Raw genomic sequence first — 54,385 nt, 5'->3', positions numbered from 1 at the left:
TGGAGCTTCATGGGGCCCTCCCGGTGTGCATCTTTGACTCCACACTACCCGGGCCGGAGTTGACGCTACGCGGGTAGGTGTGGAAGTGTTACACGGTCAAGGTTACACAGTGGACGGAGGCTCATGGGTAAGCGCAAGATCCAAGACGAGTCGGAGGTGATCCGATGGTTCGAGGAGGGGCGCACGTATGCGTGGATGATCGACGAGTACAAGCGCAAGTACGGCATCGAAACGGTCCCGTCGATGTGGGGAAACTTTCGCCGCCGGCGAGGTTTGGATCGGCGGATCGTGCGGGACGACGATCTCATCCCCTGGTTCGTGAAGGAGGAGCATCGCTGGGCTTACCCCCTCGCGATGCTGCGCGCGGAAGCTCGACGCCGCGCCGGCAAGGAGCTGACCGAGGCGGACACGTCCCGGTTGACGTCTTGGCTGGAGATGCTGGCGGAGAACGAAGCGGTGGTCCACTACGACGAGGAGACCGAAGAAGGCTTCTTCTACGTACCCCGCCACGAGGAGGACGATGACATCATCCACCGCCCCAAGAAGAAGACCACGCCACGACCCAACGCCGACAAGGGCTGAATTCGGGCAAAAAGGTGCCGAAGCCCCCCGTATCCGAATTACGGGGGGCTTCGGCGACTTCAGGGTAAAAGAGAGGTAAGGGTAATTTCAAATTTGTAGGGTTTGAGGTGCAACCTTCACCGTCAGTGCCGGGTTGTACGTTGCGAGTCACTGTCAGAGCCGAGGCGTATGTTCCGCCTGTGGAGATCCGGTGACGATACGGGGTTGACAGGCTACTTTCAGCCGAGCAGGATGGATCTCGGCCAGTTACACTTACACACTTGGAGGGGAAGCGTGACCAACGATCTCGGGGAGGGGCCCACCTCTACTCCTGGCGGGTGGTATGGGGAGTACACATCCCCGCACGGCAACGTAAAGCTCGTTGTCGATCAGGAGGCGTACGACTTCCACATCATCGCCAGGCCAGCCCACAAGGCCGGAGAGGTCAGGCGCGTGCTTGCGGAAGCGGCCAAATACGGACTCGAACTGATGTGCGAAGATGAAGTCGAACCCGAGATTCTGGAGGACAACAGCATCAAGATCTACCTCTGCCCCACCCCGGTGCGCGCGACTCTGCGGCTGGTGGCCGCATGACCCTGAAGCTGCTGGAGATCCCGCAGGCGAAGCCCCTGCACCCGAACATGTCCGTCCCGCGTGATGGCTGGGGCCGTCCTCTCATCGTTCCGGAGGGCGGCGGTAAGCCGGCAGGCCACACTCGCACCACCACGTTCATCGACTGCATCGAGGACAAGTCGAACTTGATCGACTGGATGGGCCGCATGGTCCTGATCGGTGCCACCAAGCGCGCTGACCTGCTCGACAAGGCCCGGGAGCTGAACCCCGAGGACTCGGCCGACAAGAAGAAGCTGAACGCGCTCACAGAGCAGGCCAAGGACGCGGCCGGCGCGAACGAGAAGTCACGCAAGGGCACGCACCTTCACGACCTGTCGGAATACGTGGACCGCGGCGACCCGCTGCCCAGGACCATCTCGGGCCAGGATCTCGACGACATGGCCGCGTACATGATGACCACCGCCGTACTGAAGGTCGTCGCGATCGAGCAGTTCGTCGTCGTCCCCGAGCTGGGTGTCGGCGGCACGTTCGACCGGCTGACGTCCTACAGCGGACCCGGGCCGGACGGTAGGCCGATTTCGGGCAACTTCATCACGGACACCAAGACCGGTAGCATCGACAACGGCAGGCTCAAGATGGCCTCACAACTCGCGGTGTACTCGCGCGGCAAGCTGTACGACCACACCCGTTTCCCCGTGAACGCGGACGACAAGGCCGCGATCAAGGAGTGGAAGAAGCAGGAGTTCACCGCCGAGCAGGCCGCCCAGGCTTACTCGCCGCTGCCTCCCGTGAATCAGGACTGGGGCATCATCGTCCACCTGCCGCAGGGCGAGGGGACGTGCGACCTGTACTGGGCCGACCTCAACATCGGTTGGGCCCTGGCGCAGCTCGCGCTCACGATCCGCAAGGCACGCTCGACCAAGGGCGCACTGAAGCCCTTCGTGCACCAGTTCGCGGAGGGGGTTGATTTCAAACCCCAAAGTGTGTAAGTTGAACAACGCCAACGAGGAACACTTCGAAGGGGCAAGCGACAGTTGCACATCTTCCGCTGAGGCGGTACGGTGGACAGCGACGGCGAGAGAGAGGAGCACACAACTTCGTGAAGGTCACGATCAAGTACGGCAAGGGGTACGACGACTCCTGGGTGGTGTTCGAAGGGGCGACGCAGGAGATCAGGGCCGACGTCCTCGACTACTTCGGGATGGACCCCGAGTCGCAGCGCGGGCTGAGCCTGAGCTCGATCGTCGTGAACGCGACCAACCTCGCCCACGGCAAGGGTCTGATCGCCACGCGGCTCGGAGCGACGGTCGTCGAGGAGACGAACACCGCGCCGGCCACCCCCACCAACGACCCATGGGCGGTTGCGGCCAGCACCCAGCCCGCCTCTCGGGCCAGCAGTGCAAGTGTCGCAGACTCGAAGGCGGAAGACCCCAACGCGTACATCCTCGGGGAGATCGAGAAGAAGACCACGGTCCAGGAGCTGAAGAAGCTCTGGGCCGAGAACCAGTCCTTCTTCGCTGACCCGGCCGTCATGGCGGCCTGGAAGGCGAAGGGCAAGGCCCTTCAGGCCGCGTAGCACCAACCCCAGCACCAAGTTCCGAATCACTCAGTGACTGCCCGAGCGGGCAACGAACAAAGGAGATCAACACAGTGGCTCTCGTTCTCAAGGAAATCCCGGTCCAGGGTGGCGGCTGGTTCAAGCCCGCGGACAACGTCAACGCGGTTGCCGTCCTCATCGAAGTCCACCAGTACGAGCGTCAGCGCCCCACCCCGAACGGGCCGAAGGACTCCGTTCTCGCGGACGTGACCGTCTTCCAGGACGCGGGCGCCCTCCAGGCCGGCACTCCCCAGGTCACCAAGGGACAGAGGATTGAGCAGACCATCCTCGCCCGCGACCTGGAGACCATCGTCGGCGGCGCGACCATCGTGACCCTGGCGCAGGTTCCCCCGAAGAAGCCGGGCGCGCACCCGGCGTGGGTGTGGCGGCCGGTCACGGACGCATCCGTTCGCAACGCGGTGATCGCGTACGCCGACAACCGCGAGAAGGCTGCGGAGGCCGCTCTCGCGGACGCTCCCGACTTCGACTGACCTGACTGTGTAAGTGTCGCGACGACTGAAAGGAGGTCGATGAGCGGGCGACAGCCCGCAGGAAGGAGGTACCCGTGCGACGCGAACGACCCGACTGGGACACATGGGCCCTGTCGCTGGCCGAGGTGGTAGCCACCCGAGCCGACTGCACGCGCGCCCAGGTGGGCGCCGTGATCCTGAACAAGAAGTACCGCGTGATCGGCCAGGGCTACAACGGCGCGCTTCCCGGAGTCGATGGCTGTCTGACCGCCGGCAACTGCCCGCGGGGCCGCAAGTCGTACGCCGAGCTCGCCGCGAACAGCGACTACGCCGACTGCATCGCCACCCACGCGGAGGAGAACGCCATCCGCGACGCCCTGGACAAGGGCATCGACACCAACGAGCTCAAGCAGGCCGCGCTCTACGTCACGCGCGAGCCGTGCCCCGCCTGCAAGACCCTGATCGCCGCCGTAGGTATCGGACGCATCGTCGTCCAGAAAGAGGAGGATGACGAGTGCTCACCCCCGGCCGCTCCCTGGCGCTCCATGCTGAATCGGGCCGTGAACTTCCGAGGGTAGAAGCGTTCGACGATCTCTACGCCATGGGGGTAAGGCCCCGGCACGGCGAGGTCGTAATGATCGCGGGCCGCTCCGGCACGCAGAAGTCAGGCTTCGCCCTCTTCTGGGTCGCGATGATGAACCTGCCGACGCTGTACTTCAGCGCCGACATGAGCGCCTTCACGGCCAGTTCGCGCCTCGCCTCCATGATGACGAAGGACACCTCGGCGATGGTCGAGGCCGGCATGGCGGAGGGCGGCAAGTACCGGCAGGCGTACATCGACGCGCTGGCCGAGTCGCGCATCACCTTCAGTTTCGGCTCCCCCATCACCTGGCGGGCGGTCGACGAGGAGATGGAGGCGTACGTCGAGCTGTGGGACGAGTATCCGCAGGTCATCGTCTTCGACAACCTCATGGATTTCGAAGGCGCGGAGTCGGACTACACCGAGCAGATGGCCGTCATGCAGGGGTGCACCGAGCTGGCCCGCCACACGGGCGCTACGGTCATCATCCTGCACCACGCGAGCGACAAGGCGTGGGAGGCCAAGACGAGCCCCTGGAACCCGCCCTCGCGCGACCAGGTCAAGGGCGGCCTGTCGGAGAAGCCCGAGCTGTCCCTGTCCGTCGCGCTCGACCCGACGTCGATGGCGTACCACGTCGCCTGCATCAAGCAGCGCATGGGACCTTGCGATCCGACGGCACAGCGGTACGCGACCATGATCTGCGAGCCGGAGTACACCCGCTTCCGCAAGGCCGAGGCCCGGCAGATCATCCAGGCGGCGAAGGCGCAGCCCCAGGAGGAGTGGAGCCCGACCAAGGTCGCGCTGTCCCTGGGTTCGTAACGAGGATCAGCCGGGCGCACGCCCGGCCTCACTGGGAGGTGGTGTGCAAGTTGAGCAACAGCATCGCGGCACGGAACAAGCGCAACAAGCGGATTGGCGCGCAGTGGGAGACGGACCTGCGCGAGGGCTTGCGCAGCGAGGGCTTCGACGTCGAGTCCCTGCGCTTGGCCGGCCAGGAGGACGAGGGCGACATGGTCGTCCGCGAGAGCGGCGGTCGGTACCTGGTGATCGAGGCGAAGAACGCCAAGTTCGAGCCGGGAGTCTTCCTCGGCGAGGCGATCGTCGAGCGCGAGAACTTCGCCAAGCACCGCGGCCTGGACCCGGAACTGGTCGAGTCGGTCGTAGTCGTCAAGCGGCGTGGGAAGAACTGGCGCCAGGCGTTCGTGCTCACGACCGTCGAGGACTACCTCGGGCTGGACCCGCGGTGAACGCGACGGCAGACGGCATTGCCGCGTTCTCGGCCTACATCGGGGACCCGGAGTCGGACATCCTCACTGTCTTCGCCATCGAGAGGGCGTACGAGGTCGACACGCTCGACATCGACGAGGGGTGGTTGCCGTGAGGTTCCACCGGATCGACTCGGGCCGAGGTGGGGGCTCCGACAGCAAGCCCACTCTCGACGCGGTGATGCATCACTTCGACGTCGACTTCAACGACCAGCGCAACAGCGGCATGGCGAAGTGCCCGCTCCACGACGACAACACCCCCTCGTTCAGCTTCAAGCTCGACGAGGGCCTGTGGAACTGCCACTCCTGCGGCAACGGAGGGGACAGCTTCACCCTGATCGAGAAGTACCACGAGCTCCAGCTCCACAAGACGCTCGACTTCAAGCAGGTCAAGGCGTACGCCGCGGAGCACAGCCTCGAAGAGGGCGCAGTCGCCAAGGAGACGGGCTACACCAGCCGCTACGGAGGCGGTCGCCGGACCGCAAGCAAGAAGCCCGGACAAAAGCCAGGAGGCGGCTACGTGCCCGCCTGGAAGAGGAAGTAGGAGGAGAACAGCTTGGCCGAGCACGAACCGCTCACGCCGCTCTCGACATCCCAGAAGGAGATGCTGGAGGAGGCGGTGAGCACCTACCAGCAGCACGTAACCCCGGAGGCCGCCAAGTACCTCCTGGATCGCGGCATCGGGCGGGACGAGGCGATGGCCTTCCGGCTGGGCATCGTCGCAGATCCGGCGCCGGGACATGAGAAGTACCGCGGAATGCTCGCGATCCCCTACCTCGGGCGCGACGGTCAGCCGCTCACGGTGCGGTTCCGCTGCCTCCAAGAGCACAACCACCGCGACTACTTCCATGGCAAGTACAACACCATCAAGGACGACATCCCGAGGATGTTCAACGTCGGGGCCGTCCACAGGGCGGGCGACGAGATCCACGTCTGCGAAGGCGAGCTCGACGCCATCATCCTCACGCTGCTCGGCCTGCACGCGGTCGCCATCCCTGGCGCCAACATGTGGTTCGGCCGGCACCGAAGGATGCTCGCTGGCTTCAACCGCGTGTGGACCTGGGCCGACCCGGACGACGCGGGCGCCGAGCTCACCGGCAAGATCACCCGCCAGCTTCGTACGGCCAAGGCAGTGCGGCTCCGGGCCGACGTGACTGACACATACCTGACGCACGGCGCCGAGCACGTGCTCTCCCTCTACCGAAAGGATCTGGCGACCGCAGCATGAACGAGACCACCAACACCGCGAAGAAGCCGACGCGCAAGCCGGACCCCATGACGCCGGTCATCAACGACCTGAAGGCGCAGATCAAGGCGCTCGACGGGGTGACCACGCTGGACTACCCCACCACCCGCGTGCGCGCCTACGACGAGCGAGCCTCGGCCTGGGGCAGGCAGTACGGCAGGGAGGGCACGCTCGACGGGCTGATCCTTTCGCTCGCCTTCGAGTCCCTGGCCTCGCTGAACCAGGCGGAGCGCCGCTACTCCCTCCTTCAGCTCGCCGCCGCGGCCCTGATCGCCGTCGAGAGGGGTGAGGGTCAGTGAGCGCCGAGGAGGAGTTCACCGAGGAATGGGAAGGCTCCGACAGCCCGGACGAGGCCGAGGTCGTCGACCACTTCTCGGCCGTGGCGCGGGCCGCCTCGATCGTCGGTGACCTGCGTGCCGCTCTCCGCAAGGAGGGCTTCACCAAGGAGGAGACGTTCGACCTGGTTCAGCTCTACTGGGCCTCCGAGCTGGGGGTGATCGGGTGAGGGAGCTTCCCGGCGATCCGGGCCCCACCCTGCACGACATCTACGCGGCGATGACCGAGGCGGAGCAGGGCGCCTTCGCGCCGCACCTGCTGGGCGAGACCTCGGCTGACTGGCTGAGCTCGACCCTGCGAAGGGCCGGACACGACGTGTCCGCCACCACCATCCGCACGTACCGCCGGGCACTCCGGCAGGAAGGAGGCTCCAGTGAGCGAGCTGCTTGATGAGCTCCTGGCCAAGCCGATCGGCCCTGCCATGCCGGCCCGGGTGACCGACCCCGACAAGGACTTCACCCGTCAGATCGAGATCAAGGGCGACGAGGCCGACGTCACGGTCCGCGGGGAGACCTTCGCGGACAACGAGGGCGCGGCGGCCGACGTGCTGCGCGGCCAGGGCCTCGACCCGTCCGAGTGGACAGTTACCGGCCTGCGCTCCTCGGAGTGGACGATGGCGAACGGGGACATGGGCGTATCCACGCGCTTCACCTTCGCCCGGCGTGCAAATGTCGCAGCAGGTGAGCGTCCCCCGATCGACGAGCTCCTGGCCGCGATCGACTCGACTCCAGTCGTGCCCGTCAAGGCCGGCCCGCAGGCGGAGGACGACCCGGCGACCTACATCGTCGCCCTCGGGGACATGCAGTTCGGCAAGATCGACGGGGACGGGGTCGAAGGAACGCTGGCCCGTACGATCGACTGCCTCAACAAGGCGGCCGACCTGCTCGGCGTCTACCGCTACCGCTTTGACATTCAGCACGTCCACATTGCGTGGCTCGGCGACCATGTCGAGGGGTTCGTCTCGCAGGGCGGCGCCAACACCTGGCGAACCCAGCTCACCCTGAACGAGCAGATCCGCCTCACTCGCCGCGTGATGCTTCACGCGCTCCTCCTCTTCGCGCCGCTGTGCAGTCGTCTCACGATGGCGGCAGTGCCCGGCAACCACGGCGAGGCTGTCCGGGTATCCGGCAAGGGCGTGACCCGGTACGACGACTCGCACGACACCGAGTCTCTGATCGCGGTCAAGGATGCGGCTGACCTCAACCCCGAGCGGTTCGGCCACGTCGAGTTCTACGTCCCGGACACGGACGAGCTGACGGTCGTCGTCGAGTGCTCGGGCACGGTCGTCGCCCATGCCCACGGCCACCAGTTCCGACCGGGCAAGCACTTCGAGTGGTGGAAGGGGCAAGCCTTCGGGCGCAGTTCAGCCATGCATCAGGCGGACGTCCTGCTCGCCGGCCACCTGCACCACGAGTTCGTTGAGGCGGACGGGCCCCGCACCTTCCTCCAGGTGCCGTCGATGGAGAGCGAGTCGACGTGGTTCCGGCACAGCAAGGGCTCGGAGGGGGCTCCCGGACTGATCGTCGCAGTGACCAAAGACGGGCGTATGCCCGTGAAGGAGGTAGTCAGCCCGTGAGCCTGAACATCATCGAGATCACCAACGCCTACGACAGCGCGGAAGAGGCTTACGCCGACTGGTCGTTCACCTCGAACCGCGAGGCGATGCAGGTGGTCGAGCGTGCCGCCTGGCACATGGCCACCAAGTACGACAGCACGAGGACGATCGAGAGGGAGGATGCCTACCAGGAGGGCTTGGCCCTGATGGCCACCCACCCCCGGCTCCGAGAGTGCCTCACCGACCCGAGCGTGGGACTCGGCGCCCTCTACACGCGACTCGTCCAGCGCCTCACCCACAAGGTGGAGACCGAGGCCAAGCACCGCTCGAACTCGAAGTCTTGGGAGGTCAACCAGGACCAGCTCGAAGCGATGGGGCACTGAGTGACGTACGCCCGAGCAACTGTGGAACGGACGCTGACGGCAGTCTTCGACCCCGACGCGGCGTACGGCATGAAGAACGAAGTGGCCCCGGACGCCGACATGCCGAAGGGGCAGGTCGACAAGAAGAAGAGCGGCAACTTCCTCGTTCACCTTGCCGACGTACGCCGCGGGTGGGACACGGCAGACCTCACGCTCGACGAGCGACGTGCCGCCCTGATGCGGTACGCCTACGACTGGACTTACGAGGAGATCGGCGCCCTGCTCTCCGCCAACAAGAGCACGATCCAGCGGCGAGCCGAGAAGTGCGTGGGGAAGCTGACGGCGCACCTGAACGGCGACAAGTACATCGACGGTTACGACCAGTTGGACGACGAGCCAGTGTGATGGTGTAACAGAGGGGGTGGCCTACATGGGTCGCCCCCTTGAGGCAGTGAGAGACAACGACATCAAGGAGGACACACAGCAGTGACGACCGACATCCAGGTACCTTTCGGCCCGACCGGCGAGCTCGTCTACAACCGCACCTACTCCCGCACGCTGGCCGATGGCTCGAAGGAGACCTGGCCGGACACGGTCCGCCGCGTAGCTCGCGGCAACCTCGCTCTCGTCCACGGCACCGACGAGGCGGCCTGGAGTGACGACGTGCGGGCCGAACACGACGAACTGGTCTCCTACATGGACCAGTTCGCCATCATCCCCGCAGGGCGCCATCTGTGGGCTACCGGAGTAAAGGGCCGGCAGTACCTCTTCAACTGCCACGTCGCCCCGTGGGGCGAGAAGCTCAGCCGGCACTTCGAGTTCACCTTCATGCGCCTGATGGAAGGGGGCGGGGTCGGCGCCAACTACTCCTCCAGCTACCTGGAGAAGTTCGGCGCCCCGCGCCGCGAGCTCGAAGTCCACGTCGTGTGCGACCCGCTGCATCAGGACTGGTCCGAGATGGACGCCGCGGGCCTGCTCTCCGAGGAGTACGACTCCGACTGGGCCGGCGCCTTCGAGGTTGAGGACTCCCGCGAGGGCTGGGCCGCCGCCTTGGTCGACCTGATCGACACATTCATGACCAACGACACGGTCAAACACCGCGAGCGCGTCTACGACGTGTCGCGCGTCCGCTGCAAGGGCAGCCGACTGAAGACCTTCGGTGGCACGGCCAGCGGCCCCGGCCCCTTCGCCCGGATGCTGAGCCAGGTCGGGAGCATCCTGAGCGACGCCGCTCTGCTCAAGAGTCCGACATGGGAAGGTCAGCCCCACTTCACCCCCACTCAGGCCATGGAGATCGACCACGCCATCGCGGAGTGTGTCGTCTCGGGCGGTGTCCGCCGCTCTGCCCGCATGGCGATCTGCAAGTGGGATGATCCCCACATCGGCGACTTCTTGGCGTGCAAGGAGGACGGCTCCAAGCATTGGACCACGAACATCAGCGTTGAAATCGACCAGACCTTCATCGAGGCCCTGGACGACGACGACCACCGGCTCCACGTCGAGGCGAAGATGCTGCACGAGGCAGTCGTCAAGGGGATGCTGCACAACGGTGAGCCCGGGTACTGGAACTCGACCCACTCCAACGAGGGCGAGGTGAACGAGGTCATCGCGACCAATCCGTGCGGCGAGATCGCGCTCCCCCCGACCGGCGCGTGCGTGCTCGGCCACGTGAACCTCGACTACTTCGCCCCCAAGGAGAAGGGCGGCCGAGTCGATCACACGGGCCTCAAGCGGGCCCACGAGCTCATGACCCGCTTCCTGATCCGAGCGACGTACGGCGACATGACCGACGACGAGCAGCGCCACGTCATGCACTCCGAGCGGCGCGTGGGCGTCGGTCACCTCGGGGTCCAGGGCTTCCTCGCCAAGCAGGGCATCGCCTACTCGGTCGCTCCGCACCGCGAGGGCTTCCGCTCCCTGCTGAACGACCTGTACGACACGGTCCGCGAGCAGGCCCGGGAGTACGCCTTCGCACTCCGGGTTCCGGAGCCGGTGAAGGTGACCACCGTCGCGCCGACCGGCTCGATCGCGAAGCTGCCTGGCGTGAGCGAGGGCATCCACCCGATCTACGCGAGGCACTTCATACGCCGAGTGCGGTTCTCGATGACCGACCCAGCGCAGGCCGCGACGGTGCAGGCCGCGGTGAACGCCGGCCACCTGGTCGAAAAGTGCATCTACGACCAGTCCGGGAACACCATGGTCGTGGCCTACCCGACCAAGGAGAAGCTGGTCGCAGAGGTTGAGGCCCTGGGCTACGACCCCGCGGTCGTCCAGTCTGCTGACGAGATCGACCTCAACTCGATGCTCGCCTTCCAGGCGATGTACCAGACGGAGTACGCCGACAATGCGGTCTCCTTCACGGTCAACTTCCCGGAGGGCAAGTACACGGTCGAGGCCGCGGCCAAGGTGATTGACAGTTGGTTGCCGGACCTGAAGGGCACGACCCTGATGCCGGACGGCACGCGGGCCCAGGCTCCATACGAGCGGATCACCGAGGAAGAATTCAGCGCCTACGACATCACGTCGATCGAAGATTCAACCGACGAGGACTGTGCAACTGGAGCGTGCCCGGTACGATGATCCCCAGAACTTCTGGGGAGGAAGCACCGTGGGATTGTTCCGCAAGGCCATGTCTGTGAGCACGCTTGGCGCCGTCGACTTCCGGTCTGACAAGGAGCGCACCGCCGCCTACACCAAGGCGACGAAGAAGCAGATGAAGAAGCAGACCAAGCTCATGAAGGAACAGCTCAAGCTCCAGAAGAAGCTGAACGGCTGAAGCACTACAAAGACCCCCGGGCGCACATGCCCGGGGGTCTTTGCGTGTCTGGCGAGGGCGCTACGCGCTCCCGTAAGGGCAGCTCCGCGTTTCCCCTCGCGGGCAGGCGATGAGAGCCCGCGAGACGTACTGCTGCGCCTTGGAGTAGTACCCGTAGACCACGTCGTTGCCGGCCTTGAGGCCCAAGGTCTCCCGCGAGTATTCGAGGCGGTCCACCACTGAGAAGTGTTCCTCGTCCGCCGCGGGGTTCTGTGTCAGCTCGCCTTCGAGCCAAGACACGGCCGACTCGATGTCTCGGAACGTGTCCACAACCTGGCTGGCCGGCCTGTCGAGCCAGTGCTTGATCTCGATCGGCGGGTAGTTCGCTGGCACCTCTCGACGGCGGATCAACGCGTCCGGGTAGGAGCGGCCGGTATACGCGAAGGCGTGCCAGTGCTGCGTCACGCCCGCAGCGTAGTCCTGCTGGGTGGTTCCGTCAGACGACACTCGTCGCTGCCTTCCGTGCGAGTTCGGCCACTTCTTCGGGCTGCTGGAGGAGGAGTGCCCCGACCAGGTATTCCTGCATCCACTTGATGGCGGAGCTCGGGGACTTGAGGAGATCGGCGGGCGAGATTTCGGCCCTGAGTGCCGGGTCTGCGAGGGCTTGCGCCAGGATCTCCTCGGCCATGCGCTCGGCGAGCCAGTGGTAGGTCCGTTCCTTCAGGGCGAAGGTCAGGTGAAGGGAGGTCTCGTCGCCCTCGGTGTAGGGCGAGTGGACGTAACCGCGGGGAAGCCAGAACACGTCACCGGGCTCAAGAGTGAACGACTGCTCCGGCGCCGTGTTGGCCAGAAAGTGCCGTTCCTCGTTCGTGAAGCCGCGCTCCAGGAAGTTGCCGTACTCGGTCACGGGGTTCTCGACGAACGGCGGGTGCAGGGGCCACGTCTTCCGTCCCGCGAGCTGAACGATCAGCGTCACATACGGGTCGTAGTGGTACTTGAGTCCCTGCGCCCCGGCGGGCGTCATGTACGCGTTCACGTGCACCAGGCAGCCCGTTTCCTGCTGGATCTCGCGCTGAAGGACACTCAGGGATGGCTTGACTGTCTGGAGCTGGCGGACGGAGATGGTGCCACCATCTTCCAGGTGCGCGCGGACCGCACCTCGGCGAGGCATCTCGCGATCGATGTAGACGTGCCGCTCCAACACCGTGCCGTCCTTGATCAAGACGACATTGCGGGCAGCGATGCACTCGTTGTCGACGAGACTGTTGACCTCGTCGATGGACAGCAGACTCCGTAAGCTCTTCGGATCCCGACGGAAAAGAATCGGCTTCTCGGGCCACTTCTCCAGGATCTGCGGAACGTCGTCGACCAAGTCGGCAAGCGGCATCAGGCACTCCTTGCTCAATCAAACGAGGAAGGGGCCCACGCCGCTTGTGCGACGCGGGCCCCGGGGGCGTCAGAGTTCCTGGCCGGCCTTGGAGAGCCACCCCTTCGCGAAGTCGGTGATCTCCGCAGCGCTCATCCGCAGCTCCCGCCCCTGCCCTTCCGGCTTGCTGTCACCCAGGGAGTAGCCGCCCCCTGCGAGCTCCGCGAGGGTGATGCACGACTCCATGTTCCCGTCGTTGTCCGTCCCGCCTCCACAGAAGGAGGCGTACGGGCCTGAGACCTCACGTTCGTACAAGTTCGCCATTACTCTTGCTCCCGTCTCTGTCGGTGATGGAGATGCGACCCCCGCCCCTGGCCGGTCTTGCCTGACATCGCCAGGGGCGGGGGTCTTGGGTGGGCTTTTCAACTCGCCTCGGTCAGCGGTAGCTCCTGATGGGCGCCAACTCGCCTCCCGCGCACTGAGGGCACGCGACCCGGCAGGTCTTCCCGCACGTCTGGCATCCCGCGAAGCCGTAGCAGTCCGGACACCAGATCGTGCGATGGTCGACGCAGGTACCGCACAAGTCGCCGCTCGCCCGAGGGTCCGTGCGAGCCATTACAGGACGTTGCCACGGCTCCGCGCGTTGACCTCTGCCAGCCGCTTCCGGAGCGGGGTGATCGGCTCCTCGAACGGTTCGGCGTACTGGAGGGCCACTTGGGCTCTCTCCTTGTCGAAAGGGTCCTCGGAGTCCTTGAACATGATCAGCCTGCCGTCCTGACCGAACACCTGCATCGCCAGGGACAGGAACTCTCGCTCATCCGACATGACCGTCAACCCCTCGTGTCGTCCGTGAGAGCAAGGCTCCTCCGGCGCAAGGGGTGACTACAGGGACGGAACGTCCCCCTTTTTCGGCCTTACGCGGTCACCCCGAGAGCCCTGGCGAGCTTCCGAAGGCCCGGCGGGCGTGCCGCGCCGGCCCACAGATCGCCCACGATCGAGACGGCGTGGGTGTGGTGGCGCATCCACCCAGGGGCCACCTCATTGAGCCTCGTGAGGGCCTTCACGGCCCCCTCAGCGTCCCCCAGGTCGGTGTAGGCCCGCGCTACGTCGAGGAGCATCCACGTGCGCCAGGACGGGGGCGTGTCGGTACTCAGGCGCACCCCCTTGGCCAGGTCCAGAGCTTCCTCGGGCCGCGCATGCTGCACGGCGAGGCGTACCCGCTCGATCCTGACCGAGGAGCGGCTGAAGACGGACACCAGCTTGCCGTCGACTGGCGGCGGAAGCTTGGCGAGCTTCTTGGTCGCGTCCTCGGCCGTCGTCATCATGTCCTTGGCTGTCTCGTAGTCCCCAGACCGTGCCGCAGACGTTGCGGCGGACATTACGAGCCCGCCCCACACCCGCACCTTCTCCGCAGTGTCGCTCTGCTCTCGGTCGACCTTGTCGGCGGCGTAGACAGCCAGGTTGGTGGCGTCGTCGAGGCGGTTCTGACGCTGGTAGTTCCAGGCGACCGAGTTGCTGACCATGGAGCCGAGCAGGGGGTCGGAGGACTGTTCGGCCGCGTTCATCGCGCGCTCCAGCGCGGACAGGGCGAGGTCCGTCTTGCCCAGGCGGATCGCGAGGTGTCCGGCGAGCTGAAGGGCCTTGCCGAGAGCCGCCTGGCCGGCCGCGCGGCTGTCTCCGGTGCCTACGGAGGCGATGAAGCGGGCGTCGGCGACGATGCCGGGGAGCACCGTCATGAGCTCACCGAACTTGGCTGCGTGGTACAGGGTCCATCCGGCCGCCAACTCCTTGCGGAGGAGCGGGATGGTCAGGCGCTCGGTATCGCTCGGCTCCGGGGGCGGGGCGAACATCGGAGGCATCACGGCACGGCGCAGAGCGACCAGCTCGGGCGGATCAGCGTCCCCGGTAGACGGCACGCCGGGAGGGTCCCCGAGGAGGGCGGTCAGCTCGACGCCGAGGCCCTTCGCGAGAGCATGGATGGTGGGGAGCCGCGCCGAGTGCTTGCGCTTCTGCTCCAGCTTCTTGATCACGTCGACAGAGACGCCGGACAGGCCAGCCAGACCCTCTTGCGTTTGGTCGGCCAGTCTGCGGAGGCGTGCGAGCCGATCCCCCAGGTGTTCAGCCATGCATCGAGGGTACGGCCTGCGGTAGTAGCCGGCTGCGGGCATGACGAAGGCCCCCGCATCCGAATTGCGGGGGCCTTCGTCAGGATTACTTGGTCTTGGCGATCTCGAACTCGAAACCTGAAGTGTCCCGGCGAATCCCCTTCGTGGAGGCGATCACTCCCTTGAGCTTCTTGGCGAGCGCCTCAAAGAACATGCTCAGCGGAAACTCGTCCGGAAGCACGTCGTCCACGAGCTTGCGCGGCGGCTGCGTCAGGTCGAGGGCGTCGGGGCCCTTGGCCCACTTGGAGCCCGGGTGCGGGGCGAGGTACGTCGAGACCAGCTCGTACGCCTTGAACCAGTGGACGAGCTTCGGGCGGTCGATGCCGGCCCGGTAGAGCTCCTCGATCTCGGCGCACAGCTGGTTGGTGACCTGCGGGGCGCGCATCCAGTCGATCTTCAGCGTGTTGTCCGTCCAGCGCACGACGTCGTGCTTGTGGAGGTACGCGAAGAGCAGCTGGCCGCCGAGCCCGTCGTAGTTGCGGTTGCGGTCGCCGGAGACGGGGAAGCGGAACATCCGGTCGAAGAGGACGGCGTACTGCACGTCACGGCCGTGCTCGTTGCCCTCGGACTCCAGCTTCACGGCCTCCTTGAAGGCGGTGAGGTCACAGCGCAGCTCCTCCAGGCCGTACATCCAGAACGGCTGGCGCTGCTTGATCATGAAGGGGTCGAACGGCAGGTCGCCGTGGCTGTGGGTGCGGTCGTGGACCATGTCCCACAGGACGAACGCCTTCTCGCAGCGCTCCTGGTCGGTGACCATGGCGGCGATGTCGGCGGGCAGCTCGACGCCGAGGATGTCGACGGCGGCCGTGGTGACCTTGCGGAAGCGCGCGGCCTCGCGGTCACAGAAGATGCCGCCCCAGGTGAAGCGCTCGGGGGCCTCGCGCACGGCGATGGTCTCCGGGAAGAGCACGGCGGAGTGCGTGTCGTAGCCCGCGGTGAAGTCCTCGAACGTGATGCCGAGGAAGAGCGGGTTGTCGTACCGGGTGCGCTCCAGCTCGGAGAGCCACTCGGGCCACACCATCTTGAGCGCGACGGCCTCCAGATTGCGGTCCGGGTTGCCGTTCTGCGTGTACATCGGGAAGACGACGAGGTGCTGGAGACCGTCGGCGCGCTCGGCGGCCGGGTGGAAGGCCAGCAGGGAGTCGAGGAAGTCGGGCACCTCGAAGCCGCCCGCGGCCCACTTGCGCAGGTCGCTGACCAGCGCCTCGTGGTAGGCCGTGGCGTGCGGAAGCAGCGGGGAGAGTTCCTCGACGGCGCGGATCACGCGCCCGACGGCAGCCTCGGCCGTGTGCTGGGCGGGTGCGCCCTCGACCTCGAAGTCGATCGAACCGTCCTTGGCCTGCCAGGGGCGGATCTCCTCCACGGCGGCCTTGAGCTCGGGCCACGCAGGGTGGTCGACCACCCGCGCCCCGGCGGTTATTACGGCCCCGCCGATGCCCGGCACAAGAGTTTCCGTCATGTCACTTCCTCCACAGGAGAACCTCACGTTAAGGCAGCGTATGCATATGAGGCTCTCCCGTTCAAGAGGTAAAGCGGGAAATTATCCTGCGCCACCCCCCGCTTCACCGGAAGTCTTCCGGTCTGAAAGGGTGGAACGGATGGCTCCGCCCAGGCGCTCCACCGCCTCGCGGGCCTCTGGCAGCACTCCGGCGAGCGCGAGGAAGCCGTGGAAGAGCCCGGGACGGGCGTCGAGAACCGAAGTGATTCCGCTCTCGTTCAGCCGGCGGTGGTACGCCGCCCCGTCGTCCCGCAGCGGATCGCACCCGGCGACGACCACGTGGGCGGGCGGCAGACCCGCCAGGTCGGCGCGGAGCGGAGAGGCCAGCGGATGCTCCGGGCGGCCGTCCGGCCCGAGGTACTGCGCCCAGAACCAGCGCATGTGCGCGGCGGTCAGGAAGCAGCCCTCGGCGTCGGACCGGTACGAGGCGCTGTCCTGGGCGGCGTCCAGCGCGGGGTAGACCAGCACCTGGAGAGCGACGGCCGGTCCCCTGTACCGCCGGTGGTCCCGGGCCATCAGCAGCGAGGCGGCGGCGAGGTTGCCGCCCGAGCTGTCACCGGCGACGACCAGGGCCTCGGGGGCCCCTCCCAGCTCGTCGAGGTGGCTGCCCGCCCAGCACAGGGCCGCGTGGGCGTCCTCCACGGCGGCCGGGAAGCGGTGCTCGGGTGCCCGCCGGTAGTCCACGGAGACCACGGCGGCGCCGGCCGCGCGGGAGATGGTGCGGGCGGTGGTGTCGTGGGTGTCGAGGTCGCCGAGCACCCAGCCGCCGCCGTGGCAGAACACCACGGTCGGGCGGGGCCCGGGCCACTGCTCCGGGTCGGGCAGGTAGATCCGTACGGGGATCGGCGGGGCCCCCGGCGGGCCCGGGACCGTCCGGTCCTCCACGGCTCCGACCCGGGGCCGCGCCGCCGGCGGGCGCGGCGCGGCCGCGAGGATCCGCCGCGCCTCGTCGGCGTCGGTGACGCGCCCGCCGAGGTCGGGGAACGCGCCGGTGAGGGCGTCGAGGTAGGGCCGGGCGGCGGGATCGAGGCGGGCGGCCGGGCCGGGGCGGGCGGTCCGGTCGAGACGCGCGGCGGGATCGAAGCTCACGGCCGGGTCGGGGCGGTCGGAGACGGGCTCGGTCATCACGCCCCCCGGAAGTGCGGGATGACCTTCTCGCCCCACTGGCGCAGGGTCTCCAGGCAGGCCTCCTGCTCCACCGTGCCCATCTGGATCAGGCACATGATCTCGTCGGCACCCGCCTCCCTGAGCCGTTCCACGTACGCGATGGCGTCGTCGGCGCTCCCGTAGGCGTGGTCGGCGTTGAAGGTGGCGGTGGAGGTGGGCCGTACGGGGATGTCCAGCTCGTGCAGCCGGGCCACCACCTGCTCGGCGGCCCTGCGCATCTCCGCGGCCTCGTCGGCGCCCGCGACCACGGCCTCGTCCGGGATGCCGGCCCCGCCGTACCAGTGGCCGATGGACTGGGCGAAGAACCGCTGCCCCCGGATGCCGATCCGCCGCGCCTCCTCCCGGTCGTCGAGCACGATGGTCGGGCAGAGCACGGAGAAGTGGTCGTTCACCACGGTGGACACGAACCGGCTGCCGTCCCGCCCGGCGATCGCGGCGTCGTACACGGACCGCATCCCCGCGATCGACTCGGGTCCGGCGAAGCCCATCACCAGCGCCCCTATCCCCAGCTCGGCGGCCTGCACGAGGGTCTCGCCCCGGCTGCACGCGAGGAACAGCGGCGGATGCGGCGTCTGCCGGGGCCGCGGCAGGATCGGGTGCGGGTCGATGTCGATCAGCTCGCCGTGGTACTCCAGCTCCTCCTCCTGCCAGGCCTTGCCGATGATCCGCAGGGCCTCCTCGACCTCCGCCGTGGTGCGGTCCCGGTCCACCCCGCACAGCGAGGTCTCCTGCTCGGTGCCCCCGCGCCCGGCCCCGAGGTCGAGCCGCCCGCCGGAGAGCAGGTCGAGCATGGCGGCCCGCTCGGCGACCCGCACCGGGTGGTTGAAGTTGAAGGGCATGCACACGACGCCGTGCCCGATGCGTATGGTGTTCGTCCTGGCCGCGACCCAGGTCAGGAAGATCTCGGGAGCACTCATGTGCGCGTACCACTTCAAGGAGTGGTGCTCCACGGCCCAGATCCGGTCGAAGCCCATGCGCTCGGCGAGCACGGCCTGCTCGACGCAGTCGCGGATGACCTGGTGCTCCCGCTCCACCGTCGGGTCCGCAAGCTGAGCCTCGAAGATGACGGAGAATTTCACTGTGCCTCCAGGGTTGCGTCCGGTGCCTGGCCTCACTTCAATTCGGAATATGACTAGTAGTCATGAGCCGAAGAAGCAAGAGCTGCCACCGACCGCGTGGGCCGTACTGGGCCTCCTTTCCTTTCCGGGCGAGCGGACCGGTTACGAGCTGAAGAAGTGGGCGGACTCCTCCCTGCGCTTCTTCTACTGGTCACCGGCGATCAGCCAGATCTACGCGGAACTGCGCCGTCTGGAGGACCTGGGGTACGTGTCCTCCGCGCGCTCGGGGCCCGAGGAGGCGCGGGCCAAGCGGCGCTACGCCATCACCGACGCGGGCCGCGAAGCCCTCGCCGGGTGGGCGGCCGACACCGCCGAGGCCGGGCCGCCGGTGCTCAAGCACGGGCTGCTGCTGCGGGTCTGGCTCGGTCACCTGGCCGAGCCGGAGCGGCTGCGCGCGATGGTCGGCGAGCACATGGAGCGCACCCGGGGCGAACTGGCCGCCGTACGCGAGGCCATGGAGCACGCGGCCGACGTACCGGAATGGGCGTTCCCCGCGCTCGCCCTGCGCTGGAGCGAGCGGCAGCACCTGGCGGAACTGGACCTGGCCGAGGCCCTGCTCGCCGACCTGGCGGAACTCGACGCCGCCGGGGCGGCACGTCGTCAAGCCGACGCGGACGCGCCCACGCCCGGGTGACGCGACGGCACCGACTCCGGCCGCGCGGAACCGTACGACCCCTGTGGGAAGCGGCCCGCGGGCCCGTTTCGGGGCGCTGCACGGGCGGTCCCATCGCACCCGGGGCGCACTAGCATGCGTCCTCATCGCGCGCGGCCGGTCGGGACACCGCGACCGCGCGGGGAGCCGCCGTCGACGGAAGCGAGAGAACCTTGACTTTCCTCACCATCGGTCACCGCGGGGTCATGGGTGTCGAACCGGAGAACACCCTGCGGTCCTATCTCCGAGCGGAACGTTCCGGCATGGACGTCATCGCCCTCGATCTGCGACTGAGCAAGGACGGCGCCCTCGTCGCCCTGCACGACCCCGAGGTGGACCGGACCACCGACGGTTCGGGGGCCGTCGCCGACCTGACCCTGGCCGAACTGCGCGAGCTCGATGCCGGGCAGGGTGAACACGTGCCGGTCTTCGAGGAGGTCCTGGACGCGGTCCGGGCCCCGCTCCAGGTGTTCGTGCGGGACCAGGCCGCCGTCGGGGTGCTCGCGGATCTGCTGCTGCGCCGCGACCTGACCGCGCGGGTGGAAGTGGCCTCGCCCGACGCGGCGCTGCTCACCGAGGCGGCCCGCCTGGCGCCGGGGGTACGGACCACCCTGTGGACGGACTCCCCCGGCGCGGACGTCCTCGCGCGGGCAGTGGAGGCCGGCGTCACGACCCTCTCGCTGAACGTGCGCCGCCTCACGCTGGAGACCGTCGAGGAGGCGCACGCGGCCGGGCTGCGGGTCATCGGCGGGGAGGTCAACACCCTGGACCTCCTGCGGCTCGCGCGGGCCCTCGGGCTGGACGGCGCGGTCACCGACTTCCCGGAGATCCGCAGCACGGGCCGCTTCACCGCCTGACGAGGCGCGTCGTACGGCGCCCGCGCCCACCTACAGCGGCTTGACCAGCAGCTCGAAGGCCAGGTCGTCGCGGAGCGGGACGCCGAAGCGCTCGTCACCGTAGGGGAAGGGGCTCAGTTCGCCGGTGCGCCGGTAGCCGCGCCGCACGTAGTAGGCGATGAGCTCCTCCCGTACGTTCACCACCGTCATCCTCATCTCCCGGGCGCCCCACGTCTCGCGGGCGCGGCGTTCGGCCTCGGCCAGGATCTCCTTGCCGAGGCCGCCGCCCTGGAGCCCCGGGCGGACGGCGAACATGCCGAAGTAGACGTGGTCGCCGCGGTGTTCGAGCTGGCAGCAGGCGACGAGGTCGGCCGCGCGCTCGACGACGAGCAGGGTGGCGTCCTTGGCGTTGATGATCTCGCGGACTCCGTCGGCGTCCGTCCGCTGCCCCTCCAGGTAGTCCGCCTCCGTGGTCCAGCCGCCGCGGCTGGCGTCGCCGCGGTACGCCGACTCGACGAGCGCCACCAGCTCGGTCACGTCCGCCTCCACGGCGCTGCGGAAGCTGAGGGCGGCGGGCTTGGCGGTCGACATCGGGGGCTCCGTTCTTGGCGGTGGCATATGACATGCCGGGTACGGCATGGAGAGCGTATCCCGGGACCGCGTGAGCACCGTGTGAGAAGGGCATCTCTTCCCCTGACCGTCTCTTCCGTGACGCCGACGAGCGCCGAATAACGGGGGGTTGTGCCGTGCACGGTTCCGCCATGTCCCTCTCCGCCTCCGTCTCCGCCTGGCTGCTGGTGCTGCTGTGCGCGGTGAGCGGCGCCTACTGCCTCGGGCGGGTGCGGAGATCGGGCGGTGCCGCGGCCGGGGAGGCCGTGATGGGCTTCGGCATGGCTTTGATGGCGGTGCCGCTGGGGCACGGCGGCGGCCGGCTGGCCCCCGTCCTGGGGCTGGTGTTCTGCGGGACGGCCCTGCACGCCGTGTGGCTGCTGCGGGGCGGGGCGCACCACGCCCACCATCTGGTGGGCTCGCTGACGATGGTCTACATGGCCCTGACGGCCTGGTACGGGTCCGGGCACGGCGGCGGACCGCCGCTGCTGACCGGGGTGCTGCTCCTCTACTACGCCGGCTACGTGGTGCTCGGCGGGAACCGCCTGATCGCGGTGGGCGCCACGGCCGCGCACCCGGTCGGCGCGCGGTCCTCGGGTTCTGCGGGGGCTGCGGGCGCTGCGGGGTCCCCGGGCTCGGGGTCCACGGGCTCGGCGGAGTTGACCCGGGCCTGCCGACTGGCCATGGGGATGGGGATGTTGGCCATGCTGCTCACGATGTGAGGGGCGGCGGGACGTGTCCTGCGTCACCAATGCACCGAGGCCGTACCCGCAGGTAGCCGGGGCTCATAGGCTGACGTCCATGATGGTCCCCGCCGCACTGCTGATGCTCGGCGCCCTGACCGCGGTGCTCGCTCCCCGTCTGCTGGCCCGGGCCCGATGGCCCGAGCGCGAACCGGTCGTGGCCCTGTGGGTGTGGCAGTGCGTGGTCGGCGCGGTGCTCCTGTGCTTCGGGCTGTCGATGCTGCTGAGCGCGGCGGCCGCCTGGCAGGCGGTCCGCGGGTGGCTCTTCGCCTCCGCCCCGCGCGGGGTGGTCGACGCGTACGCCCTCGGCTCCTCCGGCGGCCCCTGGGCGGCCGGCACGGCGCTCGCGCTGGCGGGCGGCGCGCTGTGGACGGGGGCGATGCTGACGCGTGAGGTACTGCGGGCGCGGGCCCGGCGGCGTGCGCAGGGCAGCGAACTGCTGGTGCGTGCCCCGCTGCTGCCCGGGGAGGACCCCGGGGGCGCGCGGCTCGTCGTACTGGAGGGTCCGCGGCCGGACGCGTGGTGGCTGCCGGGGACGGCGCCGCGGCTGGTGGTGACGACGGCGGCGCTCGGGCGGCTGAAGGGGAGCCAGCTGGACGCCGTACTGGCGCACGAGCAGAGCCACACGACGGCCCGGCACGACTGGCTGCTGCACTGCTCGCGGGCGCTGGCCGGGGGTTTCCCGCAGGTGCCGGTCTTCGCGGCCTTCGAGGCGGAGATGCACCTCCTCGTCGAGCTGGCCGCCGACGACTCGGCCTCACGGCGGTACGGGCGGCTCACGGTGGCGCTGGCGCTCGTCGGACTGAACGAGGACCGGGGTGCGTTCGGGCCCGGCGCGACCCCCGACGCGCACGTACCCCAGCGGGTGCGGCGGCTTCTGGCGGCGGAGCCCCGATTGCCGGCGAGCCGCAGGCTGCGGCTCACGGCGCTGGCCGCACTGCTCCCGGCGATACCGCTGTTGGTCGCTTTCGTACCGGGACTGAGCGCCCTCGCCTGAGAGCCCCCGCGCCCGGAGCGCGTGCCGGTGCGAGGATCACCCGCATGCGGAGCGATCACTTGCGGTGGGCGGGCGTCGGCTGTGCGCTGCTCGGAGGCGTCCTGACGGTGCTGGTGGTGGGCCCGTGGCAGCCGCTGCTGTCCTACGACGAGCGGGTCGCCCGGGATCTGCACGCCCACGCCGTCGCCCACCCCGGAGTCGTCCGGCTGGCGGGGGTGCTGACCGACTGGGTGTGGGACCCCTGGACCATGCGGGCGCTGGCCGCCGTCGCGTGCGTGGCGCTGTGGCGGCTCGGCGATCGGGAGCGCGCGTGGCGGGTGGGGCTGGCCGCGTTGGCCGCCTCGGTGGTGCAGCAGGGGCTGAAGGCGCTGGTGGGCCGGGAGCGGCCGGTGTGGTCGGACCCGGTGGACTCGGCGTACTACGCGGCCTATCCGTCGGGCCATGCCATGACGGCGACGGTGGTGTGCGGGCTGCTGCTGTGGCTGCTCCCCCGGCCGACCGCCGCGTCGAGGGTCGGGGCCGCTTGGGCGCTGGCCGCGGTGTCGGTGGCCGGGGTCGGATTCACCCGGATCTACCTGGGGGTGCACTGGGCCTCGGACGTGGTCGGCGGCTGGCTGTTGGGTGTGGCCCTGGTGGCTCTCGCGACGTCGGTCCCGGCCCGCCGGCCCACGCGCGCGGCCGCCGGACCGTGAGGGTTCGGGTGTGCCTGCTCTGGGCGATCCCCCGTGTCACCCAGAGCAGGCGACTCCGTGCGCTGAGTATATTGGCTCCGAGCCAGTCAACGCAGGAGTAAGCATGTCCCCGCGCAGCCCATCGGTCAATGAAGAATTGCGCAGACGTTCCCGGGAGCGGCTGCTCCAGGCCACGGTCGAGCTCGTCGCCGAGCGCGGGTACGAGGCCACGACGCTCGGCGACATCGCCGACCGGGCGGGGGCGGCGCGCGGCCTGGTCTCGTACTACTTTCCGGGCAAACGGCAGTTGCTGCAGTCCGCCGTGCACCGGCTGATGCACCTCACCCTGCACGCGGCGCTGGAGCGGGAACCGCGCACGGACGACGGGCGGGAGCGGCTCGCGCGCGCGATCGACGCGATCCTCGGGCTGGCCCGGGACGAGCCGCTGCTGATGCGGACGCACATGGCGGGCATCCTCACGGCCGAGGGCTTCGTGCAGTGCCCGGAGCAGCAGAGACTGGCGGAGCTGCTGCGGGACACGGTTTCGCGGTACGGCTCGACGGACGTGGACGCGGACTATCCGCTGCTGCGCGCGCTGTTGATGGGCGCGGTGGTGGCGGTGCTGCTGCCGGGCGCGCCGATGCCGTCGGCGCGGCTGAGGGCGGAGCTGTTCCAGCGTTACGGGTTGAATTGGGAGATGGGCGTTCCGCCGGACGGCGGGCCGCCCGGCGGAACGATTCACTAGGGCTCCGTCAGTGGTACTCGGGCTGGCTCTGTACGTTGAGCCGGTCCATCCACACCCACTTGGCGCTCTCGGTGCGCCAGTCGTCGAGCCTCAGCACGTCGAGGCCCTTGGCGATGTCGTTCGAGTAGATGTGCCCGTTGTAGTAGTACGCCGACCAGGAGCCGCCGAGGCCCAACCTGTCCGTCGTCAGCGGGCCGCGCTCGAAGTACGCGATCTCCTTGGGCCGGCTGGAGTCGGTGAACTCCCACACCGAGATGCCGCCCTGGTACCAGGCCTGCACCATGATGTCGCGGCCGCCGCCCACCGGGATCAGCGAGCCGTTGTGGGCCACGCAGTTCTCGGTGTCGGCCTGGTGGCGCGGGATCTTGTAGTAACTGCGGAAGGCGAGCTTGCGCTGGTCCCCGCTGCCGGTGATGTCGTAGATCCCGTCGGCGCCCCGGTTGGGGCCGGTGGCCTCGTTGCAGGTGGCGCCGCCGCCGCCGCCGAGTTCGTCGGTGAACACCACCTTGTTCGCCTGCTCGTTGAAGGTCGCCGAGTGCCAGAAGGCGAAGTTCACGTTGTCCTGGACGCGGTCGATGACGCGGGGCTGCTCGGGCTTGCTGATGTCGAAGAGGATGCCGTCACCCATGCAGGCGCCGGCGGCCAGGTTCTTCGAGGGCAGCACGGTGATGTCGTGGCAGCCGGTGGTCTTGGAGACGCCGGGGTTGGTGGGTGCGCCCGGGTTGCCGCCGTCGGGGAAGAGGATCGGGAAGGCGACGACCGCGGCCTGCGTCGGCGCCTTCTTCGGGACCTTCACGACCGAGATGCCGTCGTGCGGCGGCTTGCAGTCGGGGAAGGCGTCGTTCGGGGAGTACGAGGCCACGTAGAGGTAGATGTCCCGGCCGCCCGGCACCAGGGTGTGGGTGTGGGAACCGCAGGCCGTCTCCACGGACTTGATGTACTTGGGGTTCTTCTTGTCCTTGATGTCGAAGATCTTGATGCCCTCCCACGACGACTTCTCCGTCGCGGGCTGCGAGACGCTGTTGCAGGAGTCGTCGCTGCGCGAGGAGTCGGTGGAGAGGAAGAGCAGGTCTCCGAGGACGGAGATGTCGTTCTGTCCGCCGGGGCAGAGCACCTGGCTGACGGTCTTCGGTGCCTTCGGGTTGGCGATGTCGTAGATCGTGAAACCGTTGTAGCCGCCCGCGTAGGCGTACCTGCCCTGGAAGGCGATGTCCGAATTGATCACGGCGGGGTCGGCCGAGGGGATGTTGGCCAGGGGCTTGATATTGGCGCTGTGCACGATCTCGTCCTGACCGGGGATCTCGCCCGCGGCGAGCTCCCGGCCGGCGGTGAGGCCCGCGCTGCTCTGCTGATTGCCGAAACCGGGTGCCAGGTCGCCCGGGTCCGGGGTGGCGGCCGCCGGTCCGGCCGCCAATAACGTGGCGAGGAGTCCGGCCGCAGCGACGGCCGCCCCCACCCTCCCGTTCCGCACTCTCCTGTTGTGTAGCGAGGTCACTGTGCCCTCCCATGGGAGTCCGATCGATTCCGTTCGGGGTGGGAACGGAACCAGGACCCCGGCAGTATCTTCCTTTCCATGGACATGGCAACAGCCCCCTGCGGCCGCAAGGCGTTACCGGCACGGCTTCGCCGCTTCATCGGCGCGGCCGCGATCGCCGGCCTCCTGCTCGCGCTCACCGGCTGTGACGCGGACGGTGGGAAGGACCGGGCGGAGGACGGACGGCCCCTCGTGATCGCACCCGGCAAACCGGGCGAGGCCGCGCGCACCCTCACCCCCGAGCAGGCCGCGAAGGAGAAGCCGGACGACAGTCCGAACGCCGCCGACCACGCCTACGTACGGGGCATGATCGAACACCACAAGCAGGCCCTGACGATGAGCTCGCTGGCCCCACAGCGGGCCTCGGCGGACGGGGTCAAACGGCTGGCGGAGCGGATCACCGCCGCCCAGCAGCCCGAGATCGGGGCGATGGAGAAGTGGCTGGCCCTCCATCCGGCGCCGTCGACGGGCTCCGGCGGGCACGCCCACGACCACTCCGCGATGCCGGGCATGGCGACGGAGCAGCAGCTCAAGGAGCTGGCCGAAGCCACCGGGGCCGACTTCGACCGGCTCTTCCTGAAGCTGATGACCGCCCACCACGAGGGCGCCCTGAAGATGGCGAGCGAGGCCCTGGCCGGCGGCAACAACGTGGCGGTCGAGGAGATGGCCACCGAGGTGGTGGCCACGCAGAGCGCCGAGATCCACCGGATGCGCGCGATGGGCTGACGCCGGAGGGGGCCGGTGTCATGCTGGGACCACCTGCGGGAGGAGCTCCGCCGTGCTTCGTATCGCCGTCGTCGGATCGGGCCCCAGCGGGGTCTACGCGGCCCAGACGCTGGTCCAGCAGCGCGAGGTGCCCGGGGTGCGCGTCGACGTCCTGGACCGGCTGCCCGCGCCGTACGGGCTCGTGCGGTACGGGGTCGCGCCGGACCACGAGAAGATCAAGTCGCTGCAGGGCAGCCTGCGCACCGTGCTGGAGGACGAGCGGATCCGCTTCCTCGGCAACGTCGAGGTGGGCGGGCCCGAGCTGCCCGCCGAGCGGCTACTGGAGCTCTACCACGCGGTGGTCTACTGCGTGGGCGCCGCCCGCGACCGACTGCTCGGGATCCCGGGCGAGGAGTTGGCCGGGGTGCACTCCGCGACCGCGTTCGTGTCCTGGTACAGCGGGCACCCGGATGCGGTGGACGAGAGCTTCGACCTGCCCGGGGTGGACTCGGCGGTGGTCGTCGGCGCGGGCAACGTCGCGGTGGACGTGACCCGGATCCTGGCCCGGGGGCAGGCCGAGCTGAAGCCGACCGACATGCCGCAGCCGGCGCTGGGCGCGCTCGCGCTGAGCGGGGTGCGCCGGGTGGCGATGGTGGCCCGACGGGGACCTTCCCAGGGCAAGTTCACCACCAAGGAGCTGCGGGAACTGGGCACGCTGCCGGGGGTGGACACGGTGGTCGACCCGGCCGAGCTGGCCATCGACCCCGCGTACACGGATCCGGCCGTGGCCGCCGCACTGCCCGCGGTGGCGCGGCGGAACCTGGAGGCGCTGCGCGGCTGGGCGCAGGCCAGCCCGGGCGGGGCTCCGCGCCGGATCGCGCTGCGGTTCTACCTGCGCCCGACGGAGATCCTCGGCGGGCCGGACGGCCGGGTCACCGGGATGCGCTTCGAGCGGACCGCCCCGGACGGCCGGGGCGGGGTGACCGGGACGGGCGTCTACGAGGACGTCGAGGCGCAGTTGGTGCTGCGTTCGGTGGGGTACAAGGGCGTCCCGCTGGCCGGGCTCCCCTTCGACCCGGCGAAGGGCACGGTCCCGCACGCGGCGGGTCGGGTGCTGCGCGCGGGCCGGGCCTCGGTCGGCGAGTACGTGGCGGGTTGGATCAAACGCGGCCCGACGGGCGTGATCGGCACCAACCGGCCCTGCGCCAAGGAGTCCGCGTCCTCGCTGCTCCAGGACGCGGGCGCGCTGGCCCGGCGGGAACTCCCCGGGGACCCCTTGGACGCCCTGCGGGCCGCCGGGCTGCACCCGGTGGAGTGGCCGGGCTGGCTGGCCATCGAGGCGGCGGAGACGGACCTGGGCCGCTCCCTCGGCCGCGGTTCGGTGAAGATCCCGGACTGGCCCGGCCTGTTGGGCGCCGCGGGTCTCCCGTAGGGTGACTGACCGCGCTACGGGTAAAGGGAGTTGACGATGGGGAACGCCGGACGCCGGGGCGCCGGGTCGGCCTTGGCGGCGGTCGCGTGCGCCGCTCTGCTCGTCGGCTGCACGCAGGAGACCAGGGTGACCGCCACACCCGGCCCGACGGCCACGACGACGACCGCCCCGCCGGAGGCCCTCGCGCTGGCCGAGCGCTACCGGACCGCCGGTGGGGACGCGGACGTGTACGGCATCCAGATGCAGACCGGGCCGCAGGGCGCGCCGCTGCTGACCGTCCGCACCCGCAGCGCGGACTCGGACGGCGCGCTCTTCGACAGGCAGTCGGCCTCGATCGTCGGCTACCTGACATCGAAGGAAGGGCTCTCCCTCGGCAAGGGCTACCTGATCGACGTCTTCGGCCCGGACGGCGCCCTGCTCCACCGCCAGGATTCGAGGCGCTAGATCTTGGCCTGCCGCTCCGCCTCGGCCGCCGCCGCCGTGAGCACGGCCTCCAGCAGACCGGGGAAGAGGGTCTCCAGCTCCTCCCGGCGCAGGGCGTTGAGCTTCGTGGTGCCGCGGTAGGTCTGGCGTACGACGCCGCTCTCTCGCAGCACGCGGAAGTGGTGCGTGGTCGTCGACTTGGTGACCGGCAGGTCGAAGTACGAGCAGGCCAGGTCCGCCGCCGAGGCGTCGAGGTCGCGGACGATGGACAGCCGGACCGGGTCGGAGAGCGCGTGCAGCACGCCCTCCAGGCGGATCTCGGCCGCCTCGGGGTGGGCGAGGGTGCGGGCCGCTTCCCGTTCCGTCATGTCCCTGCTCCGCTCACTCGGCTTGCTCCGGCTGCCATCGTACGAGAACCGTCGTAGGACCCCTGCCTACCAGGAGCGGTGGTACTGCTCGGGCGTGCGCAGGTCCCCGCCCAGCTCGGCGGCCGCGCGGCGGGCCCAGTACGGGTCGCGCAGCAGCTCCCGGCCCAGCAGGATGGCGTCGGCCTCGCCGTTGGCCAGGATCTTCTCCGCCTGTTCCGGTTCGGTGATCAGGCCGACGGCCGCCACGGGCAGGGAGGTCTCCGCCTTGACGCGGGCCGCGAAGGGCACCTGGTAGCCGGGTCCGAGGGGGATGGTCACGCCGGGGGCGAGGCCGCCGGTGGAGACGTCGAGGAGGTCCACTCCGTGCTCGTGGAGCAGGGCGGCCAGCCGGACCGTCTCGTCGGCGGTCCAGCCGCCTTCCTCCAGCCAGTCGGTGGCGGAGATCCGGAAGAACAGCGGGAGCTCCTCGGGCCACGCCGCCCGTACGGCGTCCACGACTTCGAGGGCGAAGCGGGTGCGGTTCTCGAAGGAGCCGCCGTACGCGTCGGTGCGCTTGTTGCTGTGCGGGGAGAGGAACTCGCCGATGAGGTAGCCGTGGGCGCCGTGGATCTCGACGACCTCGTAGCCCGCGGCCAGCGCGCGCTCGGTGGCCGCCACGAACTGGCCCTTGATTTCGGCGATCTCGTCGAGCGTCAGCTCGTGCGGCACCGGGTGGCCCTCCGCGAACGGGACCGCGCTCGGGGCGACCGGCTGCCAGCCGTGCGCCTCCGGTCCGACCGGGGCGCCGCCCTTCCAGGTGCGGTCGGTGGACGCCTTGCGGCCGGCGTGCGCGATCTGGATGCCGGGGACGGCGCCCCGGGCCTTGAGGAAGGAGGTGATCCGGCGCAGCGCCTCGACCTGCGTGTCGTTCCAGATGCCGAGGTCGTAGGGGGAGATCCGGCCCTCCGGGGAGACCGCGGTGGCCTCCTGGATGATCAGGCCGGTGCCGCCCACGGCGCGGGCCGCGTAGTGGGCGAAGTGCCAGTCGCCCGCCACGCCGGCGTTCGGGCCGAAGGCCTCGGCGCTGTACTGGCACATGGGGGCCATCCACACGCGGTTGGGGATGGTGACCGAACGCAGGGTGTGGGGCACGAAAAGGGCGGCGAAAGCGGCAGGGGCGGCGGAGGCAGCACTCATCAGGGATCTCCAGATGTCACCGGGCGCGCCGGGGATCGGCGGCTAAGTACGAGAGTCACCGTACTACGAAATCTCTCGTACTACGAGACCTGCCGTACAAGCTCGTCCAATTCCGCGCGCAGCGCCCCCGCCAGGGCCGCCAGGTCCGGGACGGCGGCCGCGTCGGCGACCAGGCCGTAGTGGACCGTGCCCTGATAGGTGGAGACCGCGACGGCGAGGGACTGGCCGTGGGCCAGCGGGGCGAGCGGGTAGACCTCGCGAACCCGGCTCCCGCCGAGCGTGAAGGCGAGCGGGGGCAACGGCACGCTGGTGACCAGGATGTCGAAGAGCAGGCGGGCGGCCTGGGCGACGAGGGGGCCGCCGAGCCGGTGACCCAGCGGGTGGACGTGATCGGCGAGGAGAGCGACGGCCCCGGCGCCCCGCGTGGGTCCCGCGTCCTTGTTGCGGTCCATGCCGGCGCGGACGGAGTGCAGGCGCCGCAGCGGGTCGGCCTCGGCGAGCGGGAGCCGCAGCAGGTAGCCGGAGAGCCGGTTCCCCGCGCCCGCCCCGGGCCTGCCCCGGCGGGACACGGGGATCAGGGCGCGCGGGCCCGGCCCGCTGGGCGCGGGGTCGCCGCGCCCGGCCAGCCAGCGCCGCAGCGCGCCGGCGACCAAGGCGATCAGCACGTCGTTGACGGTGCCGCCGGCGCCCTTGCGGACCAGGTTGACCTCGTCCAGGTCGAGCGCGAGGCCCGCGACGGTGCGGCTGCCGGTGCGGCCGCCCGCGAGCGCGGAGTCCGCGACGAGGGCCGCGGGAACCCCGAGCGGCAGTCCGCCCCGGGCCACCGCGGCGCCGATCTCCAGGGCCTGGCCCACGTCCTGAACCCGGGCCGCCAGGGCTCCGGGGAGCCGGCGCAGGGCGGAGCCGGCACGCTGCTCGGGGACCGGGCGCGCGGGAGTCCGTGGGGGCGGCGCCTGGTCGAAGCCGTCGAACAGGGCGGCGGCGAGCGCCAGGGCGCCCATCCCGTCCGCGAGGGCGTGGTGGAACTTGAACAGGACCGCGAAGGTTTCCGGGTCGGGGCCGGCCAGTACGTGCGCCTCCCAGGGCGGCAGTTCCCGGTCCAGCGGGCGCGCCATCAGCGGCCCGGCGGCGGCGTGCGGGTCCGCGGCGTCCGTGCGTACGAGGAACACGTGGCGGGCGGGGTCGAAGGCGGGGTCCGGCGACCAGGCGGCCGCGCCCAGCGGCAGCAGCACGTCGCGGATCCGGCGGCGCAGGCCCGGCACGGTGGCGCAGCGGGCGGCGAGCAGTTCGGCGGCGCGCTCGGCGGGATGTTCCGCGGCGCCGGGTCCGCCGCGTGCCGCGGCCTCGAAGACGGCGAGGGCGCCGAGGTGCATGGGGTGGGCGGCGGATTCGATCCGCCAGAAGGCGAGGTCGAGCGGGGAGAGGTGCTCGGTGGCCACTTAGGTCCTCTCGCGTGTGGCGGTGATGGCCTGAAGTCAATCCATTCCGAACACCTACATGCAAGTAGCAATGATTTCCTGTCGGTAAACGATCAGTATCGATCAGCTAATCCAGGCACCGGGCCGCCCGCCGGGCCACTGTCAGTGGGCGGGTGCAGACTGGCCGGAAAGAAGAGGTCCGAGTCCGGAGGTGCCGGCCATGGCCGAGGTACTGCTGCTCGTGGGAACCCGAAAGGGACTGTTCATCGGTCGTCGCCGCGGGGCCGGGCCGTGGGAGTTCGACGGGCCCCATTTCAACGCCGAGGCCGTGTACGCCGTGGCCGTCGACCGGCGGGGCCCGGTTCCCCGGCTGCTCGTCGGCGGGGACAGCTCGCACTGGGGGCCGTCCGTCTTCACGTCCGACGACCTCGGGGAGACCTGGCGGGAGCCCGCGGCCCCCGCCGTGAAGTTCCCCAAGGACACCGGCGCCTCGCTGGAGCGGGTCTGGCAGCTGCAGCCCGCCGGCCCCGAGGCGCCGGACGTGGTGTACGCGGGGACGGAGCCCGCGGCACTGTTTCGCTCCACGGACCGGGGCGAATCCTTCGAGCTGGTCCGCCCGCTGTGGGAACACCCGAGCCGCGACCAGTGGGTGCCCGGCGGTGGCGGCGAGGGCCTGCACACGGTGATCACCGACCCGCGCGACGCGGACGCGCTGACCGTGGCCGTCTCCACCGCGGGGGTGTTCCGCACCCGGGACGGCGGGGCCAGTTGGTCCCCGTCCAACGACGGGGTCTCGGCGGTGTTCCTGCCCGATCCACACCCCGAGTTCGGCCAGTGCGTGCACAAGATCGCCCCGGACGCCGGGGACCGGGACCGGCTGTACCTGCAGAACCACTGGGGCGTGTACCGCAGCGACGACTCCGGCACCCGGTGGACGGACATCGGCGGCGGGCTGCCCTCGGACTTCGGCTTCGCGGTGGCCGCCCACCCGCACCGGGCGGACACCGCGTACGTCTTCCCCCTCAACGCCGACTCCGACCGGGTCCCGGCCGAACACCGGTGCCGGGTCTTCCGCACCCGGGACGCCGGCGCCACGTGGGAGCCGCTTTCCAAGGGGCTGCCCGCCGGGGACCACTACGGCACGGTGCTGCGCGACGCCCTGTGCACCGACGACGCGGACCCGGCGGGGATCTACTTCGGCAACCGCAACGGCGAGCTGTACGCCAGTCACGACGAAGGCGAGAGCTGGGAGTTGCTGGCCGAGCACCTGCCGGACGTCCTGTGCGTACGGGCGGCCGTGCTGGAGGGGTAGGGCCCCGCGGGCCGGCCCGAGTCCGCGCCGGGCGCGTGCCGGTCAGCCGGTCAGGCGCCCGGCCTGACGCACGGCCTGCGAGAGCTGCCGTACGGCGGGGTCCTCGGTTCGGCCGGCCAGCCGTTCCGCGTGCCCCGCGAGGCTGCTCAGCGAGACCGCGCCCGGCACCCGCTCCCAGCCGCCGCCCCGTTCGCGCAGCGCCGACGCGAAGTAGGCCGCGACCGCGGTGACCTGGAGGCGCGGGGGCGCCTCGGTCCACAAGTCCCCCGCCAGCGCGGCCGCTTCGACCCGGCCGGACTCCTCGTGCGGTGCCCGCGTGCGCGGGTCGAGCCAGCGCACCGTCGCCGTCGCCACGTGCCCGGCGGCGCCGGGGCGCAGCTTCACCGCGTACAGGGCGGTCACGGTGTGGCCGGAGCCGACCTCGCCGCCGTCCACGGTGTCGTCGCGGAACGCGTCGTCGTCGACACGGCGGTTGTCGTAGCCGATCAGTCGGAACCGCTCGACCGTCGCCGGGTCGAAGGAGACCTGCGCCTTGGCGTCGCGGGCCCGCAGCTGCACCTGCGCGGGGAGGTCGTCGCAGAAGACCTTGCGGGCGCCTTCGATGTCGGAGACGTAGGTGGTGTGGCCGTCGCCGCGGTCGGCGAGCCGTTCCATGAAGGCGTCGTTGTACTCGCTGCCGACGCCCACTCCGAACAGGGTGATCCCGTGAGCGGTCCGGGCGTCGGCGACCCGCTTCAGGATGGTGTCGGCGGAGGTGGCGCCGGAGTTGGCGAGGGCGTCGGAGAGCAGGACGACCCGATTGGTGGCGCCCGGCCGCAGTCCCTTGACCGCGACGTCGTACCCGCGTGTGACGCCCGCTTCCACGTTGGTGGAATCGGCGGTGCGCAGTCCGTCGACGACCCTGTGGATCTGGTCGCGGTGGCCTTCGACGCGGGTCATCGGCAGCCGGGTCTGGGCACTGCCGCTGAAGGTGACGACGGCGACCGAGTCGTCCTCGCGCAGCCGGTCGGTCATCAGGTTCATGGAGGTGCGGACGAGGTCGAGGCGCCCGGGCTCGGCCATGGAGCCGGAGACGTCCACGACGAAGGTGAGGGCGGCGGGCGGCCGCCGGTCCGCGCCGTCCGTACCGCCCCCGGCGGAGCGGGTGGCGAGTCCCACACGCACCAGCGACCAGCTCGGGTCGGTGGTGCGGGCTCCGTCGACGGTGACCGAGAAACCGTCGCCGTCGGGCTCCGGGTAGTCCTGCCGGAAGCTGTTGACGAACTCCTCGGGGCGCACGTTGCCGGGGTCGGGCAGGCTGCCGTCGGCGAGGGTGCGGCGGGCGTAGCCGTAGCTGGCGGTGTCCACGTCGAGCGCGAAGGTGGAGAGGTAGTCGGCGGGCGGCTTGGTCACGCTCCGCCCGTCGCTCTCGCCCTCCTGACCGCCGCCTCCGGGGAAGGAAGCGGCGGGCGCCGGCCGGGAGTCGGTGCCGTTCGCGCCCCGGTCGACGGTCCGGTACTCGCCGCCGGATCCACAGCCGGTCAGCAGGACGGCGCCGACGGCGAGTGCGGCGATCAGCCGGGCGGGGGTTCCGCCCGGGGCCGAGCGGGGTGCTTGGGGTGCTCTGGACGTGCGGTCCTCATGGGGCTTCATGCCGTCTCCCTCGAAGCGTCGTCGGTGTTGAATCTGACGCGCGGGAGGGGCTGTTGGAGCCTTCGAAGCCATTGCGAACGAGTATCGAAGCGACAACGGCAGGCGGAACGTCAAGGTCAGGTGTCGATTTCGACGACGTCCCGCATCGGCGAGGTCCCGAATCGACTACGGCAGGCGCCAGTCCACCGGCTGGGCGCCCTGGCGGGCCAGGAGATCGTTGGTGCGGCTGAAGGGCCGCGAGCCGAAGAAGCCGCGGTCCGCCGACATCGGAGACGGGTGGGCGGACTCGATCGCCGGGAAGTCCTGCAGGAACGGCCGCAGGTTGCGGGCGTCGCGCCCCCACAGCACGGACACCAGTGGCTTGCCGCGGCCGGCCAGTGCGCGGATGGCCTGCTCGGTCACTTCCTCCCAGCCCTGGCCGCGGTGGGCTCCGGGCTTGCGGGGCGCCGTGGTGAGCGCCCTGTTGAGCAGGAGCACGCCCTGTCGGGTCCAGGGCGTCAGGTCGCCGTTGGAGGGCCGGGGCAGTCCGAGGTCGGTGTGCAGTTCCCGGAAGATGTTCTCCAGGCTTCCCGGCAGTTGGCGCACGTCGGGCGAGACGGCGAAGCTGTGGCCGATGGCCATGCCGGGAGTCGGGTAGGGGTCCTGCCCCACGATCAGGACGCGCACCTCGTCGAAGGGCTGCTGGAAGGCGCGCAGGACGTTCGCCCCAGCCGGCAGGTAGGTGCGACCTGCCGCGATCTCGGCGCGCAGGAAGTCGCCCATGGCCGCGATGCGGCCGGCCACTGGGCGCAGGGCCTCGGCCCAGCCGGGCTCGACGAGTTCGTTCAACGGAAGAGCTGCCACAAAGGATCACTCTACTGGCGCAGGGGCTCCCTTCCCGAACTCGGCCGGCGGGATAAAGTACGACCGCCCGGTTTCTCCCCTCGGCCTCCCGACCGTATCTGATATTCCTCGGATAAATGCGGACAGATGCCGCCGGAGAAGGCCCTCCCGAACACCTGGTTCCGAGAAGCCAGTAGCATGCGGCGCCATGAGCTCCCCCACTGGGCCCGCAAATGGCCTGCCCGTACGAATGCCGCGACCCCGCCAGACCGGACGGCACCGCCGGCCCGAGCCCGCGGCGGCGCCCGAGGGCGCGCCCGCGCTGGTGCTCGCCGTGCCCGGTGCCCCCTCTGCCGCCTCGCGGGGGCTGGCGGAAGAGATCATCAGCATCGGCCGTTCCGAGCTGCCGGGCCTGGACGCCCGGATCGGCTTCCTCGACGGTGACGACGATTCCGAGTTCCCCTCGCTGTCCGGCGTGCTGAGCGCCGTCGCGACCGAGCGTGCCGCGCGCGCGGAGTTCGCCCGCGCCGCCGGCCACGAGGTGCCCGCGCCGACCGGCCCCGACGCCGTGGTCGTACCGCTGTTGGTCGGTCCGGACGGCGGTCTGCTGCGCCGGGTCCGCCAGGCGCTGATGGACTCCTCGGCCGCCGCCGAGCTGGCCGACGTACTCGGCCCGCACCCGCTGCTCGCGGAGGGCCTGCACGTGCGGCTCTCGGAGGTGGGCCTGGCCCGCGCGGACCGCGCCCGGCTCTTCACCGTGACCACCGCCGCCGACGGCATCGTGCTGGCCACCACCGGTGGCGAGGAGGCCGTCCAGGCCGCCGGCATCACCGGCATGCTGCTCGCCGCCCGCCTCGCGGTGCCGGTGCAGGCCGCCGCGCTCGACCAGGAGGGCTCGGTGGCCGCGGTCGCCGAGCAGCTGCGCCGCGAGGGCTCCACCCAGCTCGCGCTCGCCCCGTACCTGATCGGCCCGGAGGCCGCCGAGGGGCTGCTGGACACCGCGTGCAAGGAGGCCGACTGCGCCGCCGCCGAGGTGCTCGGCGCCTACGGTGCGCTCGGCAAGCTGGCCGTCGCGCAGTACTCCGCGGCCCTCGGGATCACGCAGGGCGCCTCTGCGCACTGATCGCCCGCACCACGCGCAGGAGGGCCCGCCGCCGGAATTCCGGGGGCGGGCCCTCCTGCGCGTGGGCTAGCCGAGCAGGACGCAGGTGGCGGCGGGTACCGGTAGCGACCCGGCACGCCGGGGCTGCCCGGTCTCCGGGTCCACGTCGAACCAGGTGACGTCCCCCGAGCGCTCGTTGGCCGCGTAGAGCCGGTTGTGCCGGGGGTCGAGGGCGAGGTCGCGGGGCCAGTGACCCCCGCAGTCCACCGCGCCCGTGAGGCGGGGCTTCTCGGGGCCGTCGGCGAGCGAGAGGGTGAGCAGGGTGTCCGCGCCGCGCACGGCGACCCAGACGAAGCGCCCGTCGTGCGCGACCACGACGGCGGAGGGATAGGCCCTCACGGCCCCCGGGACGACCCCCGGGACGACCCCTGGGGCGGCCCCTGAGGCGCCCTCCGCGGCGAGCGGAACCTCCGCGACCGGTTCCAGCCTCCCCGCCTCCGCGTCCCACCGGCAGACGGTCAGCAGCGGCCTCAGCTCGTTCACCAGGTACGCCACCTCCCCGTCGGGATGGAAGACGAGGTGGCGCGGGCCGTTGCCGGGGGTCAACGCGGTCTCGGAGTGCGGCCGCAGCGTGCCGGCGTCTTCGTCCAGCGCGCAGACCCGTACGGAGTCGGTGCCGAGGTCCACGCTCAGCACCCAGCGGCCGCCCGGGTCGGGGAGCACCTGGTGGGCGTGCGGACCCTCCTGGCGCTCGGGGTCCGGGCCCGACCCCCGGTGGTGCAGTACTCGCGGGGGCCCCGTCAGGGAGCCGTCCTCGGTGATGGCGACCGCGCCGACACCGCCCGAGGTGTAGTGGGCGGTGAGCAGCCACGGCCAGGCCTCGGCGAGGTGGGTGGGGCCCGCGCCGCCCACGGGCACGGGGGCTCCGAGCGGTCGTAGCCCCCGGCCGTCCGCGACGAAGGCGCCGACCATCCCCTCGCTGCTCTCGCTCACCGCGTAGAGCACCCCGATGTGCACTCCTTCCACGAGGTACGAGGGGTCGGCCAGCACGTCGGTCGTGGAGAGCTCCGTCAGGGCGCCGGTCGCCGGGTCGAGGGCGGCGGTGGTGATGCCGCGCCCGCCCGCCGAGGTGAACGAGCCGATGTAGACCCGGTGTTCTTCCTCGAAGGCCGTGTTGTCGCCCATGCCGTGTCCCTCCGCCGATCGGTCCGGAGCCGACCGTAACAGAAGGTCTAGACCAAGTCGCGCCCCTGGGCCCTTTCCTGCGCGCCGGGATGGTGGACGTACGCCGTGCTGCTCGGCCGGTCCTCGTAGGTGCGGTGGAAGACCGGGGTCGCGGAGCCGGAGATCGGCGGCACGATCCAGGACCAGTCCGCGCCCACTTCGCGCCCCTTGCGCTCCTCCCGTTCCATGTGGGACAGGAAGCGCCGGGATTCGGTGTGGTGATCGGCGATCGTGACCCCGGCGCGGTCGAAGGAGTGCAGCACCGCCCGGTTGAGCTCGACGAGCGCGCGGTCCTTCCAGAGGGAGCGCTCGGTGGCGGTGTCCAGCCCGAGGCGGCGGGCGACCGCCGGCAGCAGGTTGTACCGGTCGGTGTCGGCCAGGTTGCGGGCGCCGATCTCGGTGCCCATGTACCAGCCGTTGAAGGGGGCCGCCGGATAGTGGATGCCGCCGATCTCCAGGCACATGTTGGAGATGGCGGGTACGGCGTGCCAGCGCAGCCCCCAGTCCGCCCAGCCGTCGCCCTCGGGGTGCTCGATCGGCACCTCCAGCACGGCGTCCGCCGGGACGTCGAACCAGCGGGGTTTGTCGTCGACGCCCTGCACCACGAGCGGGAGCAGGTCGAAGGGGGTACCGGAGCCACCGGCCCAGCCGAGCCGGAGCAGGGATTCGGTGAGTGCCGCGTTTCGGGCGTCGCCGACCGTTATCGACGGGTGGTCGCCGTAGCCGGCGTACCGGACGAGCTGCTCGCTCCAGATCAGCGGGCCGGGGCTGTCCGGGGTGTCCGGGGCGAAGACCGTGATCGTGGGCCGGACCCGACCGCCGTTGGTGGCCTCGCGCAGGTGCTCGAAGCACTCGGCGGCGATCTCGTCGGCTTCGACGAGCTCGCGGCGGTCGCGGACCCGCAGCGAGTTCCAGTAGAGCCGGCCTATGCAGCGGTTGCTGTTGCGCCAGGCGACCCGGGCGCCGTGGACCAGTTCCTCAGGGGTGTGCCGGTAGGTGCCGGTCTCCGCGAGCTCGGCCCGCACGGCGGCGAGCCGAGCACGCGGATCACCGGCGTCGTGGCTCTCCCTGTGGAAGAGTCGGATGAACTCCTCGGCCGCTTCCCACACCTGAGCGGTGGTGGAGCGCTGTTGAAGTATTTCCATTCCGGGCGGTTACCCCCTGTCCGACCAGATCCACCCTGTACATGCCGGATGAATGTGCAATGAACAATCACCCTTTGTACATGCCGCAGGTCAGCGGCGTGTGGCAGGCGCGCCCGGAACACTCCTCCGTGTGATCTTCGACGATCGGACTGCGGGGCGGGCGCTACGGGGCGTACGATCCGCCAGGGTCCGGGAGTTGACCGTGTGGCACCACGCGCCCGAGGGTACTCAGCCGCAGGGCCTGGTCATGAAGAGCGCCCGCTCGCCGGCCGCGGGCGTACCCCCGTACAGGGTGGTGTCGAGACCGCAGAGGACGAATCCCATGCGTCGATACGCGTGCACGGCCGGGGCGTTGACGGTGCTCACCTCCAACCAGAGGTGTTCGGCACCCCGTTCGCGGGCGAACTCCGCAGCGCACTCCATCAGCGCGCGCCCGATGCCCCGGCCCCGACGGTCGGGCGCGACCTCGATGTCCTCGATGGTGAGGCGGCGGTTCCAGGCGGCGTAGCCGACGGCGACGAAGCCGCACAGCCGCTCGCCGTCCAGGGCCACGTACGTACGCGCGTCCCCGCTCCCGTCGGCGCCGGAGCCGCGGCCGAGCCCCTGCTCGTCGTGCTCCTCGGGCGGGAACTCCTTGTACACCGGCGGGTCCACGGGAACCTCTTGGAGCAGGAAGCCGAGGCCGGCCTCGGCGGGGGCGACCTCGAAGACCGTGTCGGTGGTGAAGGACCCGTCCAGGGCCTCGATGGCACCCGCGTCCTGCGGGCGGGCGGGGCGGTAGACGATGCCGTCGGCGGAGCCGTGTGCGATGGTCATGAGATCCACGGTACGCAAAAAATCCCCCGGCCGAATTCGCTGCCGAGGGACGAGAGAGCGTATATTGATTGATTCACGCGTTGACTGGAAACAAAAGCGTGAACAACCTTACGAGGACACTGTAGCGCGGTGGGAGTGCAATTGTCAACCGAGGAATTCCGGAAAGAGCAGCAATTCGTCACGGACCTCTATCGGCGCCTCGACGACCTGCGTGACCAGGCCGAACGTACCGTCGAGCGGGCGTTGCGCGATGTCGGGAACGGGGCCCAGACGCGCCTGGAGCGCGATATCCTCGTGGCCGAGCAGTCCGACCTGCAAGCCGCTCTGAATGCCGGAGAGAACGGCCTCTGTTTCGGCCGTTTGGAGTTCTCCGACGGCCGTGACCACCACATCGGGCGGATCGGAATCCGCGCGGACGACACGGAGCGCACCCCGCTCGTCCTGGACTGGCGGGCCGAGGTGGCCCGCCCCTTCTACCTCGCCACCGGCCACACCCCCATGGGGCTGCGGCGCCGTCGCCACATCAGCAGCCGAGGACGGGTCGTCACCGCGCTGCACGACGAGATCCTCGACCTGACGGACCCCGAGCGCACCGGGTACGAGGGGCCCGACGCGGACGCCGTGCTGCTCGCGGCGCTCGACGCCGCCCGCACCGGCCGGATGCACGACATCGTGCGGACCATCCAGGCCGAGCAGGACCGGATCATCCGCTCCACGCACCGCGGGGTGCTGGTCGTCGAGGGCGGCCCGGGCACCGGGAAGACGGCGGTCGCGCTGCACCGCGCCGCGTACCTGCTGTACGCCCACCGGGAGTTGCTGGCCAGGCGCGGCGTGCTGATCGTCGGGCCGGGCCCGGCCTTCCTCGGCTACATCGGCGGGGTGCTCCCGGCGCTCGGCGAGACGGGTGTCCTGCTCGCCACTCCCGGCGAGCTGTTCCCCGGGGTGCACGCCACGGGAACCGACCGGCCCGGGGCCCCCGCGGTGAAGGGCCGGGCGGGGATGGCGGAGGTGCTGGCCCGGGTGGTCGCCGACCGGCAGTGCCTGCCGGAGACGGTGCCGCCCGGCCGCGGCGAGGAGTACGACGCGGTCCCCGAGCCCGCGCTGGAGATCGACCACGACGACTACGGAACCCTGCTGCTGGACCGCACCATGGCCCACGAGGCCCGGGACCGGGCCCGCGCCACCGGACTGCCGCACAACCAGGCCCGTGCCGCCTTCGCGTTCCCGATCATCGACGCGCTCACGGCGCAGCTCGCCGACCGGCTGGGCGCCGATCCGTACGGCGGCCCGAACCTGCTCGGCCCGGACGACGTCGCCCAGCTCGGCAAGGAGATCGCGATGAGTCCCGCCGTCCACGCGGCGATCGACTCGCTGTGGCCCTCCCTCACCCCGCAACAGCTGGTCGCCGACTTCCTCGCGGAGCCCACGCACCTGCCCCCGCACGAGGCCGAGCTGATCCGGCGCGAGCCCTCGGCGCGGCCGGACTGGACCCCGGCCGACGTGCCCCTGCTGGACGAGGCCGCCGAGCTGCTCGGGGAGGACGACAGCGCGCGGCGGGCCGCCGAGGAGCGCGCGCGGGCACAGCGCGTCGCGTACGCGCAGGGGGTGCTGGACCTGTCGCAGGGCTCGGAGTCGTACGAGTTCGAGGACGAGGAGAACGAGTTCCTCGCGGCGCACGACATCATCGACGCCGAACGGATGGCCGAGCGGCACGAGGAGGTCGATCACCGCAGTACGGCCGAGCGGGCGGCGGCGGACCGCACCTGGGCCTTCGGGCACGTCATCGTGGACGAGGCGCAGGAGTTGTCCGAGATGGCCTGGCGGCTGCTGATGCGGCGCTGCCCGACCCGGTCGATGACCCTGGTCGGCGATCCCGCGCAGACCGCCGAGGAGGCGGGGTGCGGGTCCTGGGAGCGGATTTTGTCCCCGTACGTTGGCGAGCGCTGGGAGTTGGTCCGCCTCGGGGTCAACTACCGTACGCCCGCCGAGATCATGGAGGTGGCCGCGGCCGTGCTGCGGGAGCGCGATCCCGGTTTCAGGCCGCCGAGCTCGGTGCGGTCCACCGGGGTACGGCCCTGGGCGCGCGCTGCGGGTGATCCGGCGGGCGCGCTCGCGCGGGCGGTGGAGGCGGAGCGGCCCGCGGAGGGCCGGCTCGCGGTGATCGCCCCGCGCTCCCTGCACGCGGAGCTGGCCGCCGTACTGCCGGAGGTACGGGAGGACGCGGAGCCGGATCTGACCCAGGACGTGGTGCTCCTGGACCCGCGCCAGGCCAAGGGGTTGGAGTTCGACACGGTGATCGTGGTGGAACCGGCCGACTTTCCGCCGAGCGACCTTTACGTGGCCCTGACCCGGGCCACCCAGTCCCTCGGGGTACTGCACTCCCCCGGCCGGCTCCCGGCGGGCCTGCACCGGCTCGGGCCCGACGACCGCGCGGAGGGTTGATCCCCACGTCGTGACCGGCGCCGCGAAGCGGCCGTCCCCTTCCTCTCTCAGGAGGAACGGGCGGCCGTTTCCGCACGGTTCGCCCGGGCGTCCTGTACGTCGAGCACGGCCTGGAACTGCTCGCGCGCCTCACGGATGCGCCCTGCCGCCAGGTAGGAGCGGCCCAGCCGGCTGCGGATGTCCATCTCAAGCCAGTCGTACCCGGGTTCGGTGAGCGGGGACAACAACTGGTGTTGTGACAGGGCCTGGTGGTGGAGGGCGATGGCGGCGCTCGGGTCTCCCTCACCCTGGTGTGCCGTACCCAGCCGGGTCAGGCTGCGCGCGCAGAGGAAGACGTCCCCGCCCTGCGCGACCAGGTCGACGGCCTCGCGGAGCAGGCGCTTGGCCTCCCCGTACCGGCCGAGACGGAGGTGGATGTCGGCGGCGCAGCTCAGGACCCTGCCGGTCATGCGCGGTCGGCCGCCCGCCTCGGCGTGGGTGCGCGCATCGGCGAAGGAGGCCAGCGCCTCGTCGTTGCGTCGTTCGTACTGGTGGGCGAGGCCCTGGATGACGAGTGCCATGGAGGCGACCCAGTCGTTGCGCGGCCGCCGGGACGCCTCGGTCACCGCGGTGACATGGTCGAGCGCCCGGCCGGCTTCGCCCAGGCTGAGGTGGAGGGCGCCCAGCCCGGCCAGGGTCCTGGCCTCTTCGCAGGGGTCGGGTCCGAGCCGGGCGAGGTCCAGTGCCTCGGTGAACAGGGCGCGCGCCCGCTTGTACCGGCGCTGGTGGAGGCAGGTGTAGCCCAGGCAGTTGCGCAGGGCGAGGGCCATGCGCCGGTCGGTGGCCTCGTCCACGTGCGCGAGCGCGATCTCGAGCGCGGTCTGGCTCTCGTGGTAGCGGCCCTGCCGTACGAAGTAATCGCACAGCGCCTCCGCGATCCAGCAGGCGTAGTCGGCTTCGCCGAGGGCCGCGGCGTGTCCGACGACGTCCGCGAGCTCACCGCCGGCCGCGTCCAGCCAGGCCTCCGCCTCCCGCCAGTCCGTGAACGCCGCGCCGGTGGCCCGGGGGCCCTCGGGGAACGCGCCGGCGCCCCAGTCGCTGGTGGTGCGGGCGGCGTCGAGGTAGAGCCGGAGCGCGGCCGTCCGCGCGCCGGCGGCCTCCTCGGGCTCGGCTTCCGCGACGCGCCGCGCGTGCACGCGGACCAGGTCGTGCAACCGGTAGCGGCCGGGGCGCGGCTGCTGAAGCAGGCTCGTGTCGACGAGGCTCTCCAGAACCCCCTCGGTGTCGTACGGCGACCATCCGAGCATGGCCGCCGGCGTCAACACGTCGAACTCGACCGTCGGGGCCAGGCCCAGGGCCCGGAATCCGCTCCGCTGCTCGGGTGTCAGCTGGTCGTACGACAGCCTGAAGGCCGCCTCGACGCTGCGGCCCCCGACGCTCAACTCGCCGAGCAGGCGGTCGTCGTCCGCCATGCGGCCCACCAGGTGGCCCACCGTCCAGCTGACGCGGTTCTGCAGCCGTGACCCGGCGATGCGCAGCGCCAGCGGCAGTCCGTCGCACAGCCCGACCAGCCGGTCCGTGGCCTCCGGTTCCCTGCTCGCGCGCTCCTCTCCGATGAGGTGCGTGAGCAGGGACACGGCGTCCCCGCTCGTCAGGGGCTCCAGGGTGACGCGCCGGTCGGCGTCCAGTTCGCCGAGCCTGCGCCGGCCCGCCACCAGCACCCTGCTGCCCGAGCCCGCGGGCAGCAACGGCCGGACCTGGTCGGCGTCCAGGGCGTCGTCCAGCACGAGGAGCAGCCGTAGCGGGCTGGTCGCCGCGCGCCAGGCGGCGGTGAGTTCCTCGAGGTCGCTCGGCAGCTCGCCGTGGGCCGCGCCGAGGGAGCGCAGCAGGCGCTGGAGCGCTTGCTCCGGTGACTGGCGCCGTCCAGTGCTGTGCGCGCGCAGGTCCACGAACAGGCAGCCGTCCGGGTACTGGGCGCTGAGTTCGCGGGCGGCGCGGACGACGAGCGAGGTCTTGCCGACTCCGGCGGTGCCGTCCACCGTCACGATCGACACGGATCCGGCCGGGGACGGGGCGGTCAGCCGCGCCAGTTCGGCTTCCCGACCGATCAGGCGGCCGGCGTCGCCCGGCAGGTCGTTGACCGCGGGGCGGGGCCCGGGCCGAGCGGGGGCGGGAGGCGGGGAAGGGGGAGGAGACGGGGATGCGACGGGCCTCGATTCCGCCGGGCGGAGGAGGCGTACGTCTTCCCGCCGGAGCACCGCCTGGTGCGCGCGCCGGAGTTCTTCGCCCGGATCGACACCCAGTTCGTCCCTCAGGCGCCTGCGCAGGTCCTCGTACACGTTCAGGGCCTCGGCCTGGCGGTCGCAGCCGTGCAGGGCGCGCATGCGCAGCGCGGCGAGGGGTTCGTCGCAGGGAGCGGCCGCGGACAGGGCGGCGAGTTCGTCCAGCGTTTCGGTGAAGCGGCCCAGCAGGACCAGGCATTCGAGCCGGTCGCGCCGTACCGTGCGCAGGCGCTCGAGGAGCCGCTGCCGCTCGGCGTCGGCGTACGGTCCCGGCAGCCCGGCGAGCGGCTCGCCGTCGAACAGGGCGAGCGCCGCGGACAGCCGGTCCACCGCGGCGGCCGGATCGCCGGACACCTTGGCGCGCCGGGCGTGGGAGGCCAGCTCGGCCAGGTCGTCGACGTCGAGCCGGACCCCGCCGGCGGCGAACCGGTAGCCGCCCCGTTCCCCGCGGATCACGGAATCCGCCGGCGCGGTGCCCTCCTCGTCGAGTCGCTTGCGGAGCCCGTACACGTAGCTGGGCAGGACCTTGAGCCCGGAGCCCGGTGGCTTGTCGCCCCAGACCCCGTCGAGCAGCTGCTCACCGCTCACCAGGTGGTCGGGGCGCAGCGCCAGTGCGGCCAGGACGGCCTGTTGCCGGACGGGCCCGAGAGCGAGCCCTGTGCCGTCCCGCCAGGCCCGCACGGTGCCGAGCACGGCGAGCCGTAGCCGCCGACGAGATCCCGCCCCCACTCCTAAATCCTCCACCCCGCGCCGCACATCATCAAAACTTCATCCGCATTGCAGCGTCCCCCGCGATGGTTCCACAAGCGCGGCGGCCCTACGAGGGGGTTCGGCCGCCGCCATGACCGAGGAAGGAGCACGAACATGACCGTCATCGACGGATCTCTCACGACGCTGCTGAAGACGCGGGGGCTCTTCCTCACACGGGAGCGGGGCGATGCCGCCGGGATCGTGTACATCTGCGTGGACGACGGGCTCCCCGGCGGCTATCCCGTCGGCTACGTCGTTCCGTCGCGTGCGGGGACCTGGTTCGCGTACGCCCGGGCCCGCGCCGGTCGTGTCTTCGCCTGCGACCAGGTGGACGCCGGCCTGTCGGGCATCGAGGCTGCCGTACGTGCCGTGCTGGACCACGCCCGGTACGGGGACGTCCTGTACGCCCTGGCACGGGAGAGCGACTCCGGGGCCGTGTACACCGCCGAGCTGCCGCGCGACCGGGCCGCCTGGCTCGCCTCGCTGTGCGCGCCGGGAGGCATCACCCACGTCGGTGACGACAGGGTCCGGCTGACCGGACCGGCCGTCGCGTACCTGCGGGGCCTTCCGGAACGCCTCGGCTGCCATGTGGACGCGGAGGACCGCATCTGGCTGGCGGGAGAGCCGTACCGGCTGATCCGCGCGACCCGGTAGGACCGGAAACCGGGCGTAGCGAGCCGGCGTCGGTCGTGGCGGCCGAGGCGCCCGGTGGTGGCAGATGCGGGACGGACCGGTGCGGCCGCATCCGCCCACACGGGGTGCGTGGTGCCCGGGACCGCTAGGCCCTGTCGTCAAATTCCCGTCGTCGCCCGAAGGGCGGCGCCGCGGCGTCTGGTGCGTGCTCTCGGCGTGCCGGGCGGAAGCCCTCGTACTGGACGTACTTGGGCTTTCGCCCGGTGCGGCGAGAGTGCGTGCCAGGCGTCGCGGGGCAGACGCGAATTTGACGACAGGCCCTAGCGGGCCGGCTGCTGCTGGGTGACGCAGTGGATGCCGCCGCCTCCGGCGCCGAGGTAGTCGGTGTTCAGTTGTACGACGGTCCGGCCGGGGAAGAGCCGGACGAGCGTTGCCTTGGCGGCGGCATCCACGGTGGCGTCGCCGAACTGGGACGAGATGACCGCCCCGTTGCACACGTAGTAGTTGGCGTAGGCCGCGACGAAGTCCGGGCTGCTCGACCGGATCTTGTAGTAGTCCGGGCCCTGCAGCTTGGCGACCGCCATCGGGGTGCCGGTGGCCGTCGTGGACGTGGACAGGATCTGGTACTGCTGCCGCGCGTCCTTCGCGTAGGCGTCGTTGTCCGTCGCCATCGGCATCTGCACGAGCGCGCGCCCCGGCGCGAGGAAGCGGGACGTGGCGTCGACGTGGTCGTCGGTGATGTCCTGGTTGTAGACCCCGTCGAACCAGATGACCTTGGACGCTCCGTACGCACCGCACATCGCGGCTTCGATCCGGGTCTGCGACATCCCGGGGTTGCGGTTGGAGTTGACGATGCTGCTCCGGGTCGCCATCAGGGTCCCGGCGCCGTCCTGTTCGATCGCCCCGCCCTCCGCCACCAGGTCGGCGTACGTGATCGGCACTCCGGCGTAGGCGGCGATCTTCTCGGCGACGAGCTCGTCCCTGGAGTGCGTCTGCTTGTTGCCCCAGCCGTTGAAGTTCAGGCCGACGGCGTCGAGACCGCCGGCTCCGTTCGTACGGAAGACGGGCCCCGTGTCGCGCATCCAGCAGTCGTCGACGGCGATGGACGTGATCACCGTGACCGTCGGTCCGCACATCGAACGGGCCTTGGACGCGCTCGCGGGGTTGGCGCACATGACGACCGGCTCGTACTTCGCGATCGTCTTCGCGATCAGCGCGATGTTCGCCTGGACGCCTCCGAGCTTGCCCCGCCAGATGGTGGTGCTGTCCGGCCAGGCCATCCAGGTCCGGGTGTGCGGTACGTCCTCGGCCGGGACCACGAACGCTCCCGCCGAGGGCGACTGACCTGCGCGCGACGCGGCCCGTGCCGGGCCTTCGGCCGCCCCCAGCGCGGCGCCGGCCGCGGCGAGGGCCGCGGCGGTGAGGAATCCGCGTCGACCGAGGGCTCCGGCTCCCGGCGGTCTGCCTGCTGCGTGATCGTTCATCTACGCCTCCTGTGTCAACTGCCCACGGTCGCCCCGTGGTTGGCCGGAAAGCTATTACTGACCGAGCGCTCGGTCAATATTCTTGGCCTCACTTCTCGCGGGCCGCCGGCCCGCCGGCGATGGCGATCTCCCGTGGTCCGCGGAAACTCCCAGGTGGCGGTCGGTCACTCGGTAGAGTTGCGCCATGGCAGCCCCTCCGAAGAAGCCTCAGACCTCCGTGTCCGTCCCGGCCGCCCGGACGGGACGGCCCCGCGTCTCGGCCAAGGGAGAACAGACGCGCGCGCGGCTGATCGCGGCCGCGCGGACGCTCCTCGGCGGCGAGATGAGCGCACGTTTCACGACGCGCAACGTCGCTGCCCTGTGCGGGGTGTCGCACGGTATGTGCCACTACCACTTCGAGGACCGTACGGACCTCATCCTGGCGGTGATCGAGGACATCCGGCCGGAGTGGATCTCCCCCTTGGAGGAGGCGGTGGAGGCCCCCGGCGCCTTCGCGGAACGCGCGGAGCGCGTCGTACGGTTGCTGACCCAGGGGGAGAGCGCGGACCTGTCGCACCTTCACTCGGCGCTGCACTGGCACGCGTTGAACGACGAACGCGTGCGCGTGAGCCTGGAGGCCGAATACCGGCGTTGGCGCGGCTGCTTCGTCCGCCTCTTCCAGGTGCTGGCCGACGAGCGGGGTGACGGCATCGACCCGCGGCCGCTCGGCGAGGCGGTGGCCGCCGCCGTGGACGGACTGGCCGCCATCCAGTCCCTCGACGCCGAAGTCGACGCCGAGTCCGTCTTCCGCACCCTGATCGGCACGCTCGCCGCGGGGGCCTGAGCGGGCCGCCGTCCCCGGCTCCCCCTGTCCCCCGGCTACCGCAGGGCCCGGCGGGCCGCCGCGATCCGGTCGGGGTCCCAGCCGGGCCGGGGAACCGACTCCAGGAGCAGCCGGGTGTAGGGGTGTTCGGGTGCCGCGAGCACCGAGGCGGTGGGGCCCGCCTCGACGATGCCGCCGTGGCGCATGACGATCACGTCGTCGGTGACGCAGCGGACCACGCCGAGGTCGTGCGTGATGAACAGGTAGCCGATCGCGGTCTGTTCCCGGATGTCCGCCAGCAGATTGAGGATCTGTGCCTGCACCGACACGTCGAGGGCCGCGACGGCCTCGTCCAGGACGAGTACGGCCGGTTCCACGGCCAACGCGCGGGCGATGGCGACGCGCTGGCGCTGGCCCCCGGAGAGTTGGCGGGGCAGGGCGTCGGCGGCGCGGGTTCCCAGTCCGACCTGGTCGAGCAGTTCGCGGACGCGCCGCGTGTGGTCCGCGCCGGGAAAGTGCAGGCGCAGGGTTTCGCGCAGTACTGCCTCGACGCTGGTGCGCGGGTCCAGGGAGAGGTAGGGGTCCTGGAAGACCATCTGCACTTCGCGGGCTCGGGCGAGGCGCTGTGCTCGACCGCGGGCGGCTCCCGTGCGGTCGCGGCCCTGTACGAGGACCTGGCCGGCATCGGCCCGTTCCAGGCCCACGATGATCCGGGCCGTGGTGGTCTTGCCCGATCCGGACTCGCCCACGATGCCGAGGGAGCCGCCCTCGCGTAGGGTGAACGACACGTCGTCCACGGCCCGTACGTGTCCGTAGGCGCGGTGCAGACCCGTCACTTCCAGCACGTCGTCAGGCATCGACGGCGCTCCCTTCGAGCCGGTCGCTGCGGTGGCACGCCGCGCGGTGTCCGGGTGTGCCGGGTGCGGGCAGCGGCTGGGGGGCCTGTTCGTCGCACACCTCGCCGGCGAGGGGGCAGCGGGGCGCGAAGGGGCAGCCCCGCAGTTCCCGGCGCAGGTCGGGCGGCTGTCCGTCGATGGCGGCGAGCCTGCCGCGCGGCGCTTCCAGCCGGGGCGTGGAGGCGAGCAGGGCTGCCGTGTAGGGGTGGCGGGGGCGCGAGAAGAGGGCTTCCGCGGGGCCGCTCTCGACGATGCGTCCCGCGTACATGACGTAGACCCGGTCGCTGATGGCGGCGGCGAGGTCCAGGTCGTGGGTGACGAAGAGCAGGCCGGTGCCGAAGCGTTCGCGCAGTTTGGCCAGCAGGGCGATGACCTCGGCCTGGGTCGTGACGTCCAGTGCCGTGGTGGGCTCGTCTGCGAGCAGCAGGGCCGGGTCGCCCATGAGGGCGGCCGCGATCATGACGCGCTGCAGCATGCCGCCCGAGACCTGACCGGGGTACTTGTCCAGTGCGGAGGCGTCGAGGCCGACCTCGCCCAGGAGTTCGGCGGCCCGGTCGGTCGCGTCCGCCCGGCTCATCCTCTTGGTGAGCCGGACGGACTCGGTGAGGAAGTCGCCGATGCGGCGCAGCGGGTTGATGGCGGCGCGGGGGTCCTGGAAGATCATGGCGACCGTGCCGGTGCGCAGGGCGCTCAGCCGGTCGGGGTCCATGGTCAGGACGTCCTCGCCGCACACGCGGACGGTGCCCTCGACCGTGGCCCCGGGCGGCAGCAGGCGCAGTGCGCTGCGGGAGGTGAGGGTCTTCCCGGAGCCGGACTCGCCGACGAGGGCGACGGTCTCGCCGGAGTCGACGGTGAGGTCGACGCCGTCGAGGACGGGGCGGGCGGTGCCGGGCAGGGTGATCCGCAGCCCTTGGATGTCGAGTGTGGGCATCGGTTGCAGCGGTTTCATCGGGCCCTCCTGGCGACGCGGTCGGCCCAGCGTTCTCCCACCACGTTGAAGGCGACCACCGTCAGGACGATGACGGCGCAGGGCAGGATCGCGGACAGCGGGTAACCGTGCTGGATCGCGGTCTGGCCGTCGAAGACCATGCGCCCCCAGTCGGGGGTGAGCGCGGGCACGCCGAGTCCGAGGAAGGACAGGCCTGCGAGGTCCATGAGGGCGTAGCCGAAGTTGATGGTGGACTGGGCGAGGACGACGGGGGCGATGTTGGGCAGGACGTGGCGCAGGCAGATCTGCGTCGAGGAGTGCCCCTGCACCTGGTAGGCGCTGACGTAGGGGCGTTCGCGTTCGGCCAGGACCAGGGAGCGGGTGAGGCGGCTGACGTAGGGGAGGTAGGCGACGGCGAGTGCGATGACCGGTGCGATCAGCCCTTCGCCGTGGACGGAGATGATCAGGATGGCCAACAGCATGCCGGGGAACGCGAAGACGAGTTCCGTGCTGCGGGACAGTACGGAGTCGAGCCAACCGCCCTTCCAGGCCGCGGCCATGCCGACGGCGACCCCGGCGACGGTGGAGAAGGCGACCACGCCGAGCGGACCCAGCAGGGAGGTGCGGGCACCGAGCAGCAGCCGGGAGAGGGTGTCGCGGCCGGCCGCGTCCACACCCAGCGGATGCTCGGCGGAGGGGGCGGCGAGCGCCTTGCCCAGCTCGATGACGTTGGGGTCGTACGGCACCAACCAGGGTGCGAGCAACGCGGCCAGGACCACGAGGGCCACGAAGCCCAGACAGATCACGTACAGCGGTGACCGAGGCGCCCGAATCCGGAAGAGGCCGGGCCGGCGGGTCAGGACGGCGGTCATGCGGAGGACCTCCTCGATCCGAGGGTTATCCGCGGGTCGACCAACGGCAGCAGCAGGTCGACGATGAGGTTCACGATCATGAACAGGGCGACGATGATCAGGGAAATGGCCTGGACGGTCGGGAAGTCCTTGGTCGTCGTGGACAGCTCGAGGAGCTGGCCGATGCCTCCGATGCTGAAGGCGGTTTCCACGAGGATCGTGCAGACCAGCAGGGTGGAGACGATCAGGCCGCCCGTAGTGAGTACGGTGCCCAGCGCGTTGCGGAACACATGGCGGTGGATGACCTGGCGCTCGGGCACCCCTCGGCTGCGCGCCACGGTGACGTGTTCGCCGTCGAGGGCTTCGAGCATGGCGGAGCGGGTGACCCGGGCCAGCATGCCGACCAGGTACAGGGCGAGCGCGACGGCCGGGAGGGTCAGGTGCCAGAGCATGTCGGCGAAGCCGTCGCCCGCGCCGCTGCTCGGAAACCATCCGAGGTTGACCGCGAAAAGGCCCTGGAGCAGCACGGCCGCGACGAACGAAGGCGTGCCGACGGCGAACGTGGTGGTGACGAGGACGGCGGAGTCGGCGGCGCCGCCGCGGACCGAGCCGATCCACCCGAGCACCAGGCCGAGGACCACGACCACGACCAGGGCCATGGCGACCAGCATCAGGGTGCTGGGCAGGCGGTCGGCCAAGAGCCGGGAGACGTCGGTGCGGTAGGTGATGGACCGCCCGAAGTCTCCGTGCACCACGTCACCGAGCCAGCGGAAGTACCGTACGAGGAACGGGTCGTTCAGGTGGTACTGGGCGTTGATCGCGGCCAGGGCCTCCGGGGAGGCCGAGCGGCCCGCGAGCAGGAAGCTCGCGGGGCTGCCCGGTGCCAGGTACATCGCGCCGAAGACCACGAACGAGGCGGCGAGCAGGGTGGCGGCCATCTCCCCCAGCCGTCGCGCCGCGAATCTCAGGAAGTTCACTGGCCCGCACCCACGTCGGCGGCCCACGGGTAGTACATGTAGGAGATGGTCGTCGGGGCTCCGGTGATCCGCTTGTTGAGGAAGACCGCGGTGGGCCACTCGGCGACCGGGATCCACAGCAGCTGCTCCGCGGCGTGCTTCTGGAGCTTCGCCTCGATCTCCAGGCGCTGCGTCGGGTCGTAGACGCCGACGGCCTGGTCGACCAGCTCGTCGTACTGCTTGTCGCTGTAGCCGGCGAAGTTCATGTAGGCGTCGGTCTTGAAGTTCTGTAGCAGGTCGAGGGGGTCGGTGATCGAGTCGTAGTAGGTGAGCGGGAACATGTCGATGCCCTCGCGCGCCGCGGGATCGGTGAAGAGCGCGGTGAACGCGTTCGGGGCGATGGTCTTGAGCTGGATGTCCAGGCCTATCTGGGTGCCGGCCGCCTGGATCGCGGTGGCGAGCAGGGAAACGTCCTGGCCGATGGAACTGGTGGCCACGGTCAGGGTCTTGCCGGCGGCCCCGGCCTCCTTGATCAGCGCCTTGGCCTGCTCGATGTCCCGGTCGGGGCTCGGCAGTCCGTCGAGTGCGGTCTTCAGGGTGCTCTCGGGGGCGGCGGCCCAGGCGGCGCGGGTGGTGAGGGAGTGGGTGACGGTTCCGGCGCCGCCGAGTCCGGCCTTGACGAACCCGGGGCGGTCCAGGGCCAGGGACAGCGCGCGGCGTACGCGGACGTCGGCGAGCGGACCCTGCATGTTGGTGATGTTGACGTTGACCGTGCTCAGGCCCTCGCCGAAGTACAGGGTGCCCACGCCGCTGTCACGCAGCCGGGCGTAGCTCTCGGTGGGGATGAGGTATCCGCCGTCGGCCTCCCCGCTGAGCATGGCGTTGGTGCGGGCGGACGGGTCGGTCAGGACGCGGAAGACGGCCTTCATGGACTTGGCCTTGGTTCCCCAGTAGCCGTCGAACCGCTCCAGCTCGATCGACTGGCCCTTGGTCCAGGTGCCGAGCTTGAACGGGCCGGTGCAGGCGAGGCCGCCGGTGGTGCCGTAGTCCTTGCCCGCCGCCTCGACTCCGGCCTTGGACGCCACCACGCCGGCGGCGGTCGCCATGTACTGGGGGAATTGGGAGTCGGGCTTCTTGAGCTTGACGGTGACCTGGAGCGGACCGGTCTTGGTCACGGAATCGACGTTCTGGAAGTTCTGCGCCCAGGCGGCCGCATTGTCCGGATCCATCTGCCGGCCCAGGCTGAAGACGACGTCGTCGGCGCTCATCACGCCGCCGTCATGGAAGCGCACGCCGGGGCGGAGGTCGTAGACCCAGGTGATGGGATCGGGATTCGAGGCCTTCTGCGCCAGGCCCGGTTCCGTGGTGAGCCCCGGCGTCCACCGCATGAGGCTCTCGCAGACGTTGGAGAGGATCGTGTTCTGCGGGTAGTCGAACGCCATCGTGTAGTCGAGCGTGGGCGGCTCGGCGTAGACCGCCCAGGTGAACGAATCGATCTCGCCCTTGGCCTGCGGCGTGGTCTTCGACAGGGTGACCCCGGTGAGGGGGGAATCCGCTCCGCTCTCGGGCGGACCGGAACAGGCCGCGAGCAGGGCCGAGGACACCAGGACCGCGGTGGCGGCGGCGAGCCGACCGCGCTGGGCGCTGGTGCGTCTGGTGGTCCGGGGCGGGGGTGTGGACATCGTCGCGCTCTCTTTCCGTACGTGATGCGGGTGGCTGACGGACCGCGGGGCCGGCCCGTCAGGAGCGGTTGGTCTCCGGTCAGCCGGTGGCGCGCGCCGCGGGGATCTGCTGGGTGATGCAGTGGACTCCGCCGCCGCCGAAGGCGATCGCGAGCGCACGCACGCCGACGACCCTGCGGCCGGGGTAGGCCGCCGCGATGACGGCGAGGGCGTCCTCGTCCTGGGGCAGACCGGCGACCGGGACGACGACACCGCCGTTGGCCACGTAGTAGTTCAGGTAGGACACCTCTATCTCGCCGCCGGCCACGTCGACGAACGCGGTCTGGGGGACGTCGACGATCTCCAGCTGCCGGCCCTGGGCGTCGGTGGTGGCTTCCAGCACGGCGCGGTTGGCCCGCATCCGGGCGTAATCGGGATGCGCGGGGTCCGTGGGCAGGGAGACGACCACCTTGCCGGGGGCGGCGAACGCGCAGACACCGTCGACGTGGCCGTCGGTCTCCGTGTCCAGCAGACCGCCGTACGGGAGCCAGACGACCTTGTCGACACCGAGCCGGGATTTCAGTTCGGCTTCGATCTCGTCCCGGGTCATCCCCGGGTTGCGGTTGGGGTGGAGCAGGCACTGTTCGGTGGTGATCAGCGTGCCCTCACCGTCGACCGTGATCGCCCCGCCCTCCAGGATCATGTCGGAGTGGATGCGCTCGATCCCGAGGTGTGAGAGCAGCCGCCCGCTGATCCGGTCGTCGGCGTCGTACGGGTGGTGCTTGCCGCCCCAGGCGTTGAAGCGGAAGTCGACGCCGGCGCGGTTGCCGTCGCCGTCGAGGACGAAGAGCGGGGCGGAGTCGCGGAACCAGGAGTCGTCCAGCGGCAGTTCCACCACGGTGACCGCGGGGTCGCACCAGTACCGGGCGTCCTCGCCGTAGCCGGGCGGCGCGACCATGGTCACGGGCTCGAAGCGCGCGATCGCGCTCGCCACGTTCGCGTACTCCTCCTTGACGTCCTTCAGCACGCTGCCCCACAGGTCGTCACGGGTGGGCCAGGCCATCAGGCACCCGTCGTGTTCGGACCACTCGGCAGGCATACGGAAAGCGGTCATCACGCATCTCTCTTCTCTTCGCCAGAAGTACCGGTCGGCGGCGGGCGGTGCGGCGCTGGGGCCGAATCCAGCCATGGGACGGGTACGCGGTGGTTGGAATCTTCCCCTCGACTGAAAATTCAGTCAAGAGTTTGCAGCGCATCCACCAGGATTCTGAGATTCCTGTCAGGGCGGCTGACGAGGGGTACGGGTCAGGTCACAGGAAGTAGAGCCGGCTCAGGGAAACCGCCTGCGCCGGCTCCGAGCGCAGGGGTGCTCCGTCGAGAGTGACCAGGCCGTTGCGCGCGTCCACCTGTACGTCACCGAGGCGGGCATTGTTGACCATGTCCGCGGGGCCGATGCCGCGCGTGCCCCGCACGGCGACCCGACGACGGCGGGTCTTCATCGCGTCGTAGGGGCTGCCGACGGACCCCGCCTCGGCCGCGGCGCGGCTGACGAAAGCCACCGAAAGATCCGCCGGCGCGGCTCCGTGGCCTCCGAACAGCGGTCCGAGCACGAGCGGTTCACAGCTGTCGGTCGCCGCGTTCGGGTCACCCGTGACCCCGTACGCCGGGAAGCCGGACTTGAGGACCAGCTGCGGCTTGGCTCCGAAGAACTGGGGGCGCCAGAGCACGATGTCGGCGAGCTTGCC

61 protein-coding genes and 1 pseudogene (1 of these 62 cut by a window edge) are annotated in these 54,385 nt (G+C 70.6%); 33 read left to right on the top strand and 29 right to left on the bottom strand.

The annotated features are described in order from the left end of the window. Positions 1-11 carry the beginning of a hypothetical protein gene (locus tag ACFV9H_RS16830; protein ID WP_385398445.1) on the bottom strand. The gene continues 298 nt to the left of window position 1, outside the view, so the window shows 11 of its 309 coding nt (coding positions 1-11); the start codon lies at positions 9-11; its stop codon lies off the left edge, out of view. Positions 12-123: 112 nt separating this feature from the next. On the opposite strand from ACFV9H_RS16830, the gene ACFV9H_RS16825 reads away from it, so the two are divergent. The 19 genes from ACFV9H_RS16825 (at position 124) to ACFV9H_RS16735 (ending at position 11,321) form a co-directional block, all read left to right on the top strand. After that, the gene (locus ACFV9H_RS16825) at positions 124-582 is read left to right on the top strand and encodes a hypothetical protein (RefSeq protein ID WP_385398443.1); all 459 of its coding nucleotides are present in this window, start codon (positions 124-126) and stop codon (positions 580-582) included. A 273-nt stretch (positions 583-855) separates the two neighbouring features. After that, a complete protein-coding gene (locus tag ACFV9H_RS16820) occupies positions 856-1,155 on the top strand; it encodes a hypothetical protein (RefSeq protein ID WP_385398441.1) in 300 nt (99 codons plus the stop codon). Then, positions 1,152-2,123, top strand: coding sequence for a hypothetical protein (locus ACFV9H_RS16815; protein ID WP_385398439.1), 972 nt, complete (start codon positions 1,152-1,154; stop codon positions 2,121-2,123). The genes ACFV9H_RS16820 and ACFV9H_RS16815 overlap by 4 nt, the downstream gene beginning before the upstream one ends. A gap of 110 nt (positions 2,124-2,233) precedes the next feature. Continuing rightward, positions 2,234-2,710 carry a hypothetical protein gene (locus tag ACFV9H_RS16810; protein WP_385398437.1) on the top strand — a complete coding sequence of 159 codons (477 nt, stop codon included), beginning with the start codon at positions 2,234-2,236 and terminating at the stop codon, positions 2,708-2,710. Between the two features lie 74 nt (positions 2,711-2,784). Continuing rightward, positions 2,785-3,222, top strand: coding sequence for a hypothetical protein (locus ACFV9H_RS16805; protein ID WP_385398435.1), 438 nt, complete (start codon positions 2,785-2,787; stop codon positions 3,220-3,222). 74 nt (positions 3,223-3,296) lie between these two features. After that, positions 3,297-3,779 (top strand): deoxycytidylate deaminase, encoded by a 483-nt coding sequence (locus tag ACFV9H_RS16800; protein WP_385398433.1) that lies wholly within the window; start codon positions 3,297-3,299, stop codon positions 3,777-3,779. Positions 3,780-3,802: 23 nt separating this feature from the next. Continuing rightward, a complete protein-coding gene (locus ACFV9H_RS16795; protein ID WP_385398431.1) occupies positions 3,803-4,600 on the top strand; it encodes an AAA family ATPase in 798 nt (265 codons plus the stop codon). 50 nt (positions 4,601-4,650) lie between these two features. Then, the gene (locus ACFV9H_RS16790; protein WP_385398429.1) at positions 4,651-5,028 is read left to right on the top strand and encodes a hypothetical protein; all 378 of its coding nucleotides are present in this window, start codon (positions 4,651-4,653) and stop codon (positions 5,026-5,028) included. Beyond that, a complete protein-coding gene (locus tag ACFV9H_RS16785; RefSeq protein ID WP_385398427.1) occupies positions 5,025-5,162 on the top strand; it encodes a hypothetical protein in 138 nt (45 codons plus the stop codon). Before ACFV9H_RS16790 ends, ACFV9H_RS16785 begins: the two co-directional genes overlap by 4 nt. Then, on the top strand, positions 5,159-5,590 hold the full coding sequence (locus ACFV9H_RS16780; protein ID WP_385398425.1) for a CHC2 zinc finger domain-containing protein: 432 nt from the start codon (positions 5,159-5,161) through the stop codon (positions 5,588-5,590). The genes ACFV9H_RS16785 and ACFV9H_RS16780 overlap by 4 nt, the downstream gene beginning before the upstream one ends. Before the next feature lie 12 nt (positions 5,591-5,602). Then, the gene (locus ACFV9H_RS16775) at positions 5,603-6,274 is read left to right on the top strand and encodes a toprim domain-containing protein (protein ID WP_385398423.1); all 672 of its coding nucleotides are present in this window, start codon (positions 5,603-5,605) and stop codon (positions 6,272-6,274) included. After that, positions 6,271-6,591, top strand: coding sequence for a hypothetical protein (locus ACFV9H_RS16770; RefSeq protein WP_385398421.1), 321 nt, complete (start codon positions 6,271-6,273; stop codon positions 6,589-6,591). Before ACFV9H_RS16775 ends, ACFV9H_RS16770 begins: the two co-directional genes overlap by 4 nt. Beyond that, positions 6,588-6,797 (top strand): hypothetical protein, encoded by a 210-nt coding sequence (locus ACFV9H_RS16765; RefSeq protein ID WP_385398419.1) that lies wholly within the window; start codon positions 6,588-6,590, stop codon positions 6,795-6,797. Before ACFV9H_RS16770 ends, ACFV9H_RS16765 begins: the two co-directional genes overlap by 4 nt. Beyond that, positions 6,794-7,018 (top strand): hypothetical protein, encoded by a 225-nt coding sequence (locus ACFV9H_RS16760; RefSeq protein ID WP_385398417.1) that lies wholly within the window; start codon positions 6,794-6,796, stop codon positions 7,016-7,018. The genes ACFV9H_RS16765 and ACFV9H_RS16760 overlap by 4 nt, the downstream gene beginning before the upstream one ends. Continuing rightward, on the top strand, positions 7,002-8,204 hold the full coding sequence (locus ACFV9H_RS16755; protein ID WP_385398415.1) for a hypothetical protein: 1,203 nt from the start codon (positions 7,002-7,004) through the stop codon (positions 8,202-8,204). The genes ACFV9H_RS16760 and ACFV9H_RS16755 overlap by 17 nt, the downstream gene beginning before the upstream one ends. After that, on the top strand, positions 8,201-8,566 hold the full coding sequence (locus ACFV9H_RS16750; RefSeq protein ID WP_385398413.1) for a hypothetical protein: 366 nt from the start codon (positions 8,201-8,203) through the stop codon (positions 8,564-8,566). Before ACFV9H_RS16755 ends, ACFV9H_RS16750 begins: the two co-directional genes overlap by 4 nt. Then, positions 8,567-8,950, top strand: a complete 384-nt coding sequence (locus ACFV9H_RS16745; protein ID WP_385398411.1) for a hypothetical protein — start codon at positions 8,567-8,569, stop codon at positions 8,948-8,950. It abuts the gene before it with no gap. Between the two features lie 81 nt (positions 8,951-9,031). Next, a complete protein-coding gene (gene nrdJ, locus ACFV9H_RS16740) occupies positions 9,032-11,125 on the top strand; it encodes a ribonucleoside-triphosphate reductase, adenosylcobalamin-dependent (protein WP_385398409.1) in 2,094 nt (697 codons plus the stop codon). Between the two features lie 55 nt (positions 11,126-11,180). Then, on the top strand, positions 11,181-11,321 hold the full coding sequence (locus ACFV9H_RS16735) for a hypothetical protein (protein ID WP_385398407.1): 141 nt from the start codon (positions 11,181-11,183) through the stop codon (positions 11,319-11,321). 60 nt (positions 11,322-11,381) lie between these two features. Here ACFV9H_RS16735 and ACFV9H_RS16730 read toward each other — a convergent pair whose 3' ends face one another. The 8 genes from ACFV9H_RS16730 to ACFV9H_RS16695 all read right to left on the bottom strand — a co-directional run bounded on the left by ACFV9H_RS16730 (position 11,382) and on the right by ACFV9H_RS16695 (position 18,575). Continuing rightward, a complete protein-coding gene (locus ACFV9H_RS16730; RefSeq protein WP_385398405.1) occupies positions 11,382-11,765 on the bottom strand; it encodes a hypothetical protein in 384 nt (127 codons plus the stop codon). Positions 11,766-11,796: 31 nt separating this feature from the next. After that, positions 11,797-12,687 (bottom strand): JmjC domain-containing protein, encoded by an 891-nt coding sequence (locus ACFV9H_RS16725; RefSeq protein WP_385398403.1) that lies wholly within the window; start codon positions 12,685-12,687, stop codon positions 11,797-11,799. 69 nt (positions 12,688-12,756) lie between these two features. Then, a complete protein-coding gene (locus tag ACFV9H_RS16720; protein ID WP_385398401.1) occupies positions 12,757-12,990 on the bottom strand; it encodes a DUF397 domain-containing protein in 234 nt (77 codons plus the stop codon). A gap of 291 nt (positions 12,991-13,281) precedes the next feature. Further along, positions 13,282-13,491: a hypothetical protein gene (locus tag ACFV9H_RS16715; RefSeq protein WP_385398399.1), complete on the bottom strand. Its 210-nt coding sequence runs from the start codon at positions 13,489-13,491 to the stop codon at positions 13,282-13,284. A gap of 89 nt (positions 13,492-13,580) precedes the next feature. Beyond that, positions 13,581-14,792, bottom strand: coding sequence for a helix-turn-helix domain-containing protein (locus tag ACFV9H_RS16710; RefSeq protein WP_385398397.1), 1,212 nt, complete (start codon positions 14,790-14,792; stop codon positions 13,581-13,583). 85 nt (positions 14,793-14,877) lie between these two features. Continuing rightward, complete coding sequence (locus tag ACFV9H_RS16705) at positions 14,878-16,290, bottom strand: DUF6421 family protein (RefSeq protein ID WP_385398395.1); 1,413 nt, start codon at positions 16,288-16,290, stop codon at positions 14,878-14,880. 81 nt (positions 16,291-16,371) lie between these two features. Next, complete coding sequence (locus ACFV9H_RS16700) at positions 16,372-17,454, bottom strand: alpha/beta hydrolase (RefSeq protein ID WP_385398393.1); 1,083 nt, start codon at positions 17,452-17,454, stop codon at positions 16,372-16,374. Continuing rightward, on the bottom strand, positions 17,454-18,575 hold the full coding sequence (locus ACFV9H_RS16695) for an LLM class flavin-dependent oxidoreductase (RefSeq protein WP_385398391.1): 1,122 nt from the start codon (positions 18,573-18,575) through the stop codon (positions 17,454-17,456). Before ACFV9H_RS16695 ends, ACFV9H_RS16700 begins: the two co-directional genes overlap by 1 nt. Before the next feature lie 49 nt (positions 18,576-18,624). On the opposite strand from ACFV9H_RS16695, the gene ACFV9H_RS16690 reads away from it, so the two are divergent. Beyond that, on the top strand, positions 18,625-19,248 hold the full coding sequence (locus ACFV9H_RS16690) for a PadR family transcriptional regulator (protein WP_385398389.1): 624 nt from the start codon (positions 18,625-18,627) through the stop codon (positions 19,246-19,248). A gap of 191 nt (positions 19,249-19,439) precedes the next feature. Further along, positions 19,440-20,123, top strand: coding sequence for a glycerophosphodiester phosphodiesterase (locus ACFV9H_RS16685; protein ID WP_385398387.1), 684 nt, complete (start codon positions 19,440-19,442; stop codon positions 20,121-20,123). Positions 20,124-20,153: 30 nt separating this feature from the next. Here ACFV9H_RS16685 and ACFV9H_RS16680 read toward each other — a convergent pair whose 3' ends face one another. After that, entirely contained in the window at positions 20,154-20,693 is a 540-nt protein-coding gene (locus ACFV9H_RS16680) for a GNAT family N-acetyltransferase (protein WP_385398385.1), read from the bottom strand. A gap of 170 nt (positions 20,694-20,863) precedes the next feature. Here ACFV9H_RS16680 and ACFV9H_RS16675 point away from each other — a divergent pair, with 170 nt between their 5' ends. From ACFV9H_RS16675 to ACFV9H_RS16660, 4 genes are all read left to right on the top strand, one after another. Continuing rightward, the gene (locus tag ACFV9H_RS16675; RefSeq protein WP_385398383.1) at positions 20,864-21,433 is read left to right on the top strand and encodes a DUF5134 domain-containing protein; all 570 of its coding nucleotides are present in this window, start codon (positions 20,864-20,866) and stop codon (positions 21,431-21,433) included. Between the two features lie 79 nt (positions 21,434-21,512). Next, positions 21,513-22,451 (top strand): M56 family metallopeptidase, encoded by a 939-nt coding sequence (locus ACFV9H_RS16670; RefSeq protein WP_385398381.1) that lies wholly within the window; start codon positions 21,513-21,515, stop codon positions 22,449-22,451. Between the two features lie 44 nt (positions 22,452-22,495). Further along, a complete protein-coding gene (locus ACFV9H_RS16665) occupies positions 22,496-23,143 on the top strand; it encodes a phosphatase PAP2 family protein (RefSeq protein ID WP_385398379.1) in 648 nt (215 codons plus the stop codon). A 103-nt stretch (positions 23,144-23,246) separates the two neighbouring features. Continuing rightward, positions 23,247-23,867 carry a TetR/AcrR family transcriptional regulator gene (locus tag ACFV9H_RS16660; RefSeq protein ID WP_385398377.1) on the top strand — a complete coding sequence of 207 codons (621 nt, stop codon included), beginning with the start codon at positions 23,247-23,249 and terminating at the stop codon, positions 23,865-23,867. A 7-nt stretch (positions 23,868-23,874) separates the two neighbouring features. Here ACFV9H_RS16660 and ACFV9H_RS16655 read toward each other — a convergent pair whose 3' ends face one another. Next, on the bottom strand, positions 23,875-25,362 hold the full coding sequence (locus tag ACFV9H_RS16655) for an LVIVD repeat-containing protein (protein ID WP_385398375.1): 1,488 nt from the start codon (positions 25,360-25,362) through the stop codon (positions 23,875-23,877). A 78-nt stretch (positions 25,363-25,440) separates the two neighbouring features. On the opposite strand from ACFV9H_RS16655, the gene ACFV9H_RS16650 reads away from it, so the two are divergent. The 3 genes from ACFV9H_RS16650 to ACFV9H_RS16640 are packed head-to-tail and all read left to right on the top strand — an operon-like array spanning position 25,441 to position 27,982. Then, positions 25,441-26,127 (top strand): DUF305 domain-containing protein, encoded by a 687-nt coding sequence (locus ACFV9H_RS16650; RefSeq protein WP_385398373.1) that lies wholly within the window; start codon positions 25,441-25,443, stop codon positions 26,125-26,127. A 52-nt stretch (positions 26,128-26,179) separates the two neighbouring features. Then, entirely contained in the window at positions 26,180-27,538 is a 1,359-nt protein-coding gene (locus tag ACFV9H_RS16645) for an FAD-dependent oxidoreductase (protein ID WP_385398371.1), read from the top strand. A 36-nt stretch (positions 27,539-27,574) separates the two neighbouring features. Continuing rightward, positions 27,575-27,982 (top strand): hypothetical protein, encoded by a 408-nt coding sequence (locus ACFV9H_RS16640; protein ID WP_385398369.1) that lies wholly within the window; start codon positions 27,575-27,577, stop codon positions 27,980-27,982. On the opposite strand, the gene ACFV9H_RS16635 is transcribed toward ACFV9H_RS16640, so the two are convergent. The 3 genes from ACFV9H_RS16635 to ACFV9H_RS16625 form a co-directional block, all read right to left on the bottom strand. Next, complete coding sequence (locus ACFV9H_RS16635) at positions 27,979-28,329, bottom strand: ArsR/SmtB family transcription factor (RefSeq protein ID WP_385398367.1); 351 nt, start codon at positions 28,327-28,329, stop codon at positions 27,979-27,981. The genes ACFV9H_RS16640 and ACFV9H_RS16635 overlap by 4 nt on opposite strands. A 66-nt stretch (positions 28,330-28,395) precedes the next feature. Next, the gene (locus ACFV9H_RS16630; RefSeq protein WP_385398365.1) at positions 28,396-29,505 is read right to left on the bottom strand and encodes an NADH:flavin oxidoreductase/NADH oxidase; all 1,110 of its coding nucleotides are present in this window, start codon (positions 29,503-29,505) and stop codon (positions 28,396-28,398) included. 80 nt (positions 29,506-29,585) lie between these two features. After that, positions 29,586-30,944: a wax ester/triacylglycerol synthase family O-acyltransferase gene (locus ACFV9H_RS16625; RefSeq protein ID WP_385398363.1), complete on the bottom strand. Its 1,359-nt coding sequence runs from the start codon at positions 30,942-30,944 to the stop codon at positions 29,586-29,588. A gap of 199 nt (positions 30,945-31,143) precedes the next feature. On the opposite strand from ACFV9H_RS16625, the gene ACFV9H_RS16620 reads away from it, so the two are divergent. Then, positions 31,144-32,235: a WD40/YVTN/BNR-like repeat-containing protein gene (locus ACFV9H_RS16620; RefSeq protein ID WP_385398361.1), complete on the top strand. Its 1,092-nt coding sequence runs from the start codon at positions 31,144-31,146 to the stop codon at positions 32,233-32,235. Between the two features lie 42 nt (positions 32,236-32,277). Here ACFV9H_RS16620 and ACFV9H_RS16615 read toward each other — a convergent pair whose 3' ends face one another. Both ACFV9H_RS16615 and ACFV9H_RS16610 read right to left on the bottom strand, forming a co-directional pair. Next, positions 32,278-33,867, bottom strand: coding sequence for a von Willebrand factor type A domain-containing protein (locus ACFV9H_RS16615; RefSeq protein WP_385398359.1), 1,590 nt, complete (start codon positions 33,865-33,867; stop codon positions 32,278-32,280). Positions 33,868-34,032: 165 nt separating this feature from the next. Continuing rightward, positions 34,033-34,710 (bottom strand): uracil-DNA glycosylase, encoded by a 678-nt coding sequence (locus ACFV9H_RS16610; protein ID WP_385398357.1) that lies wholly within the window; start codon positions 34,708-34,710, stop codon positions 34,033-34,035. Between the two features lie 187 nt (positions 34,711-34,897). Between ACFV9H_RS16610 and ACFV9H_RS16605 the strand changes: the two genes are divergently transcribed. Then, complete coding sequence (locus ACFV9H_RS16605; protein WP_385398355.1) at positions 34,898-35,812, top strand: sirohydrochlorin chelatase; 915 nt, start codon at positions 34,898-34,900, stop codon at positions 35,810-35,812. Positions 35,813-35,878: 66 nt separating this feature from the next. On the opposite strand, the gene ACFV9H_RS16600 is transcribed toward ACFV9H_RS16605, so the two are convergent. From ACFV9H_RS16600 to ACFV9H_RS16585, 4 genes are all read right to left on the bottom strand, one after another. Next, positions 35,879-36,976, bottom strand: a complete 1,098-nt coding sequence (locus tag ACFV9H_RS16600; RefSeq protein WP_385398353.1) for a lactonase family protein — start codon at positions 36,974-36,976, stop codon at positions 35,879-35,881. Between the two features lie 47 nt (positions 36,977-37,023). Continuing rightward, on the bottom strand, positions 37,024-38,160 hold the full coding sequence (locus ACFV9H_RS16595; RefSeq protein WP_385398351.1) for a nitric oxide synthase oxygenase: 1,137 nt from the start codon (positions 38,158-38,160) through the stop codon (positions 37,024-37,026). A gap of 228 nt (positions 38,161-38,388) precedes the next feature. After that, on the bottom strand, positions 38,389-38,976 hold the full coding sequence (locus ACFV9H_RS16590; RefSeq protein WP_385398349.1) for a GNAT family N-acetyltransferase: 588 nt from the start codon (positions 38,974-38,976) through the stop codon (positions 38,389-38,391). 144 nt (positions 38,977-39,120) lie between these two features. After that, positions 39,121-39,363, bottom strand: coding sequence for a hypothetical protein (locus ACFV9H_RS16585; protein WP_385398347.1), 243 nt, complete (start codon positions 39,361-39,363; stop codon positions 39,121-39,123). On the opposite strand from ACFV9H_RS16585, the gene ACFV9H_RS16580 reads away from it, so the two are divergent. Beyond that, on the top strand, positions 39,337-41,418 hold the full coding sequence (locus ACFV9H_RS16580) for a HelD family protein (RefSeq protein ID WP_385398345.1): 2,082 nt from the start codon (positions 39,337-39,339) through the stop codon (positions 41,416-41,418). The two genes, ACFV9H_RS16585 and ACFV9H_RS16580, sit on opposite strands and share 27 nt — an antisense overlap. 47 nt (positions 41,419-41,465) lie before the next feature. Here ACFV9H_RS16580 and ACFV9H_RS16575 read toward each other — a convergent pair whose 3' ends face one another. Further along, positions 41,466-44,408 (bottom strand): BTAD domain-containing putative transcriptional regulator, encoded by a 2,943-nt coding sequence (locus tag ACFV9H_RS16575; protein ID WP_385398343.1) that lies wholly within the window; start codon positions 44,406-44,408, stop codon positions 41,466-41,468. Between the two features lie 135 nt (positions 44,409-44,543). Between ACFV9H_RS16575 and ACFV9H_RS16570 the strand changes: the two genes are divergently transcribed. Next, the gene (locus tag ACFV9H_RS16570; protein ID WP_385398341.1) at positions 44,544-45,083 is read left to right on the top strand and encodes a hypothetical protein; all 540 of its coding nucleotides are present in this window, start codon (positions 44,544-44,546) and stop codon (positions 45,081-45,083) included. 299 nt (positions 45,084-45,382) lie between these two features. Here ACFV9H_RS16570 and ACFV9H_RS16565 read toward each other — a convergent pair whose 3' ends face one another. Then, positions 45,383-46,546 (bottom strand): agmatine/peptidylarginine deiminase, encoded by a 1,164-nt coding sequence (locus ACFV9H_RS16565; RefSeq protein WP_385398339.1) that lies wholly within the window; start codon positions 46,544-46,546, stop codon positions 45,383-45,385. Between the two features lie 184 nt (positions 46,547-46,730). Between ACFV9H_RS16565 and ACFV9H_RS16560 the strand changes: the two genes are divergently transcribed. After that, positions 46,731-47,369 carry a TetR/AcrR family transcriptional regulator gene (locus ACFV9H_RS16560; protein WP_385398337.1) on the top strand — a complete coding sequence of 213 codons (639 nt, stop codon included), beginning with the start codon at positions 46,731-46,733 and terminating at the stop codon, positions 47,367-47,369. Between the two features lie 35 nt (positions 47,370-47,404). Here ACFV9H_RS16560 and ACFV9H_RS16555 read toward each other — a convergent pair whose 3' ends face one another. The 7 genes and pseudogenes from ACFV9H_RS16555 to ACFV9H_RS16525 all read right to left on the bottom strand — a co-directional run. Next, positions 47,405-48,205 carry an ABC transporter ATP-binding protein gene (locus ACFV9H_RS16555; RefSeq protein ID WP_385398335.1) on the bottom strand — a complete coding sequence of 267 codons (801 nt, stop codon included), beginning with the start codon at positions 48,203-48,205 and terminating at the stop codon, positions 47,405-47,407. Beyond that, positions 48,198-49,193 carry an ABC transporter ATP-binding protein gene (locus ACFV9H_RS16550; protein WP_385398333.1) on the bottom strand — a complete coding sequence of 332 codons (996 nt, stop codon included), beginning with the start codon at positions 49,191-49,193 and terminating at the stop codon, positions 48,198-48,200. Before ACFV9H_RS16550 ends, ACFV9H_RS16555 begins: the two co-directional genes overlap by 8 nt. Beyond that, a complete protein-coding gene (locus ACFV9H_RS16545; RefSeq protein ID WP_385398331.1) occupies positions 49,190-50,044 on the bottom strand; it encodes an ABC transporter permease in 855 nt (284 codons plus the stop codon). Before ACFV9H_RS16545 ends, ACFV9H_RS16550 begins: the two co-directional genes overlap by 4 nt. Further along, positions 50,041-51,000 carry an ABC transporter permease gene (locus ACFV9H_RS16540; RefSeq protein ID WP_385398329.1) on the bottom strand — a complete coding sequence of 320 codons (960 nt, stop codon included), beginning with the start codon at positions 50,998-51,000 and terminating at the stop codon, positions 50,041-50,043. Before ACFV9H_RS16540 ends, ACFV9H_RS16545 begins: the two co-directional genes overlap by 4 nt. Continuing rightward, complete coding sequence (locus ACFV9H_RS16535; protein ID WP_385398327.1) at positions 50,997-52,661, bottom strand: ABC transporter substrate-binding protein; 1,665 nt, start codon at positions 52,659-52,661, stop codon at positions 50,997-50,999. Before ACFV9H_RS16535 ends, ACFV9H_RS16540 begins: the two co-directional genes overlap by 4 nt. A gap of 79 nt (positions 52,662-52,740) precedes the next feature. Then, positions 52,741-53,754 carry an agmatine/peptidylarginine deiminase gene (locus ACFV9H_RS16530; RefSeq protein ID WP_385398325.1) on the bottom strand — a complete coding sequence of 338 codons (1,014 nt, stop codon included), beginning with the start codon at positions 53,752-53,754 and terminating at the stop codon, positions 52,741-52,743. 196 nt (positions 53,755-53,950) lie between these two features. Continuing rightward, positions 53,951-54,385, bottom strand: a pseudogene (locus ACFV9H_RS16525) (urease subunit alpha); the annotation flags it as partial.

Origin of the sequence: Streptomyces sp. NPDC059874 (assembly GCF_042731135.1) — a bacterium.
In the GTDB taxonomy this organism is placed as follows: domain Bacteria; phylum Actinomycetota; class Actinomycetes; order Streptomycetales; family Streptomycetaceae; genus Streptomyces.
Note: the sequence above shows the minus strand (reverse complement) of the source record. Positions and strands in the feature narration are given on the sequence as shown.

Coding starts and splice junctions, on each gene's coding strand:
- ACFV9H_RS16825 (WP_385398443.1), top strand. CDS start 124: ATGGGTAAGCGCAAGATCCAAGACGAGTCGGAGGTGATCCGATGGTTC.
- ACFV9H_RS16815 (WP_385398439.1), top strand. CDS start 1,152: ATGACCCTGAAGCTGCTGGAGATCCCGCAGGCGAAGCCCCTGCACCCG.
- ACFV9H_RS16795 (WP_385398431.1), top strand. CDS start 3,803: ATGGGGGTAAGGCCCCGGCACGGCGAGGTCGTAATGATCGCGGGCCGC.
- ACFV9H_RS16770 (WP_385398421.1), top strand. CDS start 6,271: ATGAACGAGACCACCAACACCGCGAAGAAGCCGACGCGCAAGCCGGAC.
- ACFV9H_RS16725 (WP_385398403.1), bottom strand. CDS start 12,687: ATGCCGCTTGCCGACTTGGTCGACGACGTTCCGCAGATCCTGGAGAAG.
- ACFV9H_RS16720 (WP_385398401.1), bottom strand. CDS start 12,990: ATGGCGAACTTGTACGAACGTGAGGTCTCAGGCCCGTACGCCTCCTTC.
- ACFV9H_RS16715 (WP_385398399.1), bottom strand. CDS start 13,491: ATGTCGGATGAGCGAGAGTTCCTGTCCCTGGCGATGCAGGTGTTCGGT.
- ACFV9H_RS16710 (WP_385398397.1), bottom strand. CDS start 14,792: ATGGCTGAACACCTGGGGGATCGGCTCGCACGCCTCCGCAGACTGGCC.
- ACFV9H_RS16705 (WP_385398395.1), bottom strand. CDS start 16,290: ATGACGGAAACTCTTGTGCCGGGCATCGGCGGGGCCGTAATAACCGCC.
- ACFV9H_RS16700 (WP_385398393.1), bottom strand. CDS start 17,454: ATGACCGAGCCCGTCTCCGACCGCCCCGACCCGGCCGTGAGCTTCGAT.
- ACFV9H_RS16690 (WP_385398389.1), top strand. CDS start 18,625: ATGACTAGTAGTCATGAGCCGAAGAAGCAAGAGCTGCCACCGACCGCG.
- ACFV9H_RS16680 (WP_385398385.1), bottom strand. CDS start 20,693: ATGTCGACCGCCAAGCCCGCCGCCCTCAGCTTCCGCAGCGCCGTGGAG.
- ACFV9H_RS16675 (WP_385398383.1), top strand. CDS start 20,864: ATGTCCCTCTCCGCCTCCGTCTCCGCCTGGCTGCTGGTGCTGCTGTGC.
- ACFV9H_RS16670 (WP_385398381.1), top strand. CDS start 21,513: ATGATGGTCCCCGCCGCACTGCTGATGCTCGGCGCCCTGACCGCGGTG.
- ACFV9H_RS16665 (WP_385398379.1), top strand. CDS start 22,496: ATGCGGAGCGATCACTTGCGGTGGGCGGGCGTCGGCTGTGCGCTGCTC.
- ACFV9H_RS16660 (WP_385398377.1), top strand. CDS start 23,247: ATGTCCCCGCGCAGCCCATCGGTCAATGAAGAATTGCGCAGACGTTCC.
- ACFV9H_RS16650 (WP_385398373.1), top strand. CDS start 25,441: ATGGACATGGCAACAGCCCCCTGCGGCCGCAAGGCGTTACCGGCACGG.
- ACFV9H_RS16640 (WP_385398369.1), top strand. CDS start 27,575: ATGGGGAACGCCGGACGCCGGGGCGCCGGGTCGGCCTTGGCGGCGGTC.
- ACFV9H_RS16635 (WP_385398367.1), bottom strand. CDS start 28,329: ATGACGGAACGGGAAGCGGCCCGCACCCTCGCCCACCCCGAGGCGGCC.
- ACFV9H_RS16630 (WP_385398365.1), bottom strand. CDS start 29,505: ATGAGTGCTGCCTCCGCCGCCCCTGCCGCTTTCGCCGCCCTTTTCGTG.
- ACFV9H_RS16620 (WP_385398361.1), top strand. CDS start 31,144: ATGGCCGAGGTACTGCTGCTCGTGGGAACCCGAAAGGGACTGTTCATC.
- ACFV9H_RS16615 (WP_385398359.1), bottom strand. CDS start 33,867: ATGAAGCCCCATGAGGACCGCACGTCCAGAGCACCCCAAGCACCCCGC.
- ACFV9H_RS16605 (WP_385398355.1), top strand. CDS start 34,898: ATGAGCTCCCCCACTGGGCCCGCAAATGGCCTGCCCGTACGAATGCCG.
- ACFV9H_RS16600 (WP_385398353.1), bottom strand. CDS start 36,976: ATGGGCGACAACACGGCCTTCGAGGAAGAACACCGGGTCTACATCGGC.
- ACFV9H_RS16595 (WP_385398351.1), bottom strand. CDS start 38,160: ATGGAAATACTTCAACAGCGCTCCACCACCGCTCAGGTGTGGGAAGCG.
- ACFV9H_RS16590 (WP_385398349.1), bottom strand. CDS start 38,976: ATGACCATCGCACACGGCTCCGCCGACGGCATCGTCTACCGCCCCGCC.
- ACFV9H_RS16570 (WP_385398341.1), top strand. CDS start 44,544: ATGACCGTCATCGACGGATCTCTCACGACGCTGCTGAAGACGCGGGGG.
- ACFV9H_RS16565 (WP_385398339.1), bottom strand. CDS start 46,546: ATGAACGATCACGCAGCAGGCAGACCGCCGGGAGCCGGAGCCCTCGGT.
- ACFV9H_RS16560 (WP_385398337.1), top strand. CDS start 46,731: ATGGCAGCCCCTCCGAAGAAGCCTCAGACCTCCGTGTCCGTCCCGGCC.
- ACFV9H_RS16555 (WP_385398335.1), bottom strand. CDS start 48,205: ATGCCTGACGACGTGCTGGAAGTGACGGGTCTGCACCGCGCCTACGGA.
- ACFV9H_RS16550 (WP_385398333.1), bottom strand. CDS start 49,193: ATGAAACCGCTGCAACCGATGCCCACACTCGACATCCAAGGGCTGCGG.
- ACFV9H_RS16545 (WP_385398331.1), bottom strand. CDS start 50,044: ATGACCGCCGTCCTGACCCGCCGGCCCGGCCTCTTCCGGATTCGGGCG.
- ACFV9H_RS16535 (WP_385398327.1), bottom strand. CDS start 52,661: ATGTCCACACCCCCGCCCCGGACCACCAGACGCACCAGCGCCCAGCGC.
- ACFV9H_RS16530 (WP_385398325.1), bottom strand. CDS start 53,754: ATGACCGCTTTCCGTATGCCTGCCGAGTGGTCCGAACACGACGGGTGC.